At 72.3% G+C, this 56,874-nt stretch carries 53 protein-coding genes and 1 pseudogene (2 of these 54 only partly in view); 23 read left to right on the top strand and 31 right to left on the bottom strand.

Annotated features, from left to right (window positions below):
• The 5 genes in view from BAY60_RS12385 to kdpA are tightly spaced (at most 5 nt apart) and all read right to left on the bottom strand, a layout consistent with a single transcriptional unit that may run on beyond the window.
• Window positions 1–514, bottom strand: partial view of a response regulator gene (locus BAY60_RS12385; protein WP_112281098.1) — the 5' portion only. The gene continues 179 nt to the left of window position 1, outside the view; the window shows 514 of its 693 coding nt (coding positions 1–514); its start codon is at window positions 512–514; its stop codon lies off the left edge, out of view.
• The gene (locus BAY60_RS12380) at window positions 511–3,039 is read right to left on the bottom strand and encodes a DUF4118 domain-containing protein (protein ID WP_112281097.1); all 2,529 of its coding nucleotides are present in this window, start codon (window positions 3,037–3,039) and stop codon (window positions 511–513) included. Before BAY60_RS12380 ends, BAY60_RS12385 begins: the two co-directional genes overlap by 4 nt.
• Window positions 3,040–3,043: 4 nt before the next feature.
• Window positions 3,044–3,631, bottom strand: a complete 588-nt coding sequence (locus BAY60_RS12375) for a potassium-transporting ATPase subunit C (RefSeq protein ID WP_112282335.1) — start codon at window positions 3,629–3,631, stop codon at window positions 3,044–3,046.
• 5 nt (window positions 3,632–3,636) lie between these two features.
• A complete protein-coding gene (gene kdpB / locus BAY60_RS12370) occupies window positions 3,637–5,721 on the bottom strand; it encodes a potassium-transporting ATPase subunit KdpB (protein WP_112281096.1) in 2,085 nt (694 codons plus the stop codon).
• Window positions 5,718–7,382 carry a potassium-transporting ATPase subunit KdpA gene (gene kdpA / locus BAY60_RS12365; RefSeq protein ID WP_112281095.1) on the bottom strand — a complete coding sequence of 555 codons (1,665 nt, stop codon included), beginning with the start codon at window positions 7,380–7,382 and terminating at the stop codon, window positions 5,718–5,720. The genes kdpB and kdpA overlap by 4 nt, the downstream gene beginning before the upstream one ends.
• A 304-nt stretch (window positions 7,383–7,686) precedes the next feature.
• On the opposite strand from kdpA, the gene asnB reads away from it, so the two are divergent.
• The 4 genes from asnB to BAY60_RS12345 all read left to right on the top strand — a co-directional run bounded on the left by asnB (window position 7,687) and on the right by BAY60_RS12345 (window position 12,000).
• Window positions 7,687–9,528 carry an asparagine synthase (glutamine-hydrolyzing) gene (asnB, locus tag BAY60_RS12360; protein WP_112281094.1) on the top strand — a complete coding sequence of 614 codons (1,842 nt, stop codon included), beginning with the start codon at window positions 7,687–7,689 and terminating at the stop codon, window positions 9,526–9,528.
• An 85-nt stretch (window positions 9,529–9,613) separates the two neighbouring features.
• Window positions 9,614–9,901, top strand: a complete 288-nt coding sequence (locus tag BAY60_RS12355) for a hypothetical protein (RefSeq protein WP_112281093.1) — start codon at window positions 9,614–9,616, stop codon at window positions 9,899–9,901.
• A gap of 205 nt (window positions 9,902–10,106) precedes the next feature.
• On the top strand, window positions 10,107–11,375 hold the full coding sequence (locus tag BAY60_RS12350) for an ROK family protein (protein WP_112282334.1): 1,269 nt from the start codon (window positions 10,107–10,109) through the stop codon (window positions 11,373–11,375).
• A gap of 100 nt (window positions 11,376–11,475) precedes the next feature.
• On the top strand, window positions 11,476–12,000 hold the full coding sequence (locus BAY60_RS12345; protein ID WP_112281092.1) for a YflT domain-containing protein: 525 nt from the start codon (window positions 11,476–11,478) through the stop codon (window positions 11,998–12,000).
• Window positions 12,001–12,114: 114 nt separating this feature from the next.
• Here BAY60_RS12345 and mutM read toward each other — a convergent pair whose 3' ends face one another.
• The 8 genes from mutM to rsmD form a co-directional block, all read right to left on the bottom strand.
• The gene (gene mutM, locus BAY60_RS12340) at window positions 12,115–12,987 is read right to left on the bottom strand and encodes a bifunctional DNA-formamidopyrimidine glycosylase/DNA-(apurinic or apyrimidinic site) lyase (RefSeq protein WP_112281091.1); all 873 of its coding nucleotides are present in this window, start codon (window positions 12,985–12,987) and stop codon (window positions 12,115–12,117) included.
• A gap of 18 nt (window positions 12,988–13,005) precedes the next feature.
• Window positions 13,006–13,770 carry a ribonuclease III gene (gene rnc / locus BAY60_RS12335; RefSeq protein WP_112281090.1) on the bottom strand — a complete coding sequence of 255 codons (765 nt, stop codon included), beginning with the start codon at window positions 13,768–13,770 and terminating at the stop codon, window positions 13,006–13,008.
• An 11-nt stretch (window positions 13,771–13,781) separates the two neighbouring features.
• On the bottom strand, window positions 13,782–13,964 hold the full coding sequence (gene rpmF / locus BAY60_RS12330; protein WP_112281089.1) for a 50S ribosomal protein L32: 183 nt from the start codon (window positions 13,962–13,964) through the stop codon (window positions 13,782–13,784).
• An 81-nt stretch (window positions 13,965–14,045) separates the two neighbouring features.
• Window positions 14,046–14,648: a YceD family protein gene (locus tag BAY60_RS12325; protein ID WP_112281088.1), complete on the bottom strand. Its 603-nt coding sequence runs from the start codon at window positions 14,646–14,648 to the stop codon at window positions 14,046–14,048.
• A gap of 113 nt (window positions 14,649–14,761) precedes the next feature.
• A complete protein-coding gene (locus tag BAY60_RS12320) occupies window positions 14,762–15,487 on the bottom strand; it encodes a flotillin family protein (protein WP_112282333.1) in 726 nt (241 codons plus the stop codon).
• 113 nt (window positions 15,488–15,600) lie between these two features.
• Window positions 15,601–15,999: a guanyl-specific ribonuclease gene (locus tag BAY60_RS12315; RefSeq protein WP_112281087.1), complete on the bottom strand. Its 399-nt coding sequence runs from the start codon at window positions 15,997–15,999 to the stop codon at window positions 15,601–15,603.
• Window positions 16,000–16,048: 49 nt separating this feature from the next.
• Complete coding sequence (coaD, locus tag BAY60_RS12310; protein ID WP_112281086.1) at window positions 16,049–16,531, bottom strand: pantetheine-phosphate adenylyltransferase; 483 nt, start codon at window positions 16,529–16,531, stop codon at window positions 16,049–16,051.
• A 28-nt stretch (window positions 16,532–16,559) separates the two neighbouring features.
• The gene (rsmD, locus tag BAY60_RS12305; RefSeq protein WP_211330311.1) at window positions 16,560–17,126 is read right to left on the bottom strand and encodes a 16S rRNA (guanine(966)-N(2))-methyltransferase RsmD; all 567 of its coding nucleotides are present in this window, start codon (window positions 17,124–17,126) and stop codon (window positions 16,560–16,562) included.
• Between the two features lie 113 nt (window positions 17,127–17,239).
• Here rsmD and BAY60_RS12300 point away from each other — a divergent pair, with 113 nt between their 5' ends.
• From BAY60_RS12300 to BAY60_RS12290, 3 genes are read left to right on the top strand one after another with little or no spacing between them, the layout of a single operon-like run.
• On the top strand, window positions 17,240–19,366 hold the full coding sequence (locus BAY60_RS12300; RefSeq protein WP_112281085.1) for a HelD family protein: 2,127 nt from the start codon (window positions 17,240–17,242) through the stop codon (window positions 19,364–19,366).
• Between the two features lie 44 nt (window positions 19,367–19,410).
• Window positions 19,411–20,445 (top strand): LLM class flavin-dependent oxidoreductase, encoded by a 1,035-nt coding sequence (locus BAY60_RS12295; protein ID WP_211330310.1) that lies wholly within the window; start codon window positions 19,411–19,413, stop codon window positions 20,443–20,445.
• Between the two features lie 39 nt (window positions 20,446–20,484).
• A complete protein-coding gene (locus tag BAY60_RS12290; protein WP_112281084.1) occupies window positions 20,485–21,198 on the top strand; it encodes a SagB family peptide dehydrogenase in 714 nt (237 codons plus the stop codon).
• Between the two features lie 121 nt (window positions 21,199–21,319).
• Here the strand turns inward: BAY60_RS12290 and BAY60_RS12285 are convergent, their stop codons facing one another.
• The 3 genes from BAY60_RS12285 to BAY60_RS12270 all read right to left on the bottom strand — a co-directional run bounded on the left by BAY60_RS12285 (window position 21,320) and on the right by BAY60_RS12270 (window position 24,567).
• Window positions 21,320–22,300 carry a hypothetical protein gene (locus tag BAY60_RS12285; protein ID WP_112281083.1) on the bottom strand — a complete coding sequence of 327 codons (981 nt, stop codon included), beginning with the start codon at window positions 22,298–22,300 and terminating at the stop codon, window positions 21,320–21,322.
• 47 nt (window positions 22,301–22,347) lie between these two features.
• The gene (locus tag BAY60_RS12280) at window positions 22,348–23,838 is read right to left on the bottom strand and encodes a DUF6801 domain-containing protein (RefSeq protein ID WP_146771003.1); all 1,491 of its coding nucleotides are present in this window, start codon (window positions 23,836–23,838) and stop codon (window positions 22,348–22,350) included.
• A 72-nt stretch (window positions 23,839–23,910) separates the two neighbouring features.
• On the bottom strand, window positions 23,911–24,567 hold the full coding sequence (locus BAY60_RS12270) for a hypothetical protein (protein WP_146771002.1): 657 nt from the start codon (window positions 24,565–24,567) through the stop codon (window positions 23,911–23,913).
• A gap of 386 nt (window positions 24,568–24,953) precedes the next feature.
• On the opposite strand from BAY60_RS12270, the gene BAY60_RS12265 reads away from it, so the two are divergent.
• The 10 genes and pseudogenes from BAY60_RS12265 to BAY60_RS12220 all read left to right on the top strand — a co-directional run bounded on the left by BAY60_RS12265 (window position 24,954) and on the right by BAY60_RS12220 (window position 34,057).
• Window positions 24,954–25,754, top strand: coding sequence for an MlaE family ABC transporter permease (locus tag BAY60_RS12265; protein ID WP_112281079.1), 801 nt, complete (start codon window positions 24,954–24,956; stop codon window positions 25,752–25,754).
• A pseudogene (locus tag BAY60_RS12260) lies at window positions 25,754–26,631 on the top strand (MlaE family ABC transporter permease). The gene BAY60_RS12265 and the pseudogene BAY60_RS12260 overlap by 1 nt, the downstream one beginning before the upstream one ends.
• Entirely contained in the window at window positions 26,628–27,854 is a 1,227-nt protein-coding gene (locus tag BAY60_RS12255; protein WP_112281078.1) for an MCE family protein, read from the top strand. The pseudogene BAY60_RS12260 and the gene BAY60_RS12255 overlap by 4 nt, the downstream one beginning before the upstream one ends.
• Entirely contained in the window at window positions 27,851–28,852 is a 1,002-nt protein-coding gene (locus tag BAY60_RS12250; RefSeq protein ID WP_112281077.1) for an MCE family protein, read from the top strand. Before BAY60_RS12255 ends, BAY60_RS12250 begins: the two co-directional genes overlap by 4 nt.
• Window positions 28,849–29,844 (top strand): MCE family protein, encoded by a 996-nt coding sequence (locus BAY60_RS12245; RefSeq protein WP_112281076.1) that lies wholly within the window; start codon window positions 28,849–28,851, stop codon window positions 29,842–29,844. The genes BAY60_RS12250 and BAY60_RS12245 overlap by 4 nt, the downstream gene beginning before the upstream one ends.
• The gene (locus BAY60_RS12240; protein ID WP_112281075.1) at window positions 29,841–30,827 is read left to right on the top strand and encodes an MCE family protein; all 987 of its coding nucleotides are present in this window, start codon (window positions 29,841–29,843) and stop codon (window positions 30,825–30,827) included. Before BAY60_RS12245 ends, BAY60_RS12240 begins: the two co-directional genes overlap by 4 nt.
• The gene (locus BAY60_RS12235) at window positions 30,827–31,873 is read left to right on the top strand and encodes an MCE family protein (RefSeq protein ID WP_112281074.1); all 1,047 of its coding nucleotides are present in this window, start codon (window positions 30,827–30,829) and stop codon (window positions 31,871–31,873) included. The genes BAY60_RS12240 and BAY60_RS12235 overlap by 1 nt, the downstream gene beginning before the upstream one ends.
• Window positions 31,873–33,066 (top strand): MCE family protein, encoded by a 1,194-nt coding sequence (locus tag BAY60_RS12230; protein ID WP_112281073.1) that lies wholly within the window; start codon window positions 31,873–31,875, stop codon window positions 33,064–33,066. The genes BAY60_RS12235 and BAY60_RS12230 overlap by 1 nt, the downstream gene beginning before the upstream one ends.
• Window positions 33,051–33,563 carry a hypothetical protein gene (locus BAY60_RS12225; RefSeq protein WP_112281072.1) on the top strand — a complete coding sequence of 171 codons (513 nt, stop codon included), beginning with the start codon at window positions 33,051–33,053 and terminating at the stop codon, window positions 33,561–33,563. Before BAY60_RS12230 ends, BAY60_RS12225 begins: the two co-directional genes overlap by 16 nt.
• Window positions 33,560–34,057, top strand: coding sequence for a hypothetical protein (locus BAY60_RS12220; RefSeq protein ID WP_245992461.1), 498 nt, complete (start codon window positions 33,560–33,562; stop codon window positions 34,055–34,057). The genes BAY60_RS12225 and BAY60_RS12220 overlap by 4 nt, the downstream gene beginning before the upstream one ends.
• Before the next feature lie 15 nt (window positions 34,058–34,072).
• Here BAY60_RS12220 and BAY60_RS12215 read toward each other — a convergent pair whose 3' ends face one another.
• From BAY60_RS12215 to BAY60_RS12190, 6 genes are all read right to left on the bottom strand, one after another.
• Entirely contained in the window at window positions 34,073–35,317 is a 1,245-nt protein-coding gene (locus BAY60_RS12215; protein ID WP_425466465.1) for a PucR family transcriptional regulator, read from the bottom strand.
• 157 nt (window positions 35,318–35,474) lie between these two features.
• A complete protein-coding gene (locus BAY60_RS12210; RefSeq protein WP_112281070.1) occupies window positions 35,475–36,296 on the bottom strand; it encodes an arginase family protein in 822 nt (273 codons plus the stop codon).
• 293 nt (window positions 36,297–36,589) lie between these two features.
• On the bottom strand, window positions 36,590–39,964 hold the full coding sequence (locus BAY60_RS12205) for a pyruvate carboxylase (RefSeq protein ID WP_112281069.1): 3,375 nt from the start codon (window positions 39,962–39,964) through the stop codon (window positions 36,590–36,592).
• A 90-nt stretch (window positions 39,965–40,054) separates the two neighbouring features.
• Window positions 40,055–40,999 (bottom strand): S8 family peptidase, encoded by a 945-nt coding sequence (locus BAY60_RS12200; RefSeq protein WP_112281068.1) that lies wholly within the window; start codon window positions 40,997–40,999, stop codon window positions 40,055–40,057.
• A 57-nt stretch (window positions 41,000–41,056) separates the two neighbouring features.
• Complete coding sequence (recG, locus tag BAY60_RS12195; RefSeq protein ID WP_112281067.1) at window positions 41,057–43,216, bottom strand: ATP-dependent DNA helicase RecG; 2,160 nt, start codon at window positions 43,214–43,216, stop codon at window positions 41,057–41,059.
• 4 nt (window positions 43,217–43,220) lie between these two features.
• Window positions 43,221–44,792 (bottom strand): DAK2 domain-containing protein, encoded by a 1,572-nt coding sequence (locus tag BAY60_RS12190; protein ID WP_112281066.1) that lies wholly within the window; start codon window positions 44,790–44,792, stop codon window positions 43,221–43,223.
• 127 nt (window positions 44,793–44,919) lie between these two features.
• On the opposite strand from BAY60_RS12190, the gene rpmB reads away from it, so the two are divergent.
• Window positions 44,920–45,111, top strand: a complete 192-nt coding sequence (gene rpmB, locus BAY60_RS12185; RefSeq protein ID WP_112282329.1) for a 50S ribosomal protein L28 — start codon at window positions 44,920–44,922, stop codon at window positions 45,109–45,111.
• Between the two features lie 185 nt (window positions 45,112–45,296).
• Here the strand turns inward: rpmB and BAY60_RS12180 are convergent, their stop codons facing one another.
• Complete coding sequence (locus tag BAY60_RS12180) at window positions 45,297–45,974, bottom strand: uracil-DNA glycosylase (RefSeq protein WP_112281065.1); 678 nt, start codon at window positions 45,972–45,974, stop codon at window positions 45,297–45,299.
• A gap of 114 nt (window positions 45,975–46,088) precedes the next feature.
• On the opposite strand from BAY60_RS12180, the gene BAY60_RS12175 reads away from it, so the two are divergent.
• Window positions 46,089–47,480, top strand: a complete 1,392-nt coding sequence (locus BAY60_RS12175; RefSeq protein ID WP_112281064.1) for an alpha/beta hydrolase family protein — start codon at window positions 46,089–46,091, stop codon at window positions 47,478–47,480.
• A gap of 3 nt (window positions 47,481–47,483) precedes the next feature.
• Here BAY60_RS12175 and BAY60_RS12170 read toward each other — a convergent pair whose 3' ends face one another.
• Genes BAY60_RS12170 through BAY60_RS12160 form a run of 3 tightly spaced genes read right to left on the bottom strand, consistent with a single transcriptional unit; the run spans window position 47,484 to window position 49,464 of the window.
• Window positions 47,484–48,005 (bottom strand): gamma carbonic anhydrase family protein, encoded by a 522-nt coding sequence (locus BAY60_RS12170; protein WP_112281063.1) that lies wholly within the window; start codon window positions 48,003–48,005, stop codon window positions 47,484–47,486.
• Window positions 48,006–48,476, bottom strand: coding sequence for a GNAT family N-acetyltransferase (locus BAY60_RS12165; protein ID WP_112281062.1), 471 nt, complete (start codon window positions 48,474–48,476; stop codon window positions 48,006–48,008).
• Between the two features lie 19 nt (window positions 48,477–48,495).
• Complete coding sequence (locus BAY60_RS12160) at window positions 48,496–49,464, bottom strand: thiamine-phosphate kinase (protein ID WP_112281061.1); 969 nt, start codon at window positions 49,462–49,464, stop codon at window positions 48,496–48,498.
• Window positions 49,465–49,584: 120 nt separating this feature from the next.
• Between BAY60_RS12160 and BAY60_RS12155 the strand changes: the two genes are divergently transcribed.
• Together BAY60_RS12155 and BAY60_RS12150 are read left to right on the top strand one after the other, a co-directional pair.
• Window positions 49,585–49,818: an Lrp/AsnC family transcriptional regulator gene (locus BAY60_RS12155; protein ID WP_112281060.1), complete on the top strand. Its 234-nt coding sequence runs from the start codon at window positions 49,585–49,587 to the stop codon at window positions 49,816–49,818.
• 20 nt (window positions 49,819–49,838) lie between these two features.
• Window positions 49,839–50,378 carry a DUF3515 domain-containing protein gene (locus BAY60_RS12150; RefSeq protein WP_112281059.1) on the top strand — a complete coding sequence of 180 codons (540 nt, stop codon included), beginning with the start codon at window positions 49,839–49,841 and terminating at the stop codon, window positions 50,376–50,378.
• 11 nt (window positions 50,379–50,389) lie between these two features.
• On the opposite strand, the gene BAY60_RS12145 is transcribed toward BAY60_RS12150, so the two are convergent.
• Window positions 50,390–51,487, bottom strand: coding sequence for a D-alanine--D-alanine ligase family protein (locus BAY60_RS12145; RefSeq protein ID WP_112281058.1), 1,098 nt, complete (start codon window positions 51,485–51,487; stop codon window positions 50,390–50,392).
• Between the two features lie 10 nt (window positions 51,488–51,497).
• Complete coding sequence (gene pdxR / locus BAY60_RS12140; protein WP_112281057.1) at window positions 51,498–52,880, bottom strand: MocR-like pyridoxine biosynthesis transcription factor PdxR; 1,383 nt, start codon at window positions 52,878–52,880, stop codon at window positions 51,498–51,500.
• A 67-nt stretch (window positions 52,881–52,947) separates the two neighbouring features.
• Between pdxR and BAY60_RS12135 the strand changes: the two genes are divergently transcribed.
• Complete coding sequence (locus BAY60_RS12135) at window positions 52,948–53,622, top strand: pyridoxamine 5'-phosphate oxidase family protein (RefSeq protein WP_112281056.1); 675 nt, start codon at window positions 52,948–52,950, stop codon at window positions 53,620–53,622.
• Window positions 53,623–53,726: 104 nt separating this feature from the next.
• Here the strand turns inward: BAY60_RS12135 and BAY60_RS12130 are convergent, their stop codons facing one another.
• From BAY60_RS12130 to BAY60_RS12120, 3 genes are all read right to left on the bottom strand, one after another.
• Window positions 53,727–54,212, bottom strand: coding sequence for a cysteine dioxygenase (locus BAY60_RS12130; protein ID WP_112281055.1), 486 nt, complete (start codon window positions 54,210–54,212; stop codon window positions 53,727–53,729).
• Between the two features lie 223 nt (window positions 54,213–54,435).
• A complete protein-coding gene (locus tag BAY60_RS12125) occupies window positions 54,436–55,446 on the bottom strand; it encodes an NAD(P)H-dependent glycerol-3-phosphate dehydrogenase (RefSeq protein WP_112281054.1) in 1,011 nt (336 codons plus the stop codon).
• A gap of 1 nt (window position 55,447) precedes the next feature.
• Entirely contained in the window at window positions 55,448–56,146 is a 699-nt protein-coding gene (locus tag BAY60_RS12120) for a lysophospholipid acyltransferase family protein (protein ID WP_112281053.1), read from the bottom strand.
• 126 nt (window positions 56,147–56,272) lie between these two features.
• Here BAY60_RS12120 and cofC point away from each other — a divergent pair, with 126 nt between their 5' ends.
• A protein-coding gene (cofC, locus tag BAY60_RS12115; protein ID WP_112281052.1) for a 2-phospho-L-lactate guanylyltransferase crosses the window boundary here: on the top strand, window positions 56,273–56,874 show its 5' portion. Its footprint extends 16 nt past the window's final position; only the first 602 of its 618 coding nucleotides appear in the window; the start codon lies at window positions 56,273–56,275; its stop codon lies off the right edge, out of view.

The raw sequence follows: 56,874 nt of genomic DNA, 5'->3' as shown, positions 1-56,874 counted from the left end.
GGTTGCGCACCAGCAGCTCCAGCAGCCGCCACTCGGTCTTCGTCAGGTGCACCTCCGTGCCCTCGCGGCGCACCTTCTTCGCGGCCAGGTCGATCATCAGCGACGCGGTCTCGACCACGGCGTCGCTCTCCGATGTGGACACCGCCGACCTTCGCACGGCGGCGCGCAGCCTGGCCAGCAGCTCGTCCATGCCGAACGGCTTCGTGACGTAGTCGTCGGCCCCGGCGTCGAGCGCGTGCACCTTGTCGGCGGAGCCGTCCCTGGCCGACAGCACGATGATCGGCACCTGCGTCCACCCGCGCAGGCCGTTGATGACCTCGACACCGTCCAGGTCGGGCAGTCCGAGGTCGAGCACCACGACGTCCGGCTTCGCCTCCGCCACCGCCTTGAGCGCCGCCGCGCCGTCGTGCGCCGTGACCACGGTGTAGCCACGCGCGGACAGGTTGATGCGCAGCGCCCTCGCGATCTGCGGGTCGTCGTCCACGACGAGCACCGTGCTGGACTCCGTTGTCATGCGCCTCCTCCGTGCTCGGCAGGCAGCGAGATCACGACCGTCAGCCCGCCGCCCGGCGTGTCCTCCGCACGGATCGTGCCACCCATCGCCTCGGTGAAGCCCTTCGCGACCGAAAGGCCGAGCCCGATCCCCGGCGTGGCGTCCCGGTCCCCGAGCCGCTGGAACGGAGCGAACGCCGAGTCGGCCGCGCCCTTCGGCAGCCCGGACCCGTGATCGGTGACCCGCAGTTCCACCTGCTCGCCATATGCGCTGGCCCGCACCGCCACCGGCTGCTCGCTGCGGCCGTGCCGCAGCGCGTTGTCGACGACGTTGGCCACCACCCGCTCCAGCAGGCCGGGGTCGGCGCACACCCACGGCACGTCCTCGCCGACGTCCACGCGCACCGACGCCGATCCGTCCAGGTTGGACAGCGCGAGCGCCACGACCTCGTCGTAGCCCACCGGTTGCAGCCGCGGCTGCACCGCACCCGTGGCCAGGCGCGAGGAGTCCAGCAGATTGTCGACCAGCCCGGCGAGCCGGTCGGTGGACACCTCGATGGTTTCCAGCAGCTCGTCGGTGTCCTGTGGCGACAGCTGCAGATCCGCGGCCCGCAGGCTGCCGATCGACGCCTTGATCGAGGTCAACGGCGTGCGCAGGTCGTGGCCGACGGCGGAGAGCAACGCCGTGCGCAGCTCCGTGGCCTGCGCCTTGCGCTCGGCCTCGGCGGCCGCGGCGGCCATCCGCTGCTGCCGCAACGCGAGCAGTGCCTGCCCCGCCGCGGTCTCCAGGACCCCGCGATCCTCGGCGGGCAGCGACCGGCCGCGCAGCGTCAGGTGCACGTCCTCGGTCACCGGAATGTCCACATCGGCCTGCCCCGGCTGCGCGCAGTACCCGGCACCGACTTCGGAGACCCGCCGCCACTGGCCGTCCTTCTTCTCCATCAGCCCCACCGAGGCCTGCCCGAAGTTCTCCCGCACCTTCTCCAGCAGCCGCTCCACCGGCCGCGGGCTGGTGAGCACGGTGCGGGCATACGAGGCCAGCAGCGACGCCTCCGTGCGCGCCCTGGCGGCCATGCTGGCCCTGCGTGCCGCCGACCCGACCACGAGCGCGACCAGGATGGCCGCCACGAGCATCGCCACCAGCGTCACCACGATCCTCGGCGACGCCACGGCGAGCGTGTAGTAGGGCTCGGTGAAGAAGAAGTTGAGCAGTCCCGCCGACAACAGCGCGGCCGCCAGCGCGGGGCCGAGCCCGCCGACCAGCGCCACCACCACCGTGCACAGGAAGAACAGCACCACATCCGTCGAGAAGTCCAGCTGCGCCTTCAGCAGCTGCCCGATCGTGGCGGCCAGCGCGGGCAGCAGCAACGCCAGCACCCAGCCGCTCGCGTGCCGCAGGGAGCTGAGCGGGCTGCGCGCCAGCCGCGCCCGCAGTCTGCCGCCCGCCTCGTCGTGGGTCACCATGTGCACGTCGATGGGGCCCGAGCGCTGCACCACGGTCGCGCCGATGCCCTCGTCGAACAGCCGCGCGAACCGCGACCGCCGCGAGGTGCCGAGCACCAGCTGGGTCGCGTTGACGCCGCGCGCGAAGTCGAGCAGCGCCGTCGGCACGTCGTCGCCCACCACGGTGTGGAACGTGGCGCCCACGTGCTCGGCGACCTTGCGGTAGGCGATGTCGCCCGGCCCGAGCCCGCTGAGTCCGTCCCCGCGCAGGATGTGCAGCACCAGCAGCTCGGCACCCGCGCGCGTGGCGATGCGGCGCGCCCTGCGGATCAGGGTCTCGCTCTCCGGGCCCCCGGTGATGGCCACGACGACCCGCTCGCGGGCTTCCCACGTCTCGGTGATCTCCTGCTCGGCGCGGTAGCGCTGCAACGCGACATCCACCTGGTCGGCCACCCACAGCAGCGCCAGCTCCCGCAGCGCCGTCAGGTTGCCGACCCGGAAGTAGTTGCTCAGCGCGGCGTCGATCCGCTCGGCCGGGTAGACGTTGCCGTGCGCGAGCCTGCGCCGCAGCGCCTCCGGCGTGATGTCCACCAGCTCCACCTGCTCGGCGTTGCGCACCACCTCGTCGGGCACCGTCTCCTGCTGGCGCACGCCGGTGATGCGCTCGACGACGTCGCCGAGGCTCTCGAGGTGCTGCACGTTCACCGTGGTGAGCACGGTGATCCCGGCGTCGAGCAGTTCCTCGACGTCCTGCCAGCGCTTCTCGTTGCGCGAGCCGGGCACGTTGGTGTGGGCCAGCTCGTCCACCACGGCCACCTCGGGCCGCCTGGCGAGCACCGCGTCGACGTCCATCTCCGCGAACCCGGCGCCCCGGTGCTCCAGCGTGCGCACCGGCACGGCGTCCAGCCCCTCCAGCAGCTCGGCCGTCCGCAGGCGCCCGTGTGTCTCCACGAAACCGATGACGACGTCCGTGCCGCGCTCGTGGCGGCGGTGTGCCTCCCCGAGCATCGCGTAGGTCTTGCCGACGCCGGGTGCGGCGCCCAGGTAGATGCGCAGCTCACCTCGGCGCGGCGGCTCCTGCGCGGGCTCCCGCTCTGACTCCACGCCCTTAGTGTGCACGCGCCTGCACGGCGAGGTTGAGCCGCAGCACGTTGACCGACGGCACCCCGATGCCCCTGGTGGAGGTGCAGCGCTCGATCAGGTGCCGCACCTCGCCGGTCGCCAGCCCGTTGTTGCGCGCCACCCGGGCCGCCTGCAGGTGCGCGTAGGCGACGCTGATGTCCGGGTCGAGCCCGGAGGCGGACGCGGTCACCGCGTCGGCGGGCACCGCCGCCGGGGACACGCCTTCGCGCTCGGCGATCTGCTCCTGCCGCTGGCGGACCAGCCGCACCTGGCCCGGGTTGAACGCCGAGGCGTTGGACCCGCCCGAGTCCGGCGGCCCGCCGGTGGCCGACGGCCGGGTGTGAAACCACGGGTCCCGCGCGGGCGGGCCGTCGAACACCGGGTCCACCCCGATCAGCGCCGACCCGGCGGGCCTGCCGTCGTGTTCGACGATCGAGCCCTCGGCATGGTGGTGCAGACCGGGCAGGCGCGAGACCGCCCACACCGACAGCGGGTAGGCCACGCCGAGCAGCACCGTGAAGACGAGCAGCACGCGCACCGCGGCCGCGGACTGGACGGCGAAGGACTTGAGCATGGAGGTCACCCGATCCCCGGGACGAGCCGGACGAGAAGGTCGATGAGCCAGATGCCCGCGAACGGCGTGACGAGGCCGCCGACGCCGTAGACGAGCAGGTTGCGCCGCAGCAGGGCCCGCGCCGACGACGGCCGGTACCGCACGCCGCGCAGGGCCAGTGGGATGAGCGCCACGATGACCAGCGCGTTGAAGATCACGGCCGAGAGGATCGCCGATTGCGGCGTGGCCAGCCCCATGATGTTCAGCGCGCCGAGCTGCGGGTGGATCCCCGCGAACATCGCGGGCAGGATCGCGAAGTACTTGGCGAGGTCGTTGGCGATGCTGAACGTCGTCAGCGCGCCACGGGTGATGAGCAGTTGCTTGCCGATGGCGACGATCTCGATCAGCTTCGTCGGGTCGGAGTCGAGGTCCACCATGTTGCCCGCCTCCTTGGCCGCCGACGTGCCGGTGTTCATCGCCACGCCCACGTCGGCCGCGGCCAGCGCGGGCGCGTCGTTGGTGCCGTCGCCGGTCATCGCGACGAGCCGACCGCCCTCCTGCTCGGAGCGGATCAGCGCCAGCTTGTCCTCCGGCTTCGCCTCGGCGAGGTGGTCGTCGACCCCGGCCTGCCCGGCGATCGCCGCCGCGGTGAGCGGGTTGTCGCCGGTGACCATCACGGTCCGGATGCCCATGGCGCGCAGCCGCGCGAACCGTTCACGCATACCCGGTTTGACCACATCGGACAACCGGACGACACCGCGCACCACGGCCACGCCGCGCGCCAGTTCCGCCACCACGAGCGGAGTGCCGCCCTGCCGTCCGATCTCGTCGGCGACGCGTCCGGTCTCGGCGGGCACCGTGCCGCCGTGCCCGGCCACCCACGCGGCGACGGCGTCGGCGGCACCCTTGCGGACCCACCGGCCGTCGGTGTCGAGACCGCTCATCCTGGTCTGCGCGCTGAACGCAACCACCTCGCCGCCCGGCTCGGCCGTGGCCAGGCGGGGGTACTCACGCGCGACGAGCTCGACGATGCTGCGGCCCTCCGGTGTGCCGTCGCCGAGGCTGGCCAGCCACGCGGCCTCGGCCAGCACCGCCGGGTCCGTACCGCCCACCGGCACCAGCTCGGTGGCGCTGCGGTTGCCGTAGGTGATCGTGCCCGTCTTGTCCAGCAGCAGGGTCGACACGTCGCCCGCGGCCTCCACGGCGCGGCCGGACATGGCGAGCACGTTGCGCCGCACGAGCCGGTCCATGCCCGCGATGCCGATGGCCGACAGCAGGGCCGCGATCGTGGTGGGGATCAGGCACACCAGCAACGCGGTGAGCGCGATCACCGGCTGCGTGCCGCCGGAGTAGCGGGCCATCGGCTGCAGCGTCACCACCGCGAGCAGGAAGATGACGGTCAGCGTGGACAGCAGGATGGTCAGCGCGACCTCGTTGGGGGTGCGCTGCCGGGAGGCGCCTTCGACCAGCGCGATCATGCGGTCCACGAAGGACTCGCCCGGCCTGCTCGTGATGCGCACGACGATGCGGTCGGAGAGCACCGTGGTGCCACCGGTGACGGCACACCGGTCACCGCCGGACTCCCGGATCACGGGTGCCGACTCGCCGGTGATCGCGGACTCGTCGACCGTGGCGATGCCCTCCACGACGTCGCCGTCGCCGGGGATCGTCTCCCCCGTCTCGACCACCACGTGGTCGCCGACGCGCAGGCTCACGCCCGGCACCCGGTCCTCGCCGCCGCCGGGGCGCAGCCGCCGTGCGGTGACCCGCGTCGCGGCACGGCGCAGGGACGCGGCCTGTGCCTTGCCCCTGTCCTCGGCGACGGCCTCGGCGAGCGCGGCGAACAGCACCGTGAACCACAGCCACGCGGTGACCAGGATCGTGAACGCGCTCGGCTGGGCGACGGCGAACCCGGTGGCCAGCGCCGATCCGGCCCACACGACGAACAGCACGGGGTTGCGCGCCTGGTGCCGGGGGCCGAGCTTGCGCAGCGCGGCGGGCAGGGCACGCAGCAGGTGCCGCGGGCGGAAGCCGCCGGGGTGGCCGGTACGGGGCGCGGCGAGGCGGGCGGACTCCTCCGCGGTGCCGCCGGGTGAGGTGGCGAGCGTCATGCGAGTGCCTCCGCGAGGGGCCCGAGCGCGAGCGCGGGCACGAACGTCAGCGCCGCGACGAGCACGATGGTTCCGGTGAGCAGCGAGCCGAACAGGGGGCTCGCGGTGGGCAGGGTTCCGGGCGTCTCGGGCACCTTCCGTTGCGTGGCCAGCGATCCGGCGAGGCACAGCACGGCCACGATCGGCACGAACCGGCCGGCGAGCATGGCCACGGCCAGCGAGGCCTGGAACCAGTCGCTGGTCGCCGTGAGCCCGGCGAACGCGCTGCCGTTGTTGTTGCCCGCCGAGGCGTAGGCGTAGAGCACTTCGGACAGCCCGTGCGGGCCGGCGTTGGTGAGCGCGGCCGCCAGTTCACCGGGCATCAGCATCGTGGCCCCGGTGCCGAGCAGCACCACGGTGGGCATGGTGAGCAATGCCACGGCGGCGCAGGTGACCTCGCGCCGCCCGAGCTTCTTGCTCAGGTACTCCGGGGTTCTGCCGACCATGAGCCCGGCGAGGAACATCGCGATGATCGCCAGCACGAGGACGCCGTAGAGCCCGGCGCCGACCCCGCCGGGCGTCACCTCGCCCAGCAGCATGTTCCCCAGCGGGACGGCGCCGCCGAGCCCGCTGAAGCTGTCGTGCATCGCGCTGACCGCGCCCGTGGACGTGCCGGTGGTGCTCGTGGCCCACAGCACGGAGAGCCCGATGCCGAAGCGCTGTTCCTTGCCCTCCAGGCTCGCGCCGGCCAGCAGGGCGGCCGGGCCGTTCGGGTGGGTCTCGGCCCACCACGCGACGGCGAGCATCGCGCTCCACAGCACGCCCATGACGGTCAGCAGCACGGTGCCCTGCCGCCGGTCACCCACCAGTGTGCCGAACGTCCTCGTCAGCGACACCGGGATGACGAGCAGCAGGAAGTTCTCGGCCAGGTTGGTCCAGACGGTGGGGTTCTCGAACGGGTGCGCCGAGTTGGCGTTGAAGATGCCGCCGCCGTTGGTGCCGAGTTCCTTGATGGCCTCCTGACTGGCGGCGGGTGCGAGCGCCAGCGTGCTGCGCGTGCCGTCCGGGCCGGTCACGGTGACCCCGGAGCGCAGGCTCTGCACCACCCCGAGCGCGACGAGCAGCACCGCCGCGGCGAACGACAGGGGCAGCAGGACGCGCAGCGTGCCCCGGGTGAGGTCCACCCAGAAGTTGCCGAGCCGCTCGGCGCTGCGCAGCGTGAACCCGCGCACCAGCACGATCGCCACCGCCATCCCGACCGCGGCGGACAGGAAGTTCTGCACCGTGAGCCCGGCCAGTTGCACCGTGTGGCCCAGCACCTGCTCGGGCGAGTAGGACTGCCAGTTGGTGTTGGTGACGAAGCTGACGGCGGTGTTGAACGCCATCGCCGGTTCCACGGCGCCGCGGCCGAAGTTCAGCGGCAGCACGGGCTGCAGGCGCTGCAGCAGGTACAGAGCGGCGATGGAGACGAACGAGAACGCCAGTATGGACAGGGCGTAGGTCGGCCAGCGCTGCTGCGAGTCCGGGTCGACACGCAGCAGCCGGTACAGCGCCCGCTCGGCGCGCCAGTGCCGGTCGCTGGTGTACACACGCGCCAGGTAGTCGCCGAACGGGCGGTACACGGCGGCGAGGGCGCCGGCGAGCAGTGCGAGTTGGACGGCACCGGCCCAGAAGTCGCTCACAGCTTTTCCAGCCCGCGCACCGCGAGCGCCAGAAGCAGGAAGCCGCCGATCAGCAGGGCGGCGACGAGGAAGTCGGTCACGCGGCTCAGCGTCTGCGAGGCCGCCGCCGGAACCGAGCGAGCCTGACGGCTCCTTGACGCGGGCGCGGCGAGTGTTGACGGGTCCTTGACGCCCGGTGAGACCGGCCACAGTGGTCAGCAGCTCTGGACGTAGCGCCCAGATCGGGCAGACAGCCTCCGCACCGGCTTGTTACAACAGGATTACGCATAGTTGCTATAGCTAAGCAATTCGGGAGGTTGTGCGGATGTGCGGCATCACCGGCTGGGTCTCCTACGAGACCGACCTGCGCGGGCAACGGCACACGGTGGACCAGATGACGGCGACGATGGCGTGCCGCGGCCCGGACGACGAGGGGGTGTGGCTCGCCGAGCACGCGGCGCTGGGCCACCGCAGGCTCGCGATCATCGACCTGCCCGGCGGCTCGCAGCCGATGAGCGTGCGCACACCCGGCGGTCCGGTCGCGCTGGTCTACAGCGGGGAGACCTACAACTTCGCCGAGCTCCGCGACGAGCTGCGCGCCCGGGGACACGTGTTCGGCACCGGCAGCGACACCGAGGTGGTCCTGCGCGGCTACCTGGAGTGGGGTGCGGCCGTGGCCGAGCGGTTGAACGGGATGTACGCGTTCGCGATCTGGGACTCGCGCACGGAGTCGCTGGTGATGGTCCGCGACCGCATGGGCATCAAGCCGTTCTACTACTACCCGACCCGGGACGGCGTGCTGTTCGGCTCCGAGCCCAAGGCGATCCTGGCCCACCCGCTGGCGGAGCGCGTCGTCGACGTCGAAGGCCTGCGCGAGCTCGTGGCGTTCACCAAGGCGCCCGGCTGGGCGCTGTGGCGCGGCATGGCCGAGGTGGAGCCCGGCACCGTCGTCACCGTCGACTCCGCGGGCATCCGCACGCGCACCTACTGGAGCCTGCGGGCCGCACCGCACACCGACGGCCAGGACGACACCGTCGAGCGCGTGCGGGAGCTGCTCACCGACGTCGTGCACCGGCAACTGGTGGCGGACGTGCCGCGCTGTGTGCTGCTCTCCGGAGGGCTGGACTCCAGCGCCATCACCGGGCTCGCGGCGGCACGGCTGCGCGAGGAGGGTGAACGGCTGCGCACGTTCGCCGTGGACTTCACCGGCCAGGAGAAGAACTTCCGGCCCGACGAGCTGCGCGACACCCCCGACTCGCCGTTCATCCGCGACGTCGCCGGGCTCGTCGGCTCGGCACACCGGGACGTCGTGCTCGACTCGCGCGCGCTGAGCGACCCCGAGGTCCGCAGGGCGGTGATCCGGGCCCGCGACATCCCGGCCGGGCTCGGCGACCTGGATGCCTCGCTGTACCTGCTGTTCCGGGCCATCCGGGCGGAGTCGACGGTCGCCCTGTCCGGCGAGTCGGCCGACGAGGTGTTCGGCGGCTACCGCTGGTTCCACGACGAGGACGTGCGCCGGGCACGGACGTTTCCCTGGCTGGCCTTCCGCAGCAGCCTCACCACCGACCTCGCGGCGCACCTGCGTCCCGACGTCGTGGACACCCTGGACCTGCCCGGCTACGTGGCCGGCCAGTACGCCGACGCCGTCGCGCGGGTCGAGCACCTCGACGGCGAGAGCGAGCCCGAGCGCCGGATGCGCACGATCTGCCACCTGCACCTGACGCGGTTCGTGCGGATGCTGCTCGACCGCAAGGACCGCATGTCGATGGCCGTCGGCCTGGAGGTGCGGGTGCCGTTCTGCGACCACCGGCTGGTGGAGTACGTCTACAACGCGCCGTGGGCGCTGAAGACCTTCGACGACAGGGAGAAGAGCCTGCTGCGGCACGCGACGTCGCACGTGCTGCCGCGGTCGGTGGTGGAGCGGGTGAAGAGCCCGTACCCCTCGACGCAGGACCCGCACTACGCCGCCGCGCTGCAGCAGCAGGCCAAGGACGTGCTGGCCGAGCCGGACAGCCCGGTGTTCACGCTGGTGGACCGGACCTGGCTGGAACGCGCCGTGGAACAGGACGCCGCGGCCATGCCCGACGACGTGCGCCACCGCGTGGACCGGGTGCTCGACCTGTACCACTGGTTCGACCTGTACCGGCCGGACATCCGCCTGCCGTGATCGCGGTCACTCTGAGTAGTTCTTGATGAAATTTCTACGGCTCATCGGGTGTCGCGCGCACCGGTCGTGACGTGTACTGGCACGCGTGAACCCGAGCCCGGTGGCGGCGATGCCGCGCGACGCGCAGATCCGGCTGGTGAGCGAGCACGGAACCAGTTCGTGGGTGCTGAGCATCCGCGATGGCGACGGATCCTGGCGGCAGCAGGACACCATGCCCGCGAGCCCGCGCACCGGCACCCTCCGGGACCTGGTGGAGCACGACCGGGTGCCGCAGTGGGTGGCCGGCGCGCTCGGCGTGCTCAAGGTGTGCCTGCGCCTGGCCGAGACCTCGCCCCTGCCCGTGTGGCGGGTCGCCGCCCAGCAGGTCAAGTAGCACCCTCCCCGGCCGTGCCGGCCGTCCATGGCGCCGTGTTGGCCCTCGGCGTCACCGAGTTGGCCCACCATGTGGTCACCAGCCGTTGACGCTGTGCGCGCTGAGTACGCATTCGGCACACAATCAGTGGGCTAATGTTCGATACGTACAGAAGTTTTACGGTTTCCGGTATATGATGGCGGCCACCGCACATAAGGGGGTCTCCGTGGAGGAGCCGAGCACCGAGCTGCTGGAGAGCTACGCCAGGCTTCTCGACCTCGTGCGCACCGGCGAGGCCGACACCCGGCCTGCGCTGAGCCACCGCACCGGGCTGGGGCGCACCGCCATCACGCAGCGCACCACCACCCTGCTGGACGCGGGCCTGCTGGAGGAGGGCGAGCTCAACCCGTCCACGGGGGGCAGGCAGGCGCGCACGCTGCGGTTCCGCAAGGACGCCGGGCGCATCCTCACCGCCGAACTGGGCGCCACGGGCTTCATCGCGGGGGTGACCGACCTGACGGGCACCGTGCTCACCATGCGGCACTGCGACTGCGACATCGCGCTCGGCCCGGAGCCCGTGCTCTCGGAGGTGGAGTCGACCCTCGACGACCTGCTCGCCGAGGTCGGCGCGACGCCTGCCGACGTGTGGGGCGTCGGGCTGGGGCTGCCCGGTCCCGTGGAGTTCGCCACGGCACGTCCGTCCGAGCCGCCGATCATGCCGGGCTGGAACAACTACCCGGTCCGCGATCGGCTGTCCGCCCGTTACAACACGCCCGTCTGGGTGGACAACGAGGTGAACCTGCTGTGCCTCGGCGAGTTGCGCACGCCTGGGCTGGCCAAAGGGGACCTGCTCTACATCAAGATCGGCACGGGCATCGGTGCCGGCATCAGCAACGCGGGCCGGCTGCACCGGGGCGCCCAGGGATGCGCCGGTGACATCGGGCACGCGGCGGTGTCCGACGACAGCACCGTGGTGTGCCGCTGCGGCAAGACCGGCTGCCTGGAAGCGGTGGCCGGGGGTGCCGCGCTGGCCAGGGACGGCGAGGAGCTGGCGCGGTCGGGCCGCAGCCCCGCGCTGGCCGCCGCCCTGGCCGAGAAGGGGACGATCACCGGCGCGGACGTGACGGCGGCCGCCCGCGCCGGTGACCACCATTCCGTCCAGCTGCTCGTGGAGGCGGGCCGGCGTATCGGCGCCATGCTCGCCACGATGGTGAACTTCTACAACCCCTCGATCATTCTGCTCGGCGGCAAGGTCTCCGGCGCGGGTGACCTGTTCCTCGCCACCATCCGCGAGACGATCTATCGCCGCTCGCTGCCGCTGTCCACGCGGGAGCTGCGCATCGAACGCGCCCGCCTCGGCGAGGAGGGCGGCCTCGTCGGCGCGGCGTACATGGTGCTCGACGAGCTGTTCTCCGTGCGCCACTTCGGACAGTGGCTGCCCGCGGGCTCGCCCACCGGCATGCCCCACATGCACACCGCCAACGGTCACGGCTGAGAACTGCCTGTGAATACCGCCCCGCGGGCACAGAACGGGCCCCGCCGGGCGTTGAACAGGGTGACAACCACACAGGTATCGCCCATGAGGTGAGAGCACGATGACCACAGCCTTTTCCCAGACCGCGTTCACCAAGGCTCCGAGGACGCCGCAGCTGCCGACGATGCCCACGGGCTGGCCGATCGGTTCCTACGACAGCTACGAGGACGCGCAGCGTGCCGTGGATCACCTCGCCGACAACGACTTCCCCGTGCAGGACGTGACGATCGTCGGCGTGGACCCACTGCTCGTGGAGCGGGTGAGCGCACGGCTGACGTGGGGCAAGGTGCTCGGCAGCGGGGCCATGTCGGGGGCCTGGTTCGGTCTGTTCGTCGGCCTGCTGCTCAGCCTGTTCACGCCCGGCGCCGGGCTGCTGCCGATCGTGATCGGCCTTGTCTCCGGTGTGCTGTTCGGTGTCGCGTTCGCCGCGATGGGCTACGCCGCCACGCGCGGGCGCCGTGACTTCGTCTCGCACAGCCAGCTCGTGGCGCGCCGCTACGACGTGCTGTGCCAGCCGCGCAACGCCGAGGCCGGACGCGACCTGCTCGGCAAGCTGGCGATGAGCGGCTCCGCGGCACGGATGTAGCCGCCCGCCCGCCGCCGCAAGCTCCCCAATGCGGCATTGGTAGCGCTCAACTTCCCCAATGTGGCATTCGTGGCGTTCAACGCCACGAATGCCACATTGGGGAGCTGTGTGCGCTCAGGGGGTGCGGCGGCGGGGTCTCGGCTTCGGCTGGCAGCTCGGGCAGGAGAACGACGAACGGTTCATGAACGGATCCCGGCGGATGGCGGTGCCGCACCGCCCGCACGGCCTGCCTTCCCGGCCGTAGGCGTTGAGCGACCGGTCGAAGTAGCCGGACTGCCCGTTGACGTTGACGTAGAGCGTGTCGAAGGACGTGCCCCCCGCGAGCAGCGCCTCCCCCATCACCTCGCTCGCCGCTCCGAGCACGGCCTCGGCCTGCCGGGCCGTGAGCCGGTCGGTGGGCCGGGCCCAGTGCAGGCGCGAGCGCCACAGGGCCTCATCGGCGTAGATGTTGCCGACGCCGGACACCAGCGTCTGATCCAGCAGCGCACGCTTGACCTCGGTCCTGCGCCTGCGCAGCGCGCTCACCGTGCGGGCGGGGTCGAACAACGGGTCCATCGGGTCGCGGGCGATGTGCGCGATCGTGGCGGGAACCGGCGTCCCGTCGGCCTCCACCAGCTCCGACAGGGCGAGCCCGCCGAAGGTGCGCTGGTCGACGAACCGCAGTTCGGGGCCGCCGTCGGCGAACCGGAGCCGCACCCTCAGGTGCTTCTCGTCGGGCGCCTCGCCGGGCTGGACGAGCATCTGGCCGCTCATGCCGAGATGAGCGAGCATGGCCTCGCCGTCGGCGAGATCCAGCCACAGGTACTTGCCGCGGCGCCGGGCCGCCTCGATCTTCACGCCGCCGAGGCGGCCCGCGAAGTCGGCGGGACCCTCGACATGCCTGCGAATGGCACGGGGATGAAGGATGTCAACGGAGGCGATCACCCGGCCCGCAACATGCCGTTCCAGTCCGGCACGGACGACCTCGACCTCGGGAAGCTCGGGCACCGTCCCAGCGTAGTCGGCTCAGACGCCGGTGGTACCCGGCCCTTCCGCGGCGTCCGGGCCGGGCTTCAGCTCCTCGGACAGCGCCCGCCAGGCCGACTCGGCGGCCTTCTGCTCGGCTTCCTTCTTCGTCGTGCCCTCGCCGTGCCCCAGGTCACGGCCGCCGACGAACACGATGGCGCTGAACTCCTTGCGGTGGTCGGGACCGGTGTCCTCCACCTTGTACTCGGGCACGCCAAGACCGGCCGAGGCGGTGAGCTCCTGCAGGCTGGTCTTCCAGTCGAGCCCGGCCCCGCGCAGCGGCGCCTCGGCGAGCAGCTGGTCGAACAGCCGGTGCACGAGGTCGCGCGCGGTCTCGATGCCGTGGGCGAGATAGGTCGCGCCGATCACGGCTTCGAGGCCGTCGGCGAGGATGCTCGCCTTGTCCCTGCCCCCGGTGAGCTCCTCACCCTTGCCGAGCAGCAGGTGAGCGCCCAGTCCGCCCTCGCCGAGCCCGCGTGCCACCCCGGCCAGCGCGTGCATGTTGACGACGCTGGCCCTCAGCTTGGCGAGCTGGCCCTCGGGCAGCTCGGGATGCCTGCGGTAGAGGTGGTCGGTCACCACCAGGCCGAGCACCGCGTCCCCCAGGAACTCCAGTCGCTCGTTGGGTGGCAGGCCGCCGTTCTCGTACGCGTAGGAACGGTGCGTCAGCGCAAGCGTCAGCAGCTCGGGGTCGAAATCGACACCGAGCGCCTCGAGCAGTGGTGCGGGATCAGCGGCCGGGCCTGTTGGTGACTTACCCCCCATAGCCGACAGCCTCAGGCGGGCTCGACAACCTGACGGCCGGCGTACTGGCCGCAGGCCGGGCACGCGACGTGCTGCGGCTTGAGCTCACGGCACGCGCGGTTGGGGCAGGCGACCAGTTGCACCGGCGTCGCCTTCCACTGGGCGCGGCGCGAGCGGGTGTTGGAACGCGACATCTTCCGCTTCGGGACGGCCACGACAGGTTCTCCTCATCAAGGTCTGCTCGCGGGCGCGAGCGTGCTGGCGAATCTGGGTCGAGCTGATGCCCGCCAGGCTGCTTACCGGTCCGAGCCGTTCGCCGGAGTGTCGCCGGAGGTCTCCTCCAGGCGCTCGACCAGCGCGGCCCACCGAGGGTCTATCGTCTCATGCCCGTGTCCGGGCTCGAGATCGGCCCACTTCACGCCGCATCCGGAGCACAGTCCCGCGCAGTCCTCGCTGCACAGCGGCACGAGCGGGAGCGCGAGCACGAGCGCGTCGCGGACCACGGGCTCGAGGTCGATCCAGTCGTCGACGACCCGGCTGACCTCGTCCTCCTCGGTGGTCTCGTCGGTGGTCGAGTCCGGGAAGGCGAACAGTTCGGTCAGGTCGACCTCGACGGTGCCGGTGATCGGCTCGAGGCAGCGCGAGCACTGGCCGGTGGTCGGCGCGGAGGCCGAGCCGGTGACCAGCACACCCTCCACCACCGACTCCAGCAGGAGGTCGAGCGTGATCCGCGCGCCCTCGGGCACGGTGATCACGTCGGGCACGCCGAGTGGCGTGTCCACGGGAACGTCCCGCCGCACGGTGTGGCTGGAGCCGGGGCGGCGGCCCACCTCGTGGGTGTCGATCAGCCACGGGTTGCGCGCGTCGCGGCGCGCCGGGCTGGAGCTGGTTTCAGGCATCGGATTTCTTGACGATCGTGGTCAGGGGCGGCGGAGCGGACCGGGGGCGCAGGAGCACCTGCGCGACCGTGACGGCACCCGCCTCTCGGACCAGGGTACGCGAGGCGGGCGGCTCAGTGGGCCTGGTAGTCGTACACCACGCCGCGGCCGCCGCCGACGTGCGCCGACCCCCGCAGATGGTTGCGGCCGGAGTCGACGGTGCGCAGCGTCGTGGACAGCAGCTCGGAGAACTCGGCCAGCTTGCCGTCGACGTAGGCGTCGCACTCGGCGCGCTGCCGGTCGGCCTCGGCGTGGGCCTCGTCGACGATGCGGGCCGCCTCACCGTGGGCGGCCTGCACGACCTCCGTCTGCGCGACCAGCCGGGCCTGCTCGTGCCTGCCCTCCTCGACCGCCCGGTCGTAGGCGTCGCGGCCCGCCTGGATCATCCGTTCGGACTCGGCCCTGGCCCGCTCGGTGAGATCGCGGTACTCGGCCTGGCCCGCGGCCACGGCACGGTCGGCCTCGGCGTTGGCGTCGGCGACCAGCTGCTCGGCGCGGGCCCTCGCCTCCTCGATCAGGCGCTCCGCCTCGGCGGTTGCCTCCGCGATGGTCTGCTCGGCCTGCGTGTTCGCCGAGCTGATGGCCTTGTCCGCCTCCGAGCGCGCCGTGGAGATGATCTCGTCGCGCTTGTCGAGCACGTCCTGGGCGTCGTCGACCTCGCCCGGCAGCGCGTCGCGAATGTCGTCGAGCAGCTCAAGGGCATCGCCGCGCGGCACCACGCAGCTGGAGGTCATCGGGACGCCCCGCGCCTCTTCCACGATCGTGACGAGCTCGTCGAGAGCCTCGAACACCCGGTACACGGCCAACTCCCTCGCGCCATCGATCCCCATGGGCAGGTCTCCAGTCTGCCCGCTCCGGGCACGATTGGCGCGAAGGAGCGCCGCGCTGGCGTGTCAGGGCATGTCAGGGCCCGTCAGGACACGTCGACCAGGTCGAAGCTGGCGTAGTGGTCGTCGGTGTAGAAGTACTCGTCACCGTCTCCGGTGACGATCCGCCGCGCGCCCCGGTCGTCGCTGCCCGGCGTCTCGACGGTGTACTCGTGGTAGTAGCCCCGCTCGCAGTCGGGCAGCAGGCCCTCGCGGTTCTCGAAGACCGTGCCGTCCTGCGGGTACGGGTACGGCCCTCCGGACCGGATCAGCTCGTAGGTGTCGGTGGCCTCCGGCGGCAGGTCGGCCAGTGCGACCCGGTCGAAGCCGGACGTGTCGCCGCACTCGGCCCGAGCCACCGGCGCGGCGAACGCCGTCGGCCCGCCGAGCAGCGCGGCGAGGATGGCCACCACCAGCACGACAACACGAGATCGGTAGTTGGTCATTCACGAACCGTAGCCCGATCACGTGATGGTCAGGTGGCGGAAACGTGAACTACTCGGAGCGGGCGAGCTTCTCGGCGAGCCGCTTGTGCACCACGTCGGGCACCATCTGCGTCACGTCACCGCCGTAGGTCGCGACCTCCTTGACCAGCGAGCTGGACAGGTAGCTGTACGCCGGGTTGTTGGCCATCAGCAGCGTCTCGACGCCGGAGAGCTCGCGGTTCATCTGCGCCATCTGCAGCTCGTAGTCGAAGTCGCTCACCGAGCGCAGGCCCTTCGCGATGGCCTTGATGCCGTTGGCCCTGCAGTAGTCGACGAGCAGCCCGTGCCAGGAGTCCACGCGCACGTTGGGCAGCTTCGCGGTGGTCTCCCGCAGCATGTCCATCCGCTCGTCGATGGAGAACAGGCCCTGCTTCTTCTTGTTGACCAGGACGGCAACCACGACCTCGTCGAAGAGCTCCGCGGCCCTGACGATGATGTCGAGATGTCCGTTGGTCGCCGGGTCGTAGGAACCGGGACAAACCGCTCGCCGCATGCGGCGGACGCTACCAAGACAGGCCCGGTCACGCGCGAGGTGTGACGCAGTACTCGGCCCAGAACAGCCCGGTGTCGCCGTAGCGGCGGACCCGCAGCGGCCGCAGCCCGTCCGGCCACGGCGGCTCGCCGTCACGCATCGCCCGCTCCAGGACCACGAGCGCGCCCTCGGCCAGCCAGCCGCCCCCGGCCAGCGCGGCGAGCACGCCGGCCAGGGCGTCCTCGCCCAGCCCGTACGGCGGGTCGGCCAGCACCAGGTCGAACGGCTCACCGGGCGGGCCCGCCAGCACCGCCTCGGCCCTGCCGGGCCGCACCGTGCCCCCGAGCCCGAGCGCGGCCACGTTGCCGCGCAGCACCTCCACGGCACGCCGGTCGGACTCCACGAACACCGCGTCCGCCGCTCCGCGCGACAGCGCCTCCAGGCCCAGGGCCCCCGAGCCCGCGAACAGGTCGAGGACGCGGGCACCGGCCAGCTCCCCCGCGACGTCGAGCGCGTTGAACAACGCCTCGCGCACCCGCTCGGAGGTCGGCCGGGTGCCGCGCGGCGGGACCTTCAGCCTGCGCCCGCCTGCCCGTCCGGCCACGATCCTGGTCACCCGCGCATCCTCCCAGCCGATGTGAATCCGGGCGGCACATGGTGATGCCGTGCCCGCGAGCGCGTATTGTCGTTCTTCCCCTTCCCCGGCGATTGAGCTGCGAGGAGCGCTGAGTGTCGGAACCTCGGGTCAGACGGGCCGAGATCGCCATCGAACAGTCCCACGTGGACCGGGTGTACGCCCGGCTCGCGGAGCTTCGTACCCAGGCCGAGGCCATGCGGACGAAGGGCTACGAGATCGGCCACGGCGCGCAGCGCGAAGCCGTGTTCGAGCAGGCGTCGATGCTGTTCGAGCGCGACATGATGGTCTACCACGCCAACCAGACGTTGCAGACGCTCGACGCCGAGTACGAGGGGCTGGTGTTCGGCAGGCTCGACCACGCCGGCTCGGAGACCGTCTACGTCGGCAGGCTCGGCATCCGCGACGCGGAGTTCGAGAACCTCGTCACCGACTGGCGCGCACCGGCCGCGGCCGCGTTCTACCAGGCCACGGCCGAGGAGCCGATGGGCGTCGTGCGGCGCAGGGTCATCCGCTGCTCGGGCCCCACGGTGCTCGACGTCGACGACGACGTGCTCATGCCGGACGCCGTGCCCGACGACATGAACGTCGTCGGTGAGGGCGCGCTGATGGCCGCGCTGGGCCGTGCGCGCGGGCACCAGATGCGCGACATCGTCGCCACGATCCAGAAGGAACAGGACGAGGTGATCCGGGCGCCGTGGCGGGGCGTGACAGAGATCACCGGCGGGCCCGGCACCGGCAAGACGGCCGTCGCCCTGCACCGGGCCGCGTACCTGCTCTACCGCCATCGCCGCCAGCTCGGCGGCGCCGGTGTCCTCGTGATCGGGCCGTCCGGCGTGTTCACCAACTACATCTCGCGGGTGCTGCCGTCGATGGGTGAGACGAACGTCGAGCTGCGCGCCCTCGGCGAGGTGCTCGACGGTCTCGCCGCCACCCGGCACGATCCCGCGCCGCTGGCCGCGGTCAAGGGCTCGCTGCGGATGCGCAAGGTGCTCGCCAAGGCGCTGCGCGACACCCCGCCGGACGCACCGCACGAGATGCGCATCGTCTACAAGGGCGAGGTGCTCAAGCTCGGCGTCAAGGAGCTGGAGCGGGTGCGGCGCAAGGTGCACTCGCAGGGCGGGCCGCCGAACCGGTCGCGGGTCAGGGCGGCGGAGACGCTGCTGGAGGCGCTGGCCGACAAGGCCGAGCAGTACGCGCAGGCCGACGGGCGCACCCTCGACCGCGCCGAGCTGATCACCGAGCTGGGCGAGCGCATCGACTTCCACCGCTTCCTGGTGGTGTGGTGGCCGATCCTGTACCCGGCGCAGGTGCTGCGCTGGCTGGGTGACGAGCGCAGGCTCGCCAAGGCGGCCAGGAACGTGCTCAGTCCGGCGGAGGTCTCGATGCTGGCGGCGTCGGTGGCCGACCGCACCCAGGACTGGTCGGTGGCCGACGTCGCGCTGCTCGACGAGCTGCGGGTGCTGCTCGGCCCGCCGCCGAAGCGGCGAAGGCGGCAGCGGATCGAGCTGGACGCCGAGCAGGCCCGCGACTCCCGCACCACCGGCGCGCGGAACCGGCCCGAGCACTACGACGAGTACTCGCACATCGTGGTGGACGAGTCGCAGGACCTCTCCCCCATGCAGTGGCGGATGGTCGGCAGGCGCGGCAAGTACGCGAGCTGGACGGTCGTCGGCGACCCCGTGCAGAGTTCGTGGCCGGACCCGGCGGAGGCGGCGCAGGCGCGCGACCACGCGTTCGGCGCGAGCACCGCGCGCAGGCGCTACACGCTGCGCACCAACTACCGGAACTCGGCGGAGATCTTCGAGCTGGCCGCGCGGGTCGTCGCCGGGCACGCCGCCGACCCGGGCGAGCTGCCCAACGCCGTCCGGCAGACGGACCTGCCGCCGCAGCTGCGGTCGATCGAGCCCGCCACGGCCGAGCCCGCGGTGCAGTCGGCGGCGAAGGAGCTGCTGGGCGCCGTCGACGGCACGGTCGGCGTGATCTGCGCCATGGACCGGGTTCCCGAGGTGGAGCGCTGGCTTGCCGAGCAGGCCGACGAGCGGCTGAAGGTCGTGGGCAGTCTCGACGCCAAGGGCCTGGAGTACGACGCGGTGGTGCTGCTCGAACCGACCGAGCTCGTCACCGAGTCGCTCACCGGGCGGCGCGTGCTGTACGTGGCGCTGACCAGGGCGACGCAGCAGCTCATCGTGCTGGCCTCCGATGAGGACTGGCTGGACTGAGCGGGACGGGATTACCGGCCGCCACGCCCGCGTTGACGCTGACCGTGAGCTCACTGCGCGACATCCCTCTCTCCGTGCTCGACCTCTCGCCCGTGCTCAGCGGATCGGACGCGGCGACAGCGCTGCGCAACACGCTGGACCTCGCCCGGCACGCCGAGCGGCTCGGCTACCACCGGTACTGGCTTGCCGAGCACCACAACATGCCGGGCATCGCCAGCTCCGCGACCGCCGTGCTGATCGGGCACGTCGCCGACGTCACCGAGCGGATGCGCGTCGGCTCGGGCGGGGTGATGCTGCCCAACCACGCGCCGCTCGTCGTCGCCGAGCAGTTCGGCACGCTGGAGGCGCTGCATCCGGGCCGGATCGACCTCGGCATCGGCCGCGCGCCGGGCACCGACCAGCGCACCGCGTACGCCCTGCGCGGGCCCTCGGGGCTCTCGGCCGAGGACTTCCCCCAGCGGCTGGCCGAGCTCGTCGCCTACTTCGAGCACGACGACGAGCGGCCGGTGAACGCGGTGACGGCGGAGGGCAACAAGCCGCCGGTGTGGCTCCTCGGCTCCAGCGGCTTCAGCGCGCAGCTGGCCGGGATGCTGGGGCTTCCGTTCTCGTTCGCGCACCACTTCAGCGCCGAGAACACCTTGCCCGCGGTGCAGCTCTACCGGGACTCGTTCCGCCCTTCGGCCGTGCTGGCGGAGCCGTACGTGATGCTCGGCGCGGCCGTGACGTGCGCCGAGACCGACGAGCAGGCGCGCTGGATCGCGGGGCCGGCCGGGCTGACCTTCCTCAGCCTGCGCAAGGGCAGGCCCATCCCGCTGCCGACGCCGCAGGAGGCCGCCGACTACCCGTACACCGACATCGACAGGGCGTTCATCGACGACCGCATGGCCAGCAGCATCGTGGGCTCGCCGGAGACGGTCCGCAGAGGACTCGACGCGCTGCTGGCCGACACCGATGCCGACGAGATCATGATCACCACCATGGTCCACGACCACGAGGACCGCAAACGTTCTTACGAACTCGTCGCCGACCTCGTGAAGGAGGAACGGCATTCACCGGAACGGGTTACGATGCGCCCGTGACCTGCCGGGAACGTTCGGGCTGAGGCGGAGGTGGCGCACATGAGCGGCCGGGAGACCACCGAGCGCGCCCTTGCGGTGCACCGGCTGCTGAACTCGCAGCGCCCGCCGCCCGCCCGGGTGCTGGGCAACGGGCGCAGGCGCCTGCCGCTGCCCGACGTGCACCCGCCCCGGGCCGATCTGGTGGCCACGCTGGCCCGCAGGCGCTCGGCCTACGCCTACGCCGAGCGGGATCTGGAGCTGACGGCCTTGAGCGCGCTGCTGCGCTTCTCGGTGGGTGTGCAGCGCTTCGTGCCCGCGTTCGGCGTCGCCGACTACCCGCTGGGCATGGCGCCCACCGCGGGTGGCCTCGACCTGCTGCGCACCTACGTCGTCGTCCGGCGCGCCGAGCAGCTCGTGCCGGGGGTGTACCGCTACGAGCCCGCGACGCACGAGCTGGCGGAGCTGGGCGACACCGATCCGGTGCCCGCGCTGGAGAAGGTCTACCTGCAGCCGGAGTTCGTGCCGAGGGCGGCGGTGTCGCTGGCGCTGACCGTGCGCCTGGACGTGGCCTTCGACAAGTACCCGCTGCGGCACTACCGCACGGTGCACGTCGACTCCGGCGTCGCCGTGCAGAACCTCTACCTGGTGGCCACGGCGCTCGGGCTGGCGGGCTGCGCGGTGTCCGGTTTCGACGACGCCGCGCTCGGCGACCTGCTCGGCCTCCCGGAGCCGGAGATCCCGACGATGCTCTTCGCCGTCGGCCACGCCGAGTAACCCGTGAAGGCGGAGTACCCAGACGCCGCGGCACGCTCCCCAATGCGGCATTGGTAGCGCTGGGCGCTACGAATGCCGCATTGGTGGCGTTGAGCGCTACGAATGTGGCATTGGGGAGCTTTCAGCGGACCACGGCGGCGTGCCAGCGTTGCGCCAGCTGGCGACCCTGGTCGGGGGTGAACTGGTTCGGGGTGTAGAAGCCGCCCACGGCCGTCTCGGTGCGCTCCAGCACGAAGCTGTTGCTGCCCGCGGGCGAGGGCAGGCCCAGCTGCGCGTTGACGGCCCAGTCGAGCGCACCGAACAGTCCGCAGCCGTTCGCCTCGGGCACGGAGAACGTCTCGTCGCCCTGGTCCGTTCCGGACAGTGCCAGGTAACCCATCTCGCCTGCAGGATCGAGCGTGCCGTCGGCGGCGAAGCGCACCACCGACGCGCTCGGCGCGCCGAGGTTGCGGGGCCGCAGCACGATCGGATCCCGCGCCGAGCCGAGGTAGCAGTTGCCGCCGAGCAACGGGTTGTCCAGCCGGATGCGCACCGGCAGCGCCACGATGGGCCTGCCCGCCACGAGCCCGGCCACGTAGTCGAACCCGGCGGGCGGACCGACCGACTCGACGGTCGCGGTGACGGCGTTGAGCGGGCTGCCCGCCACCCGCTCGCACAGCGACGTCAGCACCGGGATGTCGCTCGGGCACATGAGGTTGAGCAGGCCGCCGGGCACCGGCACCGGCTCGGCGACCAGCGCGCCACCGGAGGGCGCGACCGTGGCGGAACCGGCTCCGGAGCGCAGGACGCCGAACTGCAGGCTCGTCCTGCCCGCGGGGACCGTCTTCTCGCCGATGGTCATCGACCCGCTGCTCGCCGCTGCCGACAGGCACAGCGCCGAGGTGGCGGCGCCGTCGGCGGCGAGCATCGCCGGATCGTCGACGGGGCAGCGGTTCAGCGGCGCCCACGCTCCGCGCAACTCCGGTACGGCGGAGGCCTGCGGTGCGGGCGGCGGCTCCTGCGCGGCGGCGGGAACGGCCGTCACGACCGTGGCGGTCACGGCCGGCACGGCGACGGCGGCGGCGAGGAGCGCTCGGCGGAAACGGGATCTGGTCGCGGGCATGGGCATGGTTCTCCTCTGGGACGGCGCCGCCGCGGTGTCCGGGTAGCTCAGCGGCGGGGTTCGGGGACTTCCGGCGGGCAGTAGGTGGCACCGCCCACCTCGGGGCAGGGCCTGCCCTGGGTGACCTTCACGTCGTTGTCCGGGCCCGAGATCGTGCCGGTCAGCAGCGGGTCGAGATCCTCCGTCGCGCCGCATCCGGAGAACGGCGGGATGTCGACGGAGCCGCTGAGCACGCCACCGAAGGGCACGGTGTACTCGTCGGGGTTCTGCGGGATGGTGTTGGCCGAGCCCCCGGCCAGCACCACGTCGATCGGCTCGGCGCTCCGGCAGTCGTCGCCGACGTCGAGCGGGACGCCGTTGACGCGCACGTCCGACAGCTCCAGCCACATCCGGGCCTGCGCGGTGACCTTCACCGGGAACTTGTCGGGCGTGCCCCGCGGGTAGTCGTGCCGCTCGGTGACGCTGTCGATCACCAGGTACGGCTCGGCCAGCCGCAGCCGCACCTTGCCCGACACCGGCACGAAGCCGAACGTCAGCATCGACGTGCCCGCCGCGGGAAAGTCCATCGTGGCGCGACTGCGGACGAAGATCGCGTACGTGCAGACGAACTCCTCGCTCACCGTGTCGCAGGGCCGGATCTCGCCCGCGGCGGCCTCGTTGAGCAGGATCTGCGCGAACCCGGGCTCCGGCACGCCGAGGCGCACGGCCGCGCCGAGCTTGGTGACGTTGGCGTAGCCGGTCACGTAGGCGCACATGAGACTGGGGTTGGGCAGGTCGGTGGGAAAGTCGAAGCAGCCGGGTGGTGCTTCTCCGGGGGCGAGCGGATCCGCCTGCGCGCGGCGGTCCCGACTCGCGGGCGGGGTGTCGATCACGTTCCCGTCATCCGCGCCGTCACCGGGCTCAACGCTGGTGGGCCCCTCCGTTGCGGGCGGGGTGCTGCCGGGCTGTCCGCCCGCGACCGGGACGACAGCGAGCGTGCGGTCCGCGTCCGGCGCGGGCGCGCACGGCACGGTCCACGGCTCGGCCGCGGCCCCGTCGGCGGCGTAGGGCACCACCTCGACGACGAGCGCGGCGGCGGAGAAGGTGACCTCACCGCGGTCGTGCACGGTCACCGGCGGCACGTCGCCCGCGGCGGACAGCACGACGGCACCGGCCGCGGGTACGGGTGTCGGCGGCACGCCGAGCCCGGCCCAGGCCGACTCCGCCGCGTTCCCGTTCTGCGTGACCGCGACGGTCAGCCCCGCCGTCGCGGTGAGCGTGGCCGGGGCAGGCTCGGGCAACGCCTGCTCCGGCACGGTCAGCGTCACCGCGACGGCACCGGGCTGGATGGGCTCGCCCGCGTGCGCCTCGCCGGGGAAGGTGGCGCTGATCCCCACCGGCACGGTCACCTCTCCGGAGGGGAACTGGCAGGTGTAGACCAGTTCCGTCGCCGCCTGACGCCCCGAGGCCACGCCGGTGCCCGCGACGCCGCTGAGGGCGATCGCACCTGCGGTGGCGGCGGCCGCGAGCATGCGGCCCCGGCGGGTGAGGGCAACCATGACCGACCTTTCGGCTGGGGTTGCCGGCGGTCACCGGGCCCGCGGGGCCGGGCGCGGTGACCGCCGGGCGCGTTACGGGCTGCTGATGGTGATCGGCGTGGCCGGGCTGGTGAGCTGGTAGTCACCCTCGTAGGTCAGCTCGTCGCCCGGGTTGACGAACCCGAGGCAGCCGCTGATGTTGACCGGCTCCAGCGGGGCGACGCCCGAGGGCAGCGCCACGTCCGGGGTCACGGTGAGCACGCCGGTGTTGTTGTCGTAGCGGCCCGGGGCGTTGCCGATGACGTCGAACTCGCAGCCGAGCATCGAGACGTGCACGTTGACCGGTCCAACGTAGCCGGTGGAGACGCCGGTGGCGGCGTCGAACGACTCGATCGTCAGGTCGTACGGCTGCTCCGAGGGCGTCGCGGTGACGGCACCCAGCGGACCCGCGCAGTTGTTGAAGCTGACGTTGAGGTCGCCGACGTCGGCGGGCGCGGTGTGCGACCCGCTCGGGATGGTGCCGGTCGAGTCGGAGGCGTTGACGCCGCCCGCCGTCTCGCACTCGAAGCTGATACCGCTCGTGGCGTCGGCCAGCGAGACGAGGTCGGCATGCGCGGTGATGGAGCCGTCGGCGTTGGCGTTGCTGACCGTGATGGCCTGCGCGGCGAACGCGCTGGGAGCGGCGGCGATGACGAGTGCGGCACCCATGGCGATGCCGGCGACGGCAACGCCGGCTGGACGTTTACGCATGAATTCGTTCCTCCATTGTTTCGGCAGAGTCGTCTCCGGAGGCGAAAAAGGCAGCAATCGGCCGATATAATGGCGCAGGCATTCGCTGTCCGCGATACCTACCGGCGAGTACGTTAGCGCGTCGGCCGGGGTGTCACAAGAAAGTGTCGCCGACCTTCCACGACAGTTCGCCCATCCGGCCGACAGGTTGTCACGAAATCACAGCAGCCCGGACATTTATTGGCACCCACCTGCGTATTCTCCAGCCTTGCTCACGACGGTACAAACCGCGGGAACGTTTTTGTAAGAAATGGACAAGAATTGGCTCGCAACCATTTCGCCGGGTGGCCGTTATTGTCGGCAGAGACCTCGAATCCGGCTGGAGAAACGCGACCGAAGGAGTTGTGGTGAATCTCGAAGCCGACCGCCGTCGCGGCACGTTTCCCGGCGCGGCGGCGATCCGGCAGACCGGGCGGCTCTACGCGCTCGCCCTGGACGTCGTGCGCTGCATTCCGAAGCGGCCGTTTCAGTTCCGCGAGTTCGTGCAGCAGTTCTGGTTCATCGCGAGCGTCTCGATCCTGCCCACGGCGCTGGTCGCGATCCCGTTCGGCGGGGTCATCGCGCTGCACGTCGGCTCGCTGACCACCCAGATCGGCGCCCAGTCGTTCACCGGCGCGGCCAGCGTGCTCGCGATCATCCAGCAGGCCAGCCCCATCGTCACCGCCCTGCTCATCGCGGGCGCGGGCGGCTCGGCGATGTGTGCCGACCTCGGCTCACGCACCATCCGCGAGGAGATCGCCGCGATGGAGGTGCTCGGCGTCAACCCGGTGCAGCGGCTGGTCGTGCCGCGCGTGCTCGCGGCGATGGCGGTCGCGGTGTTCCTCAACGGCATGGTCAGCGTGGTCGGCGTGCTGGGCGGCTACTTCTTCAACGTCGTCATGCAGGACGGCACACCCGGTGCCTACCTGGCCAGCTTCTCCGCACTCGCCCAGCTGCCGGACCTGTGGATCAGCGAGCTCAAGGCGCTGATCTTCGGGTTCGTCGCCGGGGTGGTCGCCGCCTATCGCGGGCTCAACCCGGCGCCGGGCCCGAAAGGGGTGGGCGACGCGGTGAACCAGTCGGTGGTCATCACCTTCCTGCTGCTCTTCGGCGTCAACCTCGTGCTCACCACGCTGTATCTGCAGCTCGTGCCGCCGAAGGGGATGTGATGGCGCCGTCCACCTCGACCTCCGCATCGGCCTCGACCGCCGCCTCCCGTCCCGCCCGCCTCGCCTCGGCGGTCGACCGGCGCTTCGGGTTCCTCGACACCCTCGGCGAGGCGATCCTGTTCTTCCTGCGCGCGCTCGCCTGGACACCGCGCACGCTGCGCCGCTACCTGCGCGAGGTGATCCGGCTGCTGGCCGAGGTGAGCTTCGGCAGCGGGGCGCTCGCCGTCATCGGCGGCACGATCGGCGTGATGGTGGGCATGACGATGTTCACCGGGGTCGTCGTGGGCCTGCAGGGCTACACCGCGCTCAACCAGGTCGGCACGGCCGCCTTCGCCGGGTTCATCTCCGCCTACTTCAACACCCGCGAGATCGCGCCCCTGGTGGCCGGGCTCGCGCTGTCGGCCACCGTGGGCTGCGGCTTCACCGCACAGCTCGGCGCGATGCGCATCTCCGAGGAGATCGACGCGCTCGAGGTGATGGGCGTGCCCAGCGTGCCGTACCTGGTGACCACGCGCATCGTCGCCGGGTCGTCGCCATCATCCCGCTGTACGCCATCGGCCTGCTCACCTCCTACCTCGCGTCGCGGCAGATCACCGTGTGGTTCTTCGGCCAGTCGGAGGGCACCTACGACCACTACTTCGCCCTGTTCCTCCCGCCGGAGGACGTGTTGTGGTCGTTCGGGAAGGTGCTGCTGTTCAGCGTCGTGGTGGTGCTCACCCACTGCTTCTACGGTTTCCGCGCCGCCGGAGGGCCCGCCGGGGTCGGCGTGGCCGTCGGCCGCGCGGTGCGCACGGCCATCGTCGCCGTCGCGGTCATCGACTTCTTCGCGAGCCTCGCCATCTGGGGCGCCACGACGACGGTGCGGGTGGCGGGATGAGAAAGCTCGGGGTCAGGGCGGCGGGGGTGGCGTTCCTGCTGGTGCTGGGACTGCTCATCTCACTGTCGGTGCGCGTGTACAACAAGGACTTCGTCGCGGCGGTGCTGGTGACGCTGCGCACCGACCACATCGGCAACCAGCTCCGGGAGTCCTCCGACGTCAAGGCGCGCGGTGTGCTCGTCGGCGAGGTGCGCTCGGTACGCAGCTCGGGCGAGGGCGCCGAGATCCTGCTGGCCCTGGACCCGGACACCGTCGACCGGCTGCCCAGGGACGTCACGGCGCTGCTGATCCCGAAGACACTGTTCGGCGAACGCTACGTGCAGCTGTCCATTCCGGACGAATCCACCGCCCCACCGCTGGCCGAGGGCGACGTGATCTCGCAGGACCGCTCCGCCAACGCGATCGAGCTGGAGCGGGTCTTCGACAACCTGCTGCCCGTGCTGCAGGCCGTGCAGCCACAGAAGCTCGCGAGCACGCTGACCGCCGTGTCCACGGCGCTGGAGGGACGCGGCGAGCAACTGGGCGACACACTCGTCGCCGCGGCGGACTACCTGGACGAGTTCAACCCGAACCTGCCCCGGCTCGGTGAGAACATCCGCGACCTTGCCGCGGTCAGCCGCCTGTACGGCGACATCGCGCCCGACGTGCTGGACGCACTCACCGATACCGCCGTCACGCTGGACACGGTCGCCGAGCAGGGCACCGAGCTGGACCTGCTGTACGCGCAGGTCACCACGACCTCGCAGGACGTGGGGCGGTTCCTGCGCGCCAACCGGGACAACCTCATCCAGCTGACGGCCACCAGCCGCGAGCCGCTGGAGCTGGCGGCCCGCTACTCCCCCGGTTTCCCGTGCACGCTCAAGGCGCTGGCGGACCTGAAACCGGCGATGGACACCGTGCTGGGCGCGGGAACCGGCGAGCCGGGGCTGCACTTCCAGGCGACGGTGACGCCCTCGCGTGGCAAGTACGTGCCGGGCGCCGACGACCCGGTGTACGACGCCACCGGCGGGCCGCGCTGCTATCCGAGTGGTGTCGCGCCCACCACGGGCGTCGCGGCGGCGGTACCGGGCAGTGCCGGGCACCCGCTGCTCGCCGACGACCTCGGGCTGCCCAACTCCCCGCAGGAGCGTGAGTTGCTGTCGACGCTCGTCGCCGACGCGCCGCCCTGGGCGAGCGTGCTCGTCGGGCCGCTGTACCGCGGAGTGGAGGTGGAGCTGACATGAAAGGGGCGCTCGCCAAAGGGCTGCTGTTCGTGCTCGTCACCGGCCTCGCCACGGCGCTGCTCGCGGTGTCCATCGGCAACACCGGGGTCGGCGACCGCGTCGCCTACAGCGCCCGGTTCACCGACGTCACCTCCCTCAATCCCGGCGACGACGTGCGCATCTCCGGGGTCCGCGTGGGTCAGGTGGACGAGCTGGCCGTGGTGGACGCACACCTCGCGCTCGTGCGCTTCTCCGTCGAACGTGGCCGGGAACTGCCCGCCGACGTCACCGCCACCATCCGCTACCGCAACATGATCGGCCAGCGCTACCTCGCCCTCGACCGCGGCGACGAGCCCGCCCAGGGCACGCTGGCGCCCGGCTCGGAGATCCCGCTGGAACGCACGACGCCTGCGCTCGACCTCACGGAGCTGTTCAACGGCTTCCAGCCGCTGTTCCAGGCGCTCTCGCCGCAGGACGTGAACCAGCTCTCCGGCGAGATCGTGCGGGTGCTGCAGGGCGAGGGCGGCACCGTGGAGAGCCTGCTCGCCCACACGGGATCGCTCACCGCCACCCTCGCCGGCCGCGACCGGGTGATCGGCGAGGTCATCGACAACCTCAACTCCGTGCTGCGGACCGTCAACGGCGAGGGCGACGCGCTGTCCACTCTGGTCTCCACCCTGCAGCGGCTGGTCACCGGCCTCGCCGAGGACCGCGCCGCCATCGGGGAGTCGATCGAGGGCATGGCGCGGCTGACGACCGCCACCGCCGGGCTCTTCGAGCAGGCCAGGAAACCGTTGAAGGACAGCATCGCCGGGCTCGGGGTGCTCTCCCGCAACCTGGCCACCGGCGAGCCGGAGCTGGACGCCTTCCTGACCACGCTGCCGGAGAAGTTCACCGCGCTCGGCCGCACGGCGTCCTACGGCTCGTGGCTGAACTTCTATCTGTGCGAAGGGATTCTGCTCACCGACCCGGAGCAGGGCCACCGGCCGGACCCGATGCCCGAGAGGTGCCTGCGATGAGAAGCTTCCGCGAGCGCAACCCGATCACGCTCGGCGTGGTGGGCACGGTGGTCATCGCCGCCGTCGCCGCCGCGGTGTTCGGCTACGAGGACCTGCCCATCGTCGGCGGCGGCACCACGTACCGGGCCGAGTTCAGCGAGGCGGCCGGGCTGGTGCCCGCCAACGAGGTGCGCGTCGCCGGCATCAAGGTCGGCGAGGTCACCGACGTCGGTCTCGCCGAGGACCGCGTGCTCGTCACCTTCCGCGTGAGCGACGCCTGGGTGGGCGACCGCACCACCGCCGAGATCAAGATCAAAACCCTGCTGGGGCAGAAGTTCCTCGCCCTGCACCCGGTGGGCGAGGCCGGGCAGGACCCGGACGTGCCCATCCCGCTGGAGCGCACCACCACCCCCTACGACGTGACGACGGCGTTCGAGGGACTCGCCACCACGGCGGAAGCCATCGACACCGAGCAGCTGGCGCGCAGCTTCCGCACGATGTCGGAGACCTTCGCCGACTCGCCCCGGCACGTGCGCACGGCGCTGGACGGGCTCAGCGCCCTGTCGCGCACCATCGCCTCCCGCGACGCCGAGCTCGCGGAGCTGCTCGGCAACGCACACACGATCTCGGCGACGCTGGCGTCCTCCAGCGACGAGTTCCGGCGCCTCATCGACGACGGCAACCTGCTGCTCACCGAACTGGACCACCGCAGGACCGCCATCCACGGCCTGCTGACCGGCGCCGAACGGCTCGCCACGCAGATCTCCGGGCTGGTCGCCGACAACCGCGACCAGCTGGCCCCTGCGCTGGCGCAGCTCGACACGGTGACCACGATCCTGCGGCGGCACACCGCCGACCTCGACCGCGGGCTGAAGCTCGCCGGGCCGTACTTCCGGCTGGTCACCAACGCGGCAGGCAACGGGCGGTGGATCGACACCTACCTCTGCGGGCTGGTGGACGGCAACCGTGCGCCGTGCAGGCCACCCCGCCCTGGCGAGGGAGGTGGCTCGTGACCGCGACCAGGCTACGGCTGCTGCTGACGGTGCTGGTGGTGCTGGGGCTGCTGCTGGCCACGGGCCTGTGGTGGGTCCTCGCCCGCGACGGCGACCCCCGCGTCACCGCCTACTTCACCCGTGCCGTCGGCGTGTACCCCGGTTCCGACGTGCGGGTGCTCGGCGTGCGCGTCGGCGAGGTCGAGGCGGTGACGCCGCGCGGGGAGCGGGTGGAGGTGGTGCTGCGCGTCGAACGGGACGCGCCCGTCGCGGCGGACACCCGCGCCGTCGTGGTGGCCCCGAGCGTGGTCGCCGACCGCTACGTGCAGCTACCCGACCTGGCAGCCGGCGGGCCCCGGATCGCCGACGGCGCCATGATCCCCGCCGGGCGCACCGCCACGCCCGTCGAGCTGGACCAGCTCTACGCCAGCCTCAACGACCTCGTCACCGCGCTCGGACCGGACGGCGCCAACGCACGCGGGGCGCTGTCGGACCTGCTCGACACCGGCGCCGCGAACCTCCACGGCAACGGTGCCGCGTTCAACGAGTCGGTGCGCCACGTCGCCGACCTCGCGCGCACGCTCGCCGGGTCCGAGGACGACCTGTTCGGCACCGTCGAGCAGCTGAGCCGGTTCACCGGGATGCTGGCAGGCAACGACAGCCGGGTGCGGCAGGCCACCGACCAGCTCGCGCGGGTCTGGCAGACGCTGTCCGCCGACCGCGACGAACTGTCCGCCGCACTGCGCACGCTGGGCACCGCGCTCGGCGAGATCCAGGCGTTCATCCGCGACAACCGCGCGGCCGTCAAGTCCAATGTCGACAAACTGGCGGGTACCACGCAGCTGCTCACCGACCAGCGCGCGTCCCTGGCCGAGGCGCTGGACGCCGCACCGCTGGCCGCCGACAACGTGCTGCGGGCGTTCGATCCGGACAGCGGCACCCTGCAGGGCCGCACGAACCTGCTCGAGTACCTGCCCGTGCCGGCCACCGGAGGTGAGGGCTGATGCGGCTGCGCGCGCTCGTGGTGACCGTGGCGCTGGGGGTCGCCGTCGCCGGCTGCGCCCCCTCCGGGTTCGACGGCGTCCACGACCTGCCGCTGCCCGGCGGAGCGGACGTCGGCGAGCACCCCTACCGCGTCACCGCCCAGTTCCGCGACGTGCTCGACCTGGTGCCGCACGCGGCAGTGAAGGTCAACGACGTGCCGGTCGGGCGGGTCGAGTCCATCACGCTCCGCGGCGACGACGGCTGGACGGCGCAGGCGCTGCTCGTGGTCAACGGCGACGTGCGGCTGCCGGCCAACGCGCTGGCCAACATCCGTCAGTCGAGCCTGCTCGGCGAGAAGTTCGTGGAGCTGGCCGCGCCCCGCGAGCGCCGGGGCGAGCGCGCGGGCAGGCTCACCGACGGCGCGGTGATCCCCGTGGCCCGCACCAACCGGCATCCCGAGGTCGAGGAGGTCTTCGGCGCGCTGTCGCTGCTGCTCAACGGTGGCGGGATCGCGCAGCTGCGCACGATCAACCGGGAGCTGTCGAGCGCGCTGTCCGGCAACGAGCGGCAGCTGCGCTCGTTCCTCTCCGGGGTGGAGACGCTGGTGTCCGATCTGGACGGCCGCCGCTCCGACATCACCGAGGCGCTGGACGGGCTCAACCGGCTCGCCTCGACGCTGCGTGGCCGCCAGGCGCAGATCACCGGGGCCCTCAACGACCTCACTCCGGGCCTCGCGGAGCTGTCCCGGCAGCGGGACGCGCTGGTGACGATGCTGCGCTCGCTGGACGAGCTCTCCGGCGTCGCGGTGGACGTCATCGACCGCACCCGGGAGGACCTGGTGGCCGATCTGAAGGCGCTGGCCCCCATCCTGCACCGGCTCGCCGACGCCGGTCAGGACCTGCCGGAGGCGCTGGAGATCCTGCCGACGTTCCCGTTCACCGACGCGGTGCTCGACGGCGTGCGCGGCGACTACCTCAACGCCTTCGTCGAGCTGGTGCCCTCGGACGACTACACGGAACCGATCCCGCCACTGCCCGTCCCCCCAACGGACGGGGGCGGATCCTGATGCTCACCCTGAGGATCCGGGTGCAGGTGCTGGCGTTCGTGGTGATCGCGCTGTCGGCCGTGGCGTTCGTCGGCGCCAGCTACGCCGGGCTCGGCAGGCTGTTCGGCGGCGGGTACCTCGTGCGGCTCCAGCTGGCCGAGGCGGGTGGCATCTTCACGGGCGGTGAGGTGACCTATCGCGGCGTGGCGGTGGGCAGGGTCGGCGAGCTGCGGCTCACCGACGAGGGCATGGAGGCCGACCTGCACATCGAGGACGAGGCGCCGCCGATACCGGTGAACTCGCGGGCGGTGGTGGCCAACCGCTCGGCGGTCGGCGAGCAGTACGTGGACCTGCAGCCGCGCACCGCCGACGGCCCCTACCTGACCGACGGCGCCGTGATCCCACGCGAGGTGACGACCGTGCCGCTGCGGGTGGAGACGCTGCTCGGCAACCTGAGCGCGTTCACCGAGTCGGTGCCGACCGACTCGCTGCGGGTGGTGGTGGACGAGCTGCACGACGCGCTGCGCGGCACCGGCCCGAGCCTGCAGGTGCTGCTGGACTCCTCGGACCGGTTCACCCGCGCCGCCGCCGCGCACCTGCCGCAGACCAGTGCGCTCATCGACGACGGCGCCACCGTGCTGCGCACGCAGGCCGAGTCGTCACGGGCGTGGCACTCGTTCGCCGGGGACGCCAGACGGTTCGCCGCCGAGCTGGCCGCCTCCGACGGCGACCTGCGCCGCCTCATCGGCACGGCACCGCAGGCGGCGACGCAGCTGAGCGGCCTGCTCGACGACACCAACCCCGGCCTTTCGGTGCTCGTGGCGAACCTGCTCACCACGTCCCGGCTGTTCGCCACGCGGGACGCGGGCATGGAGCACCTGTTCGTCACCCTGCCCCGCAGCGTCGCGGCGACGTCCACGGCCATCACCCCGGACGGCGGGCACCTGTCGCTGGCGCTGACGTTCTTCGACCCGCCGCCGTGTGTGCGGGGCTACGAGGGCACGCGTTACCGCGACGGCGAGGACACCTCACCGGCGCCGTTCAACACCGGCGCGGCGTGCACCCTGCCGCGGGGCAGCGCGCCTTCCGTGCGCGGCTCGCAGCACGCGCCCCGCGGCGGGGTCCCGGAGGCCGCCGTGCCGGGGCAGGGGCGCGCCGGGGCGTTGCCCGCTGTCGCGACCAGTCTGGAGGAGCTGCTGTGGCTCGACGAGTGACCGTGCTGGCGGCGGCCGCCCTGGTGGCCGCGGGCCTGTTCGCCGGGTGGGGCGCCTGGTCGTGGCTGACCGCCGCGCGCGACGACACCCTGGCCGCCGCGGCCGCACGCGACGAGGCGCTGCGCGCGGGCCGTGAGCACGTGGCGCAGGTGACGACGCTCGACTACCGCGACGTGGAGGCGGGCATCCGGCGCTGGCTCGCCGTGTCCACGGGCCCGCTGCGCGACGAGTACGCCGCCACCGACGAACGCACACGCACGCGGCTGCGCGAGGGCGGGACCGTGGCGACGGGGCGCGTGCTGGAGGCCGCGCTGAGCGAGCTGGACGTCGAGGCCGGAACCGCGAAGATGCTGGTGTCGGTGGAGATCACCACTGCGAGGGACGGCACGGAGCCCGCCGCCACGCGCAACCGGTTCGTCGCGGGCCTGCGGCGCACCGACGGTGGCTGGAAGCTCAGCGCGCTCGACGCGGTTCCCGTGGGAGGCGGTGCGTCGTGAGGCGGTTGCCGATGGTGCTGTTCGCCGCGGCGGTGCTGCTCGCCGGGCTGGGCACCTGGTTCTCGGTGGAGGCCTCCGGCCTGCGCTCGGCGGAGTCGGCGCGCAACGCCGCGCTGGTGGACGCCGAGGCGACCGCCGAGGTGAGTGCGGCGGTGACCAGCACGCTGAGCAAGGTGTTCTCCTACGCGCACGACGACACCGCCGCCACCGAGCGAGCGGCACGGCGGCTGCTGCGCGGCGAGGCACGGCAGGCCTACGCCCGGCTGTTCACGCAGGTGCGCGCGCGGGCGCCGGAGCAGCGGCTGACGGTCACGACGCACGTCGTGGGCACGGCCGTGCGCTCGCTCACCGGCGAGCAGGCCCAGGTGCTCGCGTTTCTCGACCAGGCGGCGACCCGGGGCGAGGGCAGGCCGAGCGCCGCCGCGGCGCAGCTGCTGGTCACCGTCCAGCGGGCAGGCGAGCGCTGGGTGGTCACCGGCCTGCGGCCACGCTGAGCGGCGAGCTCCGGCTCACCTCGGCAGGCGCGGCTCCGGCAGGCGGGCTGCGGCCGGCGCAGCCGGACCGCCTCGCCGCAGCGACCGCACCGCCACCTCCAGCTCGAACCGGGCGTCCGGGTCGTGCAGGCGCTGCCCGAACGTCGCCTCCAGCTGCCGCATCCGGTAACGCACGGTCTGCGGGTGCACGCGCAGCCGCCCGGCGATGCCGTGCACGTTGCCCTGCGCGTCGAGCCACGCGCGCAGGGTCTCGATCATGCGCTCCCGCTGCTTCGGGGTGAGACCGCCCAGCAACGACAGCAGGCGCTGGCGCAACCTGGCGACCAGGGTCTCGTCGGAATGCAGCAGCAGCACGGGAAGGCACTCGTCCGACCACGTCACCCTGCTGGCGGGCAGGACGCCCTCGTCGACGAGCGCGAGCGCCCTGCGCGCCCAGCGCAGCGCGTCGGCGACCTCGCGCAGCGGGACGCACGCGCCGACGGCGAACCTGCACTGCGGCAACGCCTCCTGCAGCGCGGTCACGCGCTCGCGGGTCGCAGCGCCGGGCAGCAGCACGTGTGGCTCCCGCGCGCCGAGTTCGGTGAGCACGTCGGCGTCGAGGTCGGGATGCGCGGGCGGGGCGGCGCGGTACAGCGGCCGCACCGCCACCGGAGTCGCCGTGGCCGGGACGGTCCAGCCGACGAGCTGGGCCAGCTCCTCGATCGCCTCCGCGGGCGCGGCGGGCCGTTCGACGATGAGCTGCAGCAGCCTGCGCCGCCACGTGTGGACCGCGTCCGCGGTGCCCGCCTTCGCCTCCAGGTAGCCGTCGAGTGCCACGGAGGCGAGCTCGTCCATGAACGCCAGCATGCGGTCGGCCAGCTGGGACATCACCGCCGACGAGAACCCGCTCTGCCTGCCGACCCGCATGATGCGCCGCCACGCCACGCGCGCGCCCATCCGGTAGGCGGCCTGGAGCGTGTCCAGGCTGCGGCCCTCGCGCATCTCGTACTGCCCGAGCCGCCGGTGCACCTCGTGTGCGTTGTCCTTGGAGGCGCTCGGGTCGGCGATCTGCTGCACGAACAGGCGGATCGCCTGCTGCACGCCCGCGCGGATCGACTTGCCGTACGGACCGTCGAGCGGGCGGCGGTACTCCGGAATCAGCGCGCGGATCTCGGTGATGATCTCCTCGGCGACGCTCTCCAGCTCCGGCCGCATGATGTCGGCGAGCCGTCCCGGCAGAACGGGAGCGTCCGCCGGATCGTCAAGCACGTGCCCGGCCACGTCACAACTCCTTCCCCACAGTCCTTGGAGGGTGACATGGAGCACATCGAAAACGGGGTGCGGAATGTATCACCCGGCCAGCAAAAGACCCATTTCCTTGGCGGGCGGTGACACATTCCTCCGCGAAGGCTGTGCGTGGGTGACAAGAATTGCGGTGTCAATCCGCCAGTAGTCGGTTGAGCGTCTCGAACAGGGGGGCCAGGGCGCGCAGTTCGTCCCGCGTCGTGCCGGAGCATTCGGTGACGGCCGCGCCGACGACGGCGACGTCGTCCAGACCTTCCAGCGCGGCGACGAGCTGGGCGACGGTGAGCCCGTCCGGCTCGGCGTAGTGGGTCGCCGTGAACTCGCCCGGATCGAGCACGTCGAGGTCGATGTGCACGTAGACCCGGTCGGCTCCGGCGGCGCGCAGCGTTCCGGTGAGGTCGCCGGGCGCGGCGGGCACCGGGACGTGCCGGGCGAGCCCGGCGGCGACGGCGTCCCGTTCGGCGGGGTCGAAGGACCGCGTGCCCGCCAGCACGGCGCGGCCGGGGGCCAGCGCCGGGCTCGCGGCGAAGTCCGGGTCGCCGTCGCCGAGCAGGGACCGCAGCACCATGCCGTGGTAGGCGCCGGACGGGGAGCTGGCGGCGGTGTTGAGGTCGGCGTGGGCGTCGAACCAGACGACGCCGAGCCGGTCGCCGTGGCGGTACCGGGCGACACCGACGGGAACCAGGTCGACGGCGCAGTCGCCGCCGATGGTGAGCACGGGCCCCTCCGGGGCCTCCAGCGCGGCCAGCTGGGCGGAGCGGTTGCGCAGCAGCGCGGACCTGTTGCCAATGCCGTCCACTGTGGAGGAAGGAGCCGGGTCGACGGGCACCTCGTGCACGGTGGCGTCCAGCACCTCGCCCGCCAGCGCGGCCAGCGCCCGGCATCCCGCGGGGAGCCGGTCGTCCGCGCCGGCCCACGACGCCCCCTGCCACTGCGGAACCGCCTGTACCAGCACGCCCCCACCCTAGCCGCGAGTCCTGCACTCCTGCCCGCGAGTCCTGCGCTGGGGCGACGGACACCCGCCGCCTCGAGCTCCCCAATGTGGCATTGGCAGCGCTCAACTTCCCCAATGCGGCATTCGTAGCGTTCAACGCCACCAATGCCGCATTGGGGAGCTCACCGGCACCCTGCTCACCGGAGACGAGCCCGACGCAGAACTCGCGGGTCTGGACGCAGAACTCGCGGGTCTGAGCGCAGAACTCGCGGGTCTGAGCGCAGGACTCGCGGGTCTGAGCGCAGGACTCGCGGTTACTCCAGGACGATGAGGAGGTCGCCGCCTTCCACCTGTTGCACGTTGTTGATGGCCAGCCGTTGCACGACGCCGCCCTCCTGGGCGGTGATCGCCGCCTCCATCTTCATCGCCTCGATGGTGGCGACGGTGGCGCCGGCCTCGATGCGGTCGCCCTCGGCGACCTGGGCCGTCACCACCCCCGCGAACGGCGCCGCGACGTGCTTCGGGTTGTTCTTGTCCGCCTTCTCCTTGGCAGGCAGGTCGGAGGCCACCGACCGGTCCCGCACCTGGATCGGCCGCAACTGGCCGTTCAGCGTCGCCATCACCGTGCGCATGCCGCGCTCGTCGGCCTCGCCGATCGCCTCCAGCTCGATGAGCAGCCGCACACCCGGCTCCAGGTCCACCGCGTACTCCTCGCCGGGGCGCAGCCCGTAGAAGAAGTCCTTGCTCGGCAGCACGCTCGTGTCACCGTAGGCCTCGCGGTGCGTCTCGAACTCCTTGGTCGGCCCGGGGAACAGCAGCCGGTTCAACGCCGCCCTGCGGTCCTTCTCCAGCTCCTCGCGGTCGGCCTCGGTCAGCTCGGCCACCGGCCTCGGCTCGGCCCTGCCCTCCAGCGCCTTGGTGCGGAACGGCTCCGGCCAGCCACCGGGCGGGTCGCCCAGCTCACCGCGCAGGAACCCGATCACCGAGTCCGGGATGTCGAACCTGCCCGGCTCGGCCTCGAACTCCTCGGGCGAGACACCCGCACCCACCAGGTGCAGTGCCAGGTCGCCGACGACCTTCGACGACGGCGTCACCTTCACCAGGTGGCCCAGGATCCGGTCGGCGGCGGCGTACATCGCCTCGATGTCCTCGAACCGGTCGCCGAGGCCCAGCGCCCGTGCCTGCGTGCGCAGGTTCGACAGCTGCCCGCCGGGGATCTCGTGGTGGTACACGCGACCCGTCGGCGACGCGAGGCCCGCCTCGAACGGCGCGTAGATCTTGCGCACGATCTCCCAGTACGGCTCCAGCTCGCCGATCGCCTGCAGGTCCAGGCCGGTGGGCCGGTCGGAGTAGTCGGTGGCCGCCACGATCGCCGACAGCGACGGCTGCGACGTCGTACCCGCCATCGACGCCACGGCACCGTCCACGGCGTCGGCACCCGCGCCGATCGCGGCCAGGTACGTGCCGAGCTGGCCGCCGGCCGTGTCGTGGGTATGGATGTGCACCGGCAGGTCGAACTCCCGCCGCAGTGCCGTCACCAGCTTCACCGCCGCGGGCGCCCGCAGCAGGCCGGCCATGTCCTTGATCGCCAGCACGTGCGCGCCTGCACCGACGATCTGCTCGGCCAGCTTCAGGTAGTAGTCGAGCGTGTAGACCTTCTCCGCCGGGTTCGACAGGTCGGAGGTGTAGCACATGGCCACCTCCGCGACCGCCGATCCGGTGGCGCGCACCGCCTCGATCGCGGGCCGCATCTGCTCGACGTCGTTGAGCGCGTCGAAGATGCGGAAGATGTCGATGCCGGTTTCCGTGGCCTCCTCCACGAAGGCGTCGGTGACCTCGGTCGGGTACGGCGTGTAACCGACGGTGTTGCGCCCGCGCAGCAGCATCTGCAGGCAGAGGTTCGGCATGGCCTCACGCAGCGCCGCCAGCCGCTCCCACGGGTCCTCGGCGAGGAACCGCAGCGCCACGTCGTAGGTGGCGCCACCCCAGCACTCCACCGACAGCAGCTGCGGCACCGTGCGCGCCACGACCGGCGCGATGGCCAGCAGGTCCTTGGTGCGCACGCGGGTGGCCAGCAGCGACTGGTGCGCGTCGCGGAAGGTCGTGTCGGTGACGCCCACCGTCGACGACTCCCTGATCCAGCGCGCGAAGCCCTCCGGGCCCAGCTCGGTGAGCTTCTGCTTCGACCCGGCGGGCGGTTCGCCCTCGGGCAGCGCGGGCACCTTGCGGTCCGGGTCGATGAGCCTCGGCCGCTCGCCGTTGGGCTTGTTCACCGTGACGTCGGCGAGGTAGGTCAGCAGGCGCGTGCCGCGGTCGGCGGAGTGCCGCGCGGTGAGCAGATGCGGCCGCTCCTCGATGAACGCCGTCGTGACTCGCCCTGCCTGGAAGTCCGGGTCGTCGAGCACCGCCTGCAGGAACGGGATGTTCGTCGCGACGCCGCGGATGCGGAACTCGGCCAGTGCGCGGCGCGCCCTGCCGACGGCGGTGGCGAACGTCCGGCCGCGGCAGGTGAGCTTGACGAGCATGGAGTCGAAGTGCGCGCTGATCTCCGTGCCGGAGAAGGCGGTGCCGCCGTCGAGCCGGATGCCGGAGCCGCCCGGCGAGCGGTAGGCGCTGATCATGCCGGTGTCGGGCCGGAACCCGTTGGCCGGGTCCTCGGTGGTGATGCGGCACTGCATCGCCGCACCGCGCAGGTAGACCTTCTCCTGTGCCAGGTCGAGGTCGGCCAGCGTCTGCCCCGAGGCGATGCGCAGCTGCGACTGCACCAGGTCGACGTCGGTGACCTCCTCGGTCACCGTGTGCTCCACCTGGATGCGCGGGTTCATCTCGATGAAGACGTGGTTGCCGTCGCGGTCGACGAGGAACTCCACCGTGCCCGCGTTCCGGTAGCCGATCTGGCGCGCGAACTTCACCGCGTCGGCGCAGATCCGCTCCCGCAGCTCCGGGTCGAGGTTCGGCGCGGGTGCCAGCTCGATCACCTTCTGGTGCCGCCGCTGCACCGAGCAGTCGCGCTCGAAGAGGTGGATGACGTTGCCCTCGCCGTCGGCGAGGATCTGTACCTCGATGTGCCGGGGCTCCACCACGGCCTTCTCCAGGAACACCGTGGGGTCGCCGAACGCCGACTCGGCCTCGCGCGAGGCGGCCTCGATCGCGTCCCGCAGCTGCGCGGGATCCTCGACGCGGCGCATGCCGCGGCCGCCACCACCGGCGACGGCCTTGACGAACACGGGAAAGCCCAGCTCCTCGGCCGCGGCGGCCAGGGCGTCCACATCGGACGACGGCGCCGACGAGCCGAGCACGGGCACCCCGGCCTCCCGGGCGGCGGCGACCGCACGGGCCTTGTTGCCGGTCAGCTCCAGGATGTCGGCGCTGGGACCGACGAAGGTGATGCCCGCGTCCTCACACGCCCGCGCCAGGTCGGGGTTCTCCGAGAGGAAGCCGTAGCCGGGATAGACCGCGTCGGCGCCCGCCCTGCGGGCGGCGCGCACGATCTCGTCCACCGACAGGTAGGCCCGCACGGGATGCCCCGGCTCGCCGATCTCGTAGGCCTCGTCGGCCTTGAGCCGGTGCAGTGAGTTGCGGTCCTCGTGCGGGAACACGGCAACCGTCCCGGCACCCAGCTCGTAAGCGGCACGGAACGCACGGATAGCGATCTCGCCACGGTTGGCGACGAGCACCTTGCGGAACATCCCCGGTCCTTCCCTTTTGTGCGGATCGGTCGCGAGGCACGTTACCTCGAAAGTCCCGCTGGTCGGGAGTTCACTCCCAAGTGATGGACCTCATCCGGGATTCTGCCCCCCGGACAGCGTACTGACCAGCCGGTTCACGGTCCGCTCCGGAACGCCACTCAGGGTGTCCGTCGTCGCGTTCGCCGTCAGCGCGTCGGCGACCTGCTGCGGCGTGGCCTCCGGGTGCCGCGACCGGTACAGCGCCGCCACGCCCGCGACGTGTGCCGCGGCCGCCGACGTCCCGGACAGCCGGGCCGTGCTCGCGCCGAGGCCGGGCGCCTCGATCTCCACGCCCGGCGCGTAGAGGTCGACGGCAGGGCCGAAGTTCGAGTCGGGAGCCGCCCTGTCCGCCCTGTCGCTCGCGGCGACGGTCAGCACCTCGGGAATGCGCGCGGGAGAGCTCTGCCCGGCGTCGGCGCCGGCGCCGCCCGCGGGCACGGCGACCGGCATCAGCTCGGCCAGGCCGCGCACGGCCTGGTCCACCGGCTCGCTCGCCGGTCCGCCGACGCCGATGACGGCCACCGCGGGCTGCGTGGCGTTGTTGGCCACCCAGTCGATGCCGGAGATGATGCTGAGCCCGTCGCCGCTGCCGTTCGCGTCGAGCACCCGCACCGGCACGATCCGCGCGGCCTTCGCGACCCCGTAGGCCTCTCCGGCGACGAGGCCGGCCAGGTTCGTGCCGTGCCCGTTGAGATCGGTGGGATGGTCGTCGCCGTCGACGAAGTCCTTGCCGCCGGAGACCCGGCCGCCGAAGTCGGGATGCGTGCCGTCGACGCCGGTGTCGATGACGTACACGGTCACGCCCGCGCCGTCGGAGTCGTAGGCGTAGCGCTGGTCGAGGGCCTCGCCGCCGGCTCGCTGGTCGATCCGGTCGAGCCCCCAGTTCGGCGGGTTGACCTGCTCACCGGCCTCGGCGTGCGCGACGGTCATGGTCGGCAGGGTCAGCAGGGTCGCGGCACAGACGGCGAGCAGGGCGCGTGGCAGTCGGTTTCCCATGCGCCCCCGTCTACCCCGCACGCGGCGAGCACGAAAGCGGAGTACCACGATCGGGGGTCAGGACTTCTCCAGGTACTCCGCCCGGTCGGCGTCCACGACCTCGGCCACGAGGTGCGCGAGCCCGAGGTGGCTGCCCAGCGCCGGGTCCTCCTCCACGATGCCCTGCGCCACCGTGCGTGCCTGCGCGATGAGGAACTCGTCCTCCAGCAGCGACAGCAGCTTGAGCCCGGAGCGGGTGCCCGACTGCGCGGCGCCGAGGATGTCGCCCTCCCTGCGCAGCTCCAGGTCCAGCTTGGACAGCTCGAACCCGTCGAGGGTCGACTCCACCGCGGCCAGCCGCGCGCGGGTGCTCGTGCCGTCGAGAGCGTCCGTGACCAGCAGGCACAGCCCCGGCACGTCGCCCCGGCCCACCCGGCCGCGCAGCTGGTGCAGCTGACTGACCCCGAACCGGTCGGCGTCCATGATCACCATCAGCGTCGCGTTCGGCACGTTGACGCCCACCTCGATCACCGTGGTGGCCACGAGGACGTCGAGATCGCCACGGGCGAAACCCCGCATGACCGCGTCCTTCTCGTCGGCGGGCATCCGCCCGTGCAGCACGCCGATGCGCAACCCCGCGAGCGGACCCTCCTCCAGTTGCGGTGCCAGGTCGAGCACCGCGATCGCGGGCCGCCGGTCGCCCGTGTCCGAGGCGGGTTCGTCGCCGATGCGCGGGCACACGATGTAGGCCTGATGCCCCTTGCCGACCTCCTCGGCCAGCCGCTCCCACGCCCGGTCGAGCCACGCGGGCTTCTCGGCCACCGGAACCACGGTCGTGGAGATCGGCGAGCGCCCGGCGGGCAGCTCTCGCAGCGACGAGACTTCGAGATCGCCGTAGACGGTCATGGCGACGGTCCTCGGGATCGGTGTCGCCGTCATCACCAGCACGTGGGGGCTGGTGAGGTCGGCGCCCCGCGAGCGGAGCGCGTCGCGCTGTTCGACGCCGAACCGGTGCTGTTCGTCGACGACCGCGAGGCCGAGGTCGGCGAAGCTGACGTGGTCCTGGATCAGCGCGTGCGTGCCGACGACGATGCCCGCCGCGCCGCTGGCCGCGTCGAGCAGCGCCTGCTTGCGTTCCCTGGCGGGCATCGACCCGGTGAGCAGCGTGACGCGCGTGGCGTTCTCGGCGGCGCCCAGTTCCCCCGCGTTGCCCAGGTCGCCGAGCAGTTCCCGCAGCGAGCGGGCGTGCTGGGCGGCGAGCACCTCGGTGGGCGCCAGCAGCGCCGCCTGCTTGCCCGCGTCCACGACCTGCAGCATGGCGCGCAGGGCGACGATCGTCTTGCCACTGCCGACCTCACCCTGCAGCAGCCGGTTCATCGGGTGCTCCCCGGCCAGGTCGGCCGCGATGGCCTCGCCGACCTCCCGCTGCCCCTCGGTGAGCGTGAACGGCAGCCGCGCGTCGAACGCCTCCGCGATGCCGCCCTGCTTGGGCGGGCAGGCGGGCGCGGGCCGCGACACCGCCGAGTACCGGCGTTGCGCGAAGATCAGCTGCACGGCCAGCGCCTCGTCCCACTTGAGCCGCACGCGCGCGGCGTCGAGCCGTTCCCAGCTCTCCGGCCGGTGGATCTGCTGGAGTGCGTCGGCGAGAGGGTCGAGGCGGTACTTGGCCCGCAGCCACTCCGGCAGCGGGTCCTCGCCGATCTCCAGCGTCCCCAGCACCTGCCGGACCGCCCGGGCGATGGTCCACGACTGGACGCCCGCCGCGGCGGGGTACACCGGGATGATCTCGGCGAGGAAGCTGTCCATTGTGGAGAGCCCGTCCTCGGCGTCCTCGATCAGCTCGTACTCGGGGTTGGCCAGCTGCAGGGTGTTGCGGAACGCGGTGACCTTGCCCGCGAACAGCGCCGTCTTGCCGGGCCTCAGCTCGCGCTCGCGCCAGGCCTGGTTGCCGAAGAACGCGCAGGACAGCCTGCGGGTGCCGTCGGTGATCGTGACCTCGAGGATGGACCCGCGCCGGGCACGCATGGGCTTCTTCGTGGCGCGCTCGACTCGCGCCAGCACGGTGGCGTGCTCGCCGAGCTCCAGCCCGGCGATGTCGGTCAGCTCGCCGCGGCGTGCGTAGCGGCGCGGATAGTGGCGCAGCAGGTCGCCCACGGTGTGCAGGTCCAGGGAGCCCGCGAGCGCGTCGGCGGCCTTCTTCCCGACCACGCCGGTCAGCGGGTCGCTCAACCCCGTCATAGCCTCACTCGACCCCCATCAGCAGCAGTGCGTCGGTCTGCCCACCGGAATAGCACACCAGTTCGACCTCCGGGTGCGCGGCACGCAGGTGCGCGGCGACGACGTCCTCGATTCCCTCGGGCGCCCCGGTCCCGGTCAGCACCGTGACCAGCTCTCCGCCCACCGCGAGCATGCGTTCCAGCACGGTGGTGGCTGCGGCCAGCACGCCGTGGGGGCCCTCGATGAGCACCACCTCGCCGTCCACGAGGCCCACGACGTCCCCGGCGTGGGCCCGGCCCACCCACGTGATCGACTCCTCGCGGGCGACGACGATCTCGCCGCGCCGGGTCGCGGCGGCGGCCTCCGCCATCGCCACCACGTCGGTGCCCGCCCGCCGCGCGGGGTCGTGCACCGCCAGCGCCGCGAGCACCTGCACCGGCGAGGCACACGGCACCACGACGACGTCCCGGTCGTCCAGCACCGGATGGCCTGCCGCCCGCTCGGCGGCCGCGGTGAGCCCGACAGCGCCCGGCAGCACGGTCACGTGACTCGCCGCGGTGCCGGTGACGAGCCCGAGCAGGTCCTCGGTGCTCGGCTCGGCCCCGGCGGGCACGGCGAGCACGGGCACGCCCTCGTCGCCGAGCAGCGCGGCCACGCCGTCGCCGTGCACGACGGCGACCACGGCGCGCTCCTGCATCGTGGCGGCGCTGTCGGCGGGCGGGGGCGTCATCAGCGGCTCGACGCGGACGGCGTGTGGTCTGCCGTGCCGCAGCCCGGCCTCGATCGCCGCGCCGATGTCGGCGCAGTGGACGTGCACGGCGTGGTTGCCCGCGCCGTCGCCCGCGACGGTCACGCTGTCGCCCAGCCCGGCCAGCGCCCTGCGCAGCGCGGGCAACGCCGCCTCGTCCGCTCCGGCCAGCAGGTACATGACCTCCCATGCTCTCGGCGGCTCCGGGGCGAACCGGTCCGCGGCCAGCGCCCGCCGCGGCTGCTCCTCCTGCCCGGTGACGACCCGCACCAGCGCGTCGAGCACGGCGACCACGCCGCGTCCGCCCGCGTCCACCACACCGGCGACGGCCAGCGCGGCGAGCTGGCGCGGGGTCTCGGCGAGCGCGTCGGCGGCGGTCTTGGCCGCCGTGGCGGCGACGTCGCCGAGGGGGCCGTCGCCGACGGCGGTGGCGACGGCGTGCAGGACGCTGAGCATCGTGCCCGCCACCGGGCGGGCGACGGCCTCGGTGGCGACCGTGTCGGCGCGGCGCAGCGCGGCGGCCAGCGCGGGACCGTCCAGCTCGGCGGCTTCGCCCGCGGACTCGGCCAGCCCGCGCAGTACCTGCGAGATGATCACCCCGGAGTTGCCGCGGGCCGAGGCCACCGCGCCGCGCGCGAGCACGCGCAGCGCCTCGCCCGCCCCGTCCACGTGTGCCTCGGCGGCCAGCGCGGCGTGTGCGGCGGTGAGCGTGTGCAGCAGGTTCGACCCGGTGTCGGAGTCGGCGACCGGGTAGACGTTGATGCCGTCGATCTCCGTGCGCAGCGCGTCCAGGCTCTGCACGCAGGCGGCTGCCCACGAGCGCACGGCCACCGCGTCCAAGGCCCGCACCGCGTATCCTCCGTACCGGGTTACAGGGGTTCTTCGCGAGGGTAGCGACCCGGCTGTTACGCTAATCGAGTTGCCCGGCCGTGCCGGGCGCGGTTCTTGCACCTATTTCTCTCGAGGAGTGTTCGACGTGGCTGCCGTGTGCGACGTCTGTGGCAAGGGGCCGGGCTTCGGCAAGTCGGTCTCGCACTCTCACCGGCGTACCAACCGCCGGTGGAACCCGAACATCCAGACCGTGCACGCCAAGGTCGGGCTTTCCCAGAGGAAGCGCATGAACGTGTGCACCTCCTGCCTGAAGGCGGGCAAGGTCGTTCGGGGCTGACCCCAGCTTCTTCGCCGACGGCCCGGTGACCGCACAGGTCACCGGGCCGTTGTCATGCGCGAGTCCGGCACGCCAACTGCTCCCCAATGCCACATTTGTTCCACTCAGTGGAGCGAATGCGGCATTCGCTCCATCCAGTGGAGCGAATGCCGCATTGGGGAGCTTTGGGGTGGCGGGACGCGCGGTCAGGGAAGCTGCCAGTCGATCGGGTCGGCGCCCTGTTGCTGCAGCAGGGCGTTGGCCTTGCTGAAGGGCCGTGAGCCGAAGAAGCCGTTGTGCGCCGACATCGGGCTCGGGTGCACCGACTCCACACACGGCACCGAACCGAGCAGCGGCCTGAGCTTGCGTGCGTTGCTGCCCCACAGGATCGCCACGAGCGGCTTGTCCCTGGCGGCCAGCGCCTTGATCGCCTGCTCGGTGATCTCCTCCCAGCCCTTGCCCTGATGGGAGTTCGGCCTGCCCGGCTGCACGGTGAGCGCCCTGTTGAGCAGGAGCACCCCCTGCTTGGTCCACGGCGTCAGGTCGCCGCAGGACGGCGCCGGGTGACCGAGATCGTCGCAGTACTCCTGGAAGATGTTGATCAGGCTCTTCGGCAGGGGCCGCACGTCGGGGGCGACCGCGAAGCACAGCCCGATGGGATGCCCCGGCGTCGGGTACGGGTCCTGGCCCACGATCAGCACGCGCACGTCGTCGAACGGCTGCGTGAACGCGCGCAGGATGTGCTCCCCCGCGGGCAGGTACCTGCGGCCCGCCGCCACCTCGGCCCGCAGGAACTCGCCCATCGCGGCGATCCTGTCCTCGACGGGGGCCAGTGCCTGCGCCCAGCCGGGGTCGATGATCTCGTGCAGCGGTCGTGCGGTCACAGCACGCGAGCGTAGCCCACCGTCTTTTCGTCATCGATGCGCGGCCGTGTCGATCTCCTGCGCTCTGGTTCGACGTACTCGTGCAGGGATCAACCGGGAGAAACGGAGAACACGATGAGCGGACGACGATGGTTCCGCGCCGCCGGGCTCGCGCTGCTGGCCGTGCTGCTGGCCGCCGTGCTGCCCGCGACGGCCACCGCCAAGGCGGGACGCAGCCACACCGGCACGATCGACGGTGCCGCGTTCCGGGTGGAGGTGCCGCCGGACTGGAACGGCACGCTGGTGCTGTTCAGTCACGGCTACTACCCGCCGGGCATACCGCTCCCGCCGGAGGTGGCGCTCACCACGCACCCGCGCACCGAGCAGTGGCTGCTCGACCACGGCTACGCACTGGCCGGGTCGGACTACAAGGTCCGCACCGGGTTCGCGGTCGCCGACGCGCTGGAGGACCAGGTCGCCGTGCTCGACTGGTTCCGCGAACACGTGGCCGATCCGCGCACCGTCGTGGGCAACGGCATGTCGATGGGCGGCGGCATCGCGGCCCGGCTCGCCGAGCTGCACCCCGGGCGGTTCGACGGCGTGCTCACCCAGTGCGCCGAGTACGACTTCAACGGGAGCTGGAACACCGCGCTCGACATCAACTTCGTGGTCAGGACGCTGCTCGCGCCCGGCGAGGACATCGACCTGGTCGAGCCCCGCGACCCTCAGGGCAGCACCGACCGGCTCCTCGCGGCGGTGCGGAGGGCACTGGAGACCGAGCAAGGCCGGGCCCGGCTGGCCCTGGCCGGTGCGCTCGGCAACATCCCGGGCTGGTACTCGGTGCCCGACCCCGAGCCCGAGCTGCTCATCGAACGGATCCGCCAGCAGGCGAGCTGGATCCACGACGCCTACATCTGGGGCATCGGACCGGCCGGGAGGGTCGACCTCGAACAGCGCGTGGGCGGCAACCCGAGCGGCAACGCCGGCGTGGACTACCGGCGTCAGCTGGCGCGCTCGGCCTACCGCGACCTGGTGCGCCAGGCCTACGGTCACGACCCGGCCGCACTCGCCGCCGACCTGCGCCTGCTGCAGACGGCACCGCGCATCACCGCCGACGACGAGGCCCGCCGCTTCGTCGACAACCTCAGCGCCCACGGAACCACCCCGGCTCCGGTGCTGACCATGCACAACACCGGCGACGGCGGCGCGATCGCCGACCAGCAGCGCTGGTATGCCGAGCAGGTGCGGCGCCACGGCGACCCGCAGCGGCTGCGCCAGCTCTACGTCGACCGCGGCTACCACTGCGCGTTCAGCGCCGCCGAGGAGATCGTCGCGCTGCGGGCGTTGCTGCATCGCGTCGAGACCGGGCACTGGGGCGACCTGCGGCCGCGGCACCTCGATGCCGCCGTGGCCGCGTTCGACGAGCCCTACCGGCGCGTGCTGGACTTCGGGAACCCCGACGGCTGGCTGCTGCCGCCGGCGTTCACGCGGTTCGTGCCGCCACGTTTCCTGCGGCCGTCGTTCTGACCACTAGCCGACCCGCCGGAGTTCGGCCCGGAACCGCTTCGCCCGCCGCACGTAGCTCTCCACGACGGCGGCGATCTGGTCCGGGCCGAACGACGTGTTGGGCCGCGTCTTCGCCGGAACACCGAGGGCGATGTGGCCGGACGGCACGTGGGACCGATACGACAGCACCGCCCCGGCGCCGACCATGGCGCCGTCCTCGAGCACGCTGCCGTTGAGCACCACCGAGCCGGATGCGACGAGGCAGCCGGTGCCGATCCGGGCACCCTCGACGTGCACGGAGTGGCCGATGGCCGAACCGGCACCGAGCACGGTCGGGTCCTCGCGCGTGCAGTGCACCACGCAGCCGTCCTGCACGTTCGACCGCTCGCCGATCTCGATGTGGCCGTGGTCACCGCGCAACACGGTCTGCGGCCACACCGAGGCGTGCGCCGCGATCCGCACGTCGCCGATCACGGTCGCGTCGGGATGCACGTAGGCGTCCGGGTGGATGCTGGGCTCCAGCTCCCCGAGCGCGTAGATCGCCATCTAGAGCTCCTTGGCCAGGCAGATGCTTTCCGGGGTGTGTTTGTACACGCCGAACTTCGGAATGTCGGTGTAGCCCGCCGAACGGTACAGCGCGATCGCCTCCGGCTGCTCCGTGCCGGTTTCCAGCACGGCCCGCGTGCGGCCCGCCAGCGCGGCCGTGCGCTCCAGTTCCGCCAGCAGGGCGCGGGCGAAGCCCTTGCCCCGCGCGTCCGGCACCACGAACATGCGTTTGAGCTCGGCGTCGCCGTGCCGGAACTCGGGCGCGGGCCCGTCGTGCGCGCGCCAGCCGCCGCACGCCACCGGCACGCCGTCGAGGTAGCCCACGACGAACAGCCCGCGCGGCGGGGCGAAGTCGGCGGGATCGACCGGCGTCACGTCCGGCTCGCCGTAGCGGGTGACGTACTCCTGCTGCACCAGGTCGATGAGCTTGACTGCGTCGGGATGGTCGAAAGCGGTCACACGGATGTCCACGACCGCCCATACAACCCGATCAGCGCCAGTGTTCCCACCCGGTTTCCCGCTCGTAGGCCTGCCCGTCCACGGTGACGCCGGTGTCGGGCAGCAGCACGCTGCCGATGCGGATCCAGCCCTCCGGCAGGTCGGTGAACGACGGGAAGGTGGCCGCCAGTGCGTGGTCCTCGCCACCGGTGAGCACCCAGTGCAGCGGGTCCGCGCCGAGCGCGCTGCCCACGTCGGTGAGCTTCTGCGGCACGGGCAGCCGGTCGGTCTGCACGTCGATGCCCACGTCGGAGCTTTCCGCGATGTGGCCGAGGTCGGCGAGCAGGCCGTCCGACACGTCGATCATGGCGGTGGCGCCGGCCAGGGCCGCCGTGGGTCCCGCCGCGTACGGCGGCTCCGGGTAGCGCTGGGCGTTGACCACGCCCACCGGCGACCGGAAACCCCGGCCCAGCACGGCAAGCCCGGCGGCGGCCCAGCCCAGCCGCCCGCACACCGCGACGATGTCGCCTGGCCGCGCGCCCGCCCTGGTCACGGGTGGCCTGCCGCCGAGGTCGCCGAGTGCGGTGATGCTGATCACGATCTGGTCGGCGCGGACCATGTCCCCGCCGACGACGCCGGTGCGCGCGCGGCCCGCCTCGGCGGCCATCCCGTCGACCAGTTCGGTGACGAGCGCGGCCGGGGTGTCACTGGGACAGCCGATGCCGACGACCACGGACGTGGGCACGGCGCCCATCGCGGCCACGTCGGCGAGGTTGACGGCCACCGCCCTGCGGCCGACGTGCTCGGGCGTGGACCAGTCCAGCCGGAAATGCACGCCCTGCACCAGCATGTCGGTGGTCACGACGACGCGGCCGTCGGGTGCGGCCACCACGGCGGCGTCGTCACCGGGGCCGAGCAGGGTGGTCGACGGTTGGCTGCGGCCGGCGGTCACGGCGCGGATGAGCCCGAACTCTCCCCTCGCCGCGACGGTGTCGTCGCCCTGCGCGGATCTGCCGTCCACACACACCTCCGGCTGTCGGTGGCAACTAGTCGGATATCCGATCGTTGCCCTGTTGGGGTACGTTGCTGCCAACGTTCCTATCTTGAGCTTGAGCTGTTGATCCGGACGAAGGGGCGCGCCGTGGTTCACGCATACATCCTCATCCAGACCGAGGTCGGCAAGGCAGCCTCCGTCGCAGCCGAGATCGCCGGGCTGCCCGGCGTGACCAGCTCGGAGGATGTCACCGGCCCCTACGACGTCATCGTCCGCGCCGCGGCCGACAACGTCGACGAGCTGGGCCAGCTGGTGGTGGCGAAGGTGCAGAACGTGGAGGGCATCACCCGCACCCTCACCTGCCCCGTGGTGCACCTGTGACCCTGTGATCTCATGACCCGGTGACCGAGACCGGCGCGCCTCCCCGGGCGCTGATCATCGCTGCCGCCGTGCTGGCCGTCGCGCTGGCCGCCGCCGTGGCCGTACTCGGGCTGCTGTCGTCGTCGGGCGAGGACTCCCCCGACGAGCCGGGCCCGCTGCCGCTCGTGTCCATCCCCGCACCGCAGGCGGACTCCCGCACGTGCGCGGCGCTCATCGACGCGGCCCCCGCCGAGCTGGAGTCCGCGGGACGGCAACTGCAGCGCCGGGAGCTGGCCAAGCCGGCACCCCCGGCGACGCTGGCCTGGGGTCTCGACAACCCGGTCGTGCTGCGCTGCGGGCTCGACCGCCCGCCCGAACTGACCAGGACGTCGTCGCTGCGCCAGATCAACGGGGTGCGCTGGCTGGAGGTGCCCGGCGAGGGCTCGTCCACGTGGTACGTCGTCGACCGTCCGGTGTACGCGGCACTGACCGTGCCCGCCGACGCCGGGACGGGCCCGCTCCAGCAGATCTCCGACACGGTGGCCGCCACGCTGAAGCAGACGCCGCTGCGCTTCGGCTGAGCGCGCGGGCCTCAGCGCAGCCCGGTGCCGCGCGCGATCGCCGTGTCCACGAGCGTGGCCAGCAGCGTCGGGTAGTCCACCCCCGTGACCGCCCACATCTTCGGGTACGCCGAGGTGGTGGTGAAGCCCGGCATGGTGTTGACCTCGTTGATGGTCAGCTCCCCGTCCTCACCCACGAAGAAGTCCACCCGCGCGAGGCCCTGGCAGTCCAGCGCGGCGAAGGCGCGCACGGCGCAGGCCCGCAGCCGCTCGGTGACCGAGTCGTCCAGCTTGGCGGGGATGTCCAGCTCGGCGTCCTCGCCGAGGTACTTGGTCTCGAAGTCGTACCAGGCGTCGGCGTCGTCGCCCAGCACGCGGATCTCGGCGGGCAGCGACGCCTCGACGCGGCCGTCGGGGAACTCCAGCACGCCGCACTCGACCTCGCGGCCTGCCACCGCCGACTCCACCAGCACCTTCGGGTCGGTCTGCCTGGCCAGCACGATCGCCTCGTCCAGCCGGGCCCAGTCGGTGACCTTGCTGATGCCGATGGAGGAGCCGGCCCTCGCCGGCTTGACGAACACCGGTAGGCCCAGCCGCTGGCGCTCACCGTCATCCAGTGTGGATTGTCCACGCCGGACCGTGGAATACCGGCCGACCGGCAGACCCTCGGCCGCGAGCAGCTTCTTCGCGTACTCCTTGTCCATCGCCGCGGCGCTGGCCAGCACACCGGCCCCCACGTAGGGAATGCCCGCCAGCTCCAGCAGGCCCTGGATGGTGCCGTCCTCGCCGAACGCGCCGTGCAGCACGGGAAACACGACGTCGACGCCGCCGAGCACCTCGGCCTCCTCGCCGGGCTCCAGGCTGACGACCCCCCTGCTGGTCGGGTCGCCCGCCAGCACGAGCGCCTTGCCGCCCTCCACGGACGGCAGGTCGCGGCCACGTATCTCCAGCGCCTTCGGGTCGCTCGTGCCGAGCACCCAGCCACCGGCGCGGGTGATGCCGATGGGGACGATCTCGAACCGGTCGGGATCGAGGTTCGCCAGCACGCTGCCCGCGGACACACAGGAGATGGTGTGCTCGGTGCTGCGGCCGCCGAATACGACGGCCACTCGCGTTTTGCGGCTACTCATGCGCGGCACCCTACCGGGGGCGCGGGCGCAACAGGTCGACGAGCACCCCCAGACAGTCGCGCAGCACCTCGCGGGAACAACCCGCGTAACCGACCGCGACGCCGTGCGCGGTGGGGATGCGCGCGAAGTGGCGCGCGAGCCCGTCGAGCAGCAGGCCGCGCCGCCTGCCCTCGGCGAGGCGTTCCCGCTCCTGCTCGGCCGAGTCGAGCGGCACGACGAGGTGCGCGCCCGCGTCGTCGCCGAGCACGGGCACCTTCGCGTCCCGCAGCGCGCCGACGAGCATCGACCGGCGCTCGGACAGTTCCCTGCGCAGCCTGCGCAGATGCCGGCCCAGGTCGCCGTGGCGGGCGAGCTCGACCAGCACCCGCTGGCCCGCCGGGGAGGGCCGGGTTCCGGTGAGGTCGCGATACTCCAGCACCGCCGAGGTCACCGACGGCGGTGCGACCATCCACCCCGCGCCCAGCGACGGCGTGAGGATCTTGCTGGTGGTGCCCAGATGCGCCACGACATCCGGGGCGAGCGCGGCGAGCAGCGGCAGCGGCGCCACGTCGTAGCGGAGTTCGCCGTCGTAGTCGTCCTCCACCACCAGGAGGTTCTCCGCGCGCGCCCGCTCGACGAGCTCGACGCGGCGGGCGGCACTCATCCGGCTGCCGAGCGGGTACTGGTGTGCGGGTGAGCAGTAGACGGCCCGCGCACCGGGCGGCACGGCGTCGGGGCGCAGCCCCTCGGAGTCGACCGGGACGGGAGCCACGCGCATGCCCGCCCGCCGGAACGCGTGCACCGCCCGCTGGTAGCCGGGTTCCTCGACGGCGACGAGATCGCCGGGCCGCAGCACGGCGGCGGCCAGCTCCACCACGGCGGCGGTGGTGCCGCCGGTGGCGAGCACCGAGTCGGTGCCGACGTCGAGGCCGCGGTGCCGCAACAGGTGCTCGGCGATGGCGGCGCGGTACTCGGACAGGCCCGAGCGCTGGGAGTTCCACAGCGGCGGTGTGTCGGCGGCGGCGCGCCACGCGCGGCGCCACGCGGCCCGGTCGAGCCCGTCGGCCCAGGGCACGCCGGGGGTGAGCACGATCAGGTCGGTGGACGGCTCCTCCCCGACCACGCCGCCGCGCCGTTCGGGGCGGGCGGCGGGCGGCGAGGTGGTGACGTACGTGCCCGAGCCGTGCCTGCCGAGGATCCAGCCCTCGGCGTGCAGCTGCTCGTAGGCTGCGGAGGTGACGGTGCGGCTGACGCCGAGCCTGCTGGCCAGTGCACGGGTGGACGGCAGCCGGTCGCCGCCGCGCAGATGGCCGGTGGACGCCGACTCGCGCAGGGCGTCGGCGAGCTGGACCGCCAGCGGCACGTCGGAACCGCGGTCCAGCCTGACCGGCAGCGCGGTGTCACCGCGAGCCAAAGTGGCCTCCTACACTCGCCAAAAAGTGGCCATACCTCAAGGCCACTATCCCTGAAAACCTGAAGCCATGCCCGAGCACGCCACCCTGCCGCCCCTGTCGTCGACGCCGCGCAGCACGCTGACCCGCAAGAAGAACCGGGCCGCTCAGGACCGCGCCGCGTTGCACGAGGTCCTCGACGCCGCGCTGATCTGCCACGTCGGCCTGGTGCTGAACGGATCCCCCGTCGTCCTCCCCACCGGCTACGGCCGGGACGGCGATACCGTCTATTTTCACGGCTCGACCGGATCAGGCAACCTGAGGGCCGCCGCGGGCGGCGTCGACGTGTGCCTGACCGTGACGATCCTCGACGGCATCGTCTACGCACGCTCGCTCAACAACCACTCGATGAACTACCGCAGCGCCGTCGTGCACGGCCGGGCCCGGCTCGTCGAGGACTCCGACGAGCGGCTGCACGGCCTGCGCGTGGTCAGCGACCACCTCTCACCCGGCTCGTGGGAACACGCCAGGGAGCCCAACGCCAAGGAACTCGCGTCGGTGGTGGTGCTCGCGCTCGACCTCGCCGAGGCGTCGGTGAAGATCCGGGCCGGCGAGCCGTCCGAGGAGCCGGAGGATCTGGAGGGCAACCCGGCGTGGGCGGGCGTCCTGCCCATCCGGACCGTGTTCGACGCCCCCGTCCCGGCCTCCTACGTCCCGGCGGAGACCCCGATCCCGGACCACGTCGCGCACCGCACCCCCGCGTAGCCGGCAAGCTCCCCAATGCGGCATTCGCTCCACTGGATGGAGCGAATGCCGCATTGGCTCCACTGGATGGAACAAATGTGGCATTGGGGAGCTTTGGGCCGGCTTCAGTCGCGGACCGGACCGGTGAGCGGGTCCAGGTGGTACGGACGCATCGTGCGCCCACCCGAACGGTAGACGTGCACGCTGATGGCGGGGTCGGGGCCGCCGTTGCGCACCTGGTGGACATAGCCGGGACCGAACACCCGCGACTGGCCGGTCGACGGCGTGTGCACCTCGGTCAGCACCCGGCCGTCCGGCGCGCGGCGGTAGACGGTCTCGGTGAGCTGGCCGCTCACGACCGTGAACGCGCCGGTGGTCTCACCGTGGTCGTGCGGTTCGGCATGCTGGCCGGGCAGCCAGCTCAGCAGCCACACCTCCTGCGCCTCGGTGCGTTCGAGCAGCGCGGCGAAGCGCTCGTCCGGGTCGTAGCGCAGCAGGTTGCGCCAGCGGTCCCGGTCGGAGGCGAACTCGAGCGCGATCCGCACCGGGTGGCGCAGCAGCGGATTGGCGGCAGGCATGGGCGCGATGGTGTTCTCAGGAACGGCGAACATGGGAAAACGTGGTCCTTGCGAGTGCAGAGTGGAAGAACGGGTTGAGGGGCGTCCGGCAGGTGAGTCGGTCACCGACAACAACGGCAAGGACACAGCGCGCAGGCGGCGCGGCGCGCACCGGTCAGGTCGCGCCGTACGGCAAAGCCTCGCGTCAACACGCCCGCAAGGAAACCAGGCCCGCCCGCGCCCGTCAAACGCGTTCCATCTCCTGGGCGGGCCAGGATCAGGACCACTCGTGCTTCTGCTGGCGGCCGAGCAGCTCCGCACCGACCCGCGCGGGGTCGACGCCCTCGTGGCACACCCGGTACATGGCGTCGGTGAGCGGCATGTCCACACCGACGCCGCGCGCGAGCTCCCGGATCGACACGCAGGACATGACGCCCTCGGCCACCTGACCACCGGCCGCGGCCTGCGCCTGCGCCACCGTCTCGCCCCGGCCCACCCGCTCGCCGAACGTGCGGTTGCGCGACAGCGGCGACGCGCACGTGGCCACCAGGTCGCCGACCCCGGCCAGACCTGCGAACGTCAGCGGGTCGGCGCCGAGCTTGCCGCCCAGCCTCGCCGTCTCGGCGAGCCCCCGTGTGATGAGCGTCGCCATCGTGTTGGCCCCGAACCCGAGCCCGGCCGCCATCCCGCAGCTCAGCGCGATGACGTTCTTGCAGGCGCCGCCCAGCTCGCAGCCCACGACGTCGGTGTTGGTGTAGGGCCGGAAGTAGGAGTTGAAGCTCGCCTGCTGGATCGCCACCGCACGGTCGTGGTCGGCGCACGCCAGCACGGCGGCGGCAGGCTGCTCCTGCGCGATCTCCCGCGCCAGGTTCGGACCCGACACCACCACGACCTCGTCGGCGTTCACCCCGGCGATCTCGCTGATCACCTGGCTCATCCGCTTGAGGGTGCCCAGCTCGACGCCCTTGGCGAGGCTCACCAGGATCGCCTCGCGCGGCAGCAGCTCCCGCCAGCCGGTCAGGTTCGCGCGCAGGCTCTGGCTCGGCACCGCGAGCACCACCGCCTCGGCACCGGCGAGCGCCTCGGCCGCGTCCGCCGTCGCCGTCAGCCGCGCGGGCAGGCGCACGCCCGGCAGGTAGGCGGTGTTGGTGTGCTCGTCGCGGATCTCCGCGGCGACCTCGGGCCTGCGCGCCCACATCGTGACGTCGCGGCCCGCGTCCGCCAGCACCTTGGCGAACGTCGTGCCCCACGAGCCCGCGCCGAGCACCGTGACCGAGTTCACCGCCATGTCAGGCGCCATCCCCCTGCCTCGAGGGCGGCTGCTCGCCGCGCACGTCGACGAGCAACTCCAGCACCCGGGCCATCAGCAGGTCGGTGACCTCCCGCAACAGCGCCGGGGTGGGCTCCTTGCCGCGGTAGGCGGACAGGTCGACCGGCTCGCCCACCGCGTGCACCACGGTCTTGCGCGGCAGCGGGCGGAACTTCTTGGTGTAGCCGTTCCAGATCCGCTGGGTCCCCCAGCGCGCGATGGGGATCACCGGAACGTCGTTGGCCAGCGCGAGCCGCGCCACACCCGTGTACGCGCGCTTCGGCCAGCCCTCAGGGTCCTTGGTGATCGTCCCTTCCGGATAGATGACCACCACCTTGCCGTCCTGCAGGGTCTGGTGCGCCGCCTTGAGGCTGTCCCCGGCCTCCGTGGTGCCCCGCGACACCGGGATGCCACCCGAACCGAGCAGGATCTTGCCGAACACCGGGATCCTGGTCAGGCTCTCCTTGGCCATGAACCGGGGCACCCGCCGGTTGCGGTGCACGAACACCGCGTCCACCGCCGGGTCGAGGTGCGAGACGTGGTTGAGCACGAGCAGCGCGGGTCCCTCACGCGGGATCCGCTCCGCGTCCCGGTACACACTGCGCCCCATCCACGTCAGGGGGTAGAACAGCACCGCGGCCGCCCCGACCCAGAAGCCGCCCTTCTCGCGTTCAGCCAACGTTCCTCCTTCTCACACGCGTGGCCATCCTCCCACAGGCACCGGCGCCGCCGATTGGGTAAAGATGGGGAGGTGACCACAGTGAGCCCTCGTCGTCCGGGCCCGGCCGTCGATCTCGTCGTGCCGATGAAGCCTCCCCGTGCGGGCAAGTCACGGCTGCGGGGTGCGTTCGCCGATCCGGTGGACGACGGCTGCCACGCCGCGCTCGTGTTCGCGCTCGCCGCCGACACGCTGCGGGCGGCGACGGCGGCGCCCGGCGTGCGCCGCGTGCTGGTGGTCGGCTCCGACCCGGAGACGCTCGCACCGCTGCGCGGCCTTGGCGTGGAGATCGCGGGCGAGGACGGCGAGCGCGGGCTCAACGGGGCGCTGCGCGCCGGCGAGCGGCTGCTGCGGGCCGCCGATCCGCACGGCGTCGTGGGCGCGCTGCAGGCCGACCTGCCCGCCCTGCGGCCCGCCGAGCTCGCCGAGGCGATCGCCGAGGCCGCGGGGCGCAGGGCGTTCACCGCCGACCGGCACGGCACGGGCACGACACTGCTGCTGTCCGCCGCGGGGCAGCCGCTGGCTCCCCGCTTCGGCGCGGGCTCGGCCCGCGCGCACCGCGAGTCGGGTGCCCTCGCGCTCGGCCTGACCGCGCCGTCGCTGCGGGGGGACGTCGACACGCCCGCCGACCTCGAGCACGCCCGCCTGCTGGGGCTGGGCGAGCGCACCGCGACCCTGCTGGAACAGGC

The organism is Prauserella muralis (genome assembly GCF_003202285.1).
Lineage (GTDB): Bacteria > Actinomycetota > Actinomycetes > Mycobacteriales > Pseudonocardiaceae > Prauserella_B > Prauserella_B muralis.
Note: the sequence above shows the minus strand (reverse complement) of the source record. Positions and strands in the feature narration are given on the sequence as shown.

Bases quoted from the DNA above. Each gene is read 5' to 3' on its own strand.
- BAY60_RS12170 (WP_112281063.1), bottom strand. From the start codon at position 48,005: ATGGCGATCTACGCGCTCGGGGAGCTGGAGCCCAGCATCCACCCGGAC.
- BAY60_RS12200 (WP_112281068.1), bottom strand. From the start codon at position 40,999: ATGGGAAACCGACTGCCACGCGCCCTGCTCGCCGTCTGTGCCGCGACC.
- BAY60_RS12345 (WP_112281092.1), top strand. From the start codon at position 11,476: ATGACCACAGCCTTTTCCCAGACCGCGTTCACCAAGGCTCCGAGGACG.
- BAY60_RS12130 (WP_112281055.1), bottom strand. From the start codon at position 54,212: ATGTTCGCCGTTCCTGAGAACACCATCGCGCCCATGCCTGCCGCCAAT.
- BAY60_RS12285 (WP_112281083.1), bottom strand. From the start codon at position 22,300: ATGCCCGCGACCAGATCCCGTTTCCGCCGAGCGCTCCTCGCCGCCGCC.
- recG (WP_112281067.1), bottom strand. From the start codon at position 43,216: ATGACGGGGTTGAGCGACCCGCTGACCGGCGTGGTCGGGAAGAAGGCC.
- BAY60_RS12230 (WP_112281073.1), top strand. From the start codon at position 31,873: ATGCTCACCCTGAGGATCCGGGTGCAGGTGCTGGCGTTCGTGGTGATC.
- BAY60_RS12255 (WP_112281078.1), top strand. From the start codon at position 26,628: ATGAGAAAGCTCGGGGTCAGGGCGGCGGGGGTGGCGTTCCTGCTGGTG.
- BAY60_RS12280 (WP_146771003.1), bottom strand. From the start codon at position 23,838: ATGGTTGCCCTCACCCGCCGGGGCCGCATGCTCGCGGCCGCCGCCACC.
- BAY60_RS12250 (WP_112281077.1), top strand. From the start codon at position 27,851: ATGAAAGGGGCGCTCGCCAAAGGGCTGCTGTTCGTGCTCGTCACCGGC.
- BAY60_RS12245 (WP_112281076.1), top strand. From the start codon at position 28,849: ATGAGAAGCTTCCGCGAGCGCAACCCGATCACGCTCGGCGTGGTGGGC.
- BAY60_RS12375 (WP_112282335.1), bottom strand. From the start codon at position 3,631: ATGCTCAAGTCCTTCGCCGTCCAGTCCGCGGCCGCGGTGCGCGTGCTG.
- BAY60_RS12125 (WP_112281054.1), bottom strand. From the start codon at position 55,446: ATGGCGGTGAACTCGGTCACGGTGCTCGGCGCGGGCTCGTGGGGCACG.
- asnB (WP_112281094.1), top strand. From the start codon at position 7,687: ATGTGCGGCATCACCGGCTGGGTCTCCTACGAGACCGACCTGCGCGGG.
- BAY60_RS12235 (WP_112281074.1), top strand. From the start codon at position 30,827: ATGCGGCTGCGCGCGCTCGTGGTGACCGTGGCGCTGGGGGTCGCCGTC.
- BAY60_RS12325 (WP_112281088.1), bottom strand. From the start codon at position 14,648: ATGCCTGAAACCAGCTCCAGCCCGGCGCGCCGCGACGCGCGCAACCCG.
- kdpB (WP_112281096.1), bottom strand. From the start codon at position 5,721: ATGACGCTCGCCACCTCACCCGGCGGCACCGCGGAGGAGTCCGCCCGC.
- BAY60_RS12290 (WP_112281084.1), top strand. From the start codon at position 20,485: ATGAGCGGCCGGGAGACCACCGAGCGCGCCCTTGCGGTGCACCGGCTG.
- BAY60_RS12205 (WP_112281069.1), bottom strand. From the start codon at position 39,964: ATGTTCCGCAAGGTGCTCGTCGCCAACCGTGGCGAGATCGCTATCCGT.
- BAY60_RS12175 (WP_112281064.1), top strand. From the start codon at position 46,089: ATGAGCGGACGACGATGGTTCCGCGCCGCCGGGCTCGCGCTGCTGGCC.
- BAY60_RS12145 (WP_112281058.1), bottom strand. From the start codon at position 51,487: ATGAGTAGCCGCAAAACGCGAGTGGCCGTCGTATTCGGCGGCCGCAGC.
- BAY60_RS12270 (WP_146771002.1), bottom strand. From the start codon at position 24,567: ATGCGTAAACGTCCAGCCGGCGTTGCCGTCGCCGGCATCGCCATGGGT.
- coaD (WP_112281086.1), bottom strand. From the start codon at position 16,531: ATGCGGCGAGCGGTTTGTCCCGGTTCCTACGACCCGGCGACCAACGGA.
- BAY60_RS12315 (WP_112281087.1), bottom strand. From the start codon at position 15,999: ATGACCAACTACCGATCTCGTGTTGTCGTGCTGGTGGTGGCCATCCTC.
- BAY60_RS12135 (WP_112281056.1), top strand. From the start codon at position 52,948: ATGCCCGAGCACGCCACCCTGCCGCCCCTGTCGTCGACGCCGCGCAGC.
- rnc (WP_112281090.1), bottom strand. From the start codon at position 13,770: ATGGGGGGTAAGTCACCAACAGGCCCGGCCGCTGATCCCGCACCACTG.